The organism is Streptomyces macrosporus (genome assembly GCF_039533145.1).
Taxonomy (GTDB): domain Bacteria; phylum Actinomycetota; class Actinomycetes; order Streptomycetales; family Streptomycetaceae; genus Streptomyces; species Streptomyces macrosporus.
Genome location: NZ_BAAASZ010000017.1, coordinates 343,345 through 400,298 on the forward strand (window position 1 = coordinate 343,345; position 56,954 = coordinate 400,298).

Consider the following 56,954-nt stretch of genomic DNA (forward strand, 5'->3'; position numbering starts at 1 on the left):
ATCCACAGGCCGTAGCCGATGGGGACCAGCACGAACGTCGCGAACAGCGCCAGGTAGGGCGCCGTGAAGAGGTACGGCGTCCACCGCCGGTAGGGGCGGGTGGCGACCCGCGAGGGGCCCCGGGCCGGAGCCCGGCCGGCCTTCTCGGTGGTCTGCCGTGCGGTCAGCCGCGGTGCCACGTCGCATGCCTCACTTCGCGTACTTCCGCTGGTTCTCGGCCAGGACCCTGTCGGCCGTCCGCACGCCCTCGGCCAGCGCCTCGGCGGGCTCGGCCCGGCCCAGGATCGCCTTCTGGACGGCCAGTTCCAGCGCCTTGGACTGGACGTCGCCGACGCCGGGCAGGGCGGGCAGGAAGCGGAAGACCTCCACGTCCTCCGCCAGGGCGATCTGCGGCAGCTTCGCCACCTCGCGCTCGGCGCGGACGGAGTTGCGGGCGGGGATCATCCCGGCCTTGGCCCACTCGGTGGACCGCTTGCTCATGTGGTCGATGAAGAACTTGGCGGCCTGCACCTTGTTCTCGTCCTTGGCGGCCTGCGAGGTGAGCACGAAGTTGTGCGAGGCGCTCCACACGGCGGCCCTCTCGCCGATCACGGGGATCGGCGCCATCCGCCAGCGCAGGTCCTTCGCGTTGGTCCGCAGGTCGTTGATCTGCCAGATGCCGTCCCAGGTGAAGGCGACCTTGCCGTTCTTGAAGGCGTTGTACTGGGCGTCCTGGGCGACCTGGGCGGGTCCGTACCCCTTCTCGACCTGCTTCCGCATCCAGCTCAGCGCCTCGACGCCGGCGTCGGAGCCCCACAGCGCCCTGGTGCCGTCCTCGCTGTACAGTTCGCCGCCGAACTGCCACAGCAGGGACATGAACATCAGGTGCGCGGGCCACTTGTTGGGCATCCAGAACGGGTGCTTCACCCCGGCGTCCCGGAGTTCGGCGAGCGCGTCCTCGTACCCGGAGCGGTCCTGGGGCGGGGCGTCCAGGCCGGCGCGGGCCAGGTGCCGGGCGTTGGCGTAGTCGGCCAGGCAGTGCACGTCGAGCGGGACGCTGTAGCGCTTGTCGCGGTAGACGCCGGCCTGCCAGACGGCGGGGATGAAGTCGCTCTCCTTCATGCCGATCGCGGAGACCACGTCGTCCAGGGGGACGAGGGTGCCGCGGGCGGCGAAGGTGGCGACCCAGTCGTTGTGGACGACGGCGACGTCGGGGCCCTTGCCCGCGGTGATGGCGGTGGGCATCGCCGGGTAGAGGTCCTGCCACTGGCGGGTGGTGTTCCTGACCTCGATGCGGCCGGCGTACTCCTTGTTGAACGCCTCGACCATGGCGCGCATGTGGGGGCCGTCGCCGCCGGTGAAGCCGTTCCAGTACTGGAGGGTCACCTTGGGGCCGTCGTACTCGCCGCCGGAGAAGCTCGGCGCGTCGTCGGGGGTGCCGCCGTCGGCGCCCAGCCTGGTGCCCGAGCCGCAGGCGGTGAGCAGGCCGGTGCCGGCCAGGGCGCCCGCGGCGCCGAGGAAGGAGCGGCGCCGCATGGTCGTGCCGTTCTGGGGTGTGCCTCGCATGTTCTGCTCCTGGTGAGGGCGGTGGGCCGCGCCGGGGCGGCGGAGGGTGGAGGGGAGGGAGCGGGGGCGGGGGGTGTCAGCGGGTGGCGAGCCGGATCATGGTCCAGGAGACCGGCGGCAGTTCCGCGGTGAGGGTGCCGTCGTCGGTCCCGGTGCCGGTCACCGGGCGCGGACGGACGCGGTCGGGGTGGTCGGCGGTGTTGACGGCCGTGGGGTCGTCGTCGGCGAGCACCAGGTGTTCGACCACCCGGGCGCCGGGGAAGGGCCGCAGGTCGGCGGAGAGGGTCAGGGGCGAGGTGCGGTCGCGGTTGACGGCGAACAGGGCGATCTCGCCGCTCTCCTCGTCGTGGGTGGCCGTGGCCCACAGGGCCGGGACCTCGCCGTACTTCTCGGTCTCGATCACCGGCGACTCCGGCTCCACGCGCAGCACCGTGCCGCGGGCGTGGCGGGCGGTCCGCGCGAAGGGGTGGAAGATCGTCTGTCGCCAGGCGGGGCCGCCGGGCTCGGTCATGATCGGGGCGATGACGTTGGCGAGTTGGGCCTGGCAGGCGGCGCCGACCCGGTCGGCGTGGCGCAGCAGGGTGATCAGCAGGCTGCCGACGACGACGGCGTCGGTGACGTCGTAGACGTCCTCGATGAGCCGGGGGGCGGTCCGCCACTCCAGGGAGTCCTCGCCGCCGAAGCGGCTCTGGTACCACACGTTCCACTCGTCGAAGGAGAGCTTGATCTTCTTGCCGCTGCGCAGCTTGGCGCCGACGTGGTCGGCGGTGGCCGTGATCGCGTCGATCATCCGGTCCATCCCGGCGCCGCTGGCCAGGAAGGAGTCGGCGTCGGTGGCCTCGGGGTCGTAGTAGGCGTGCAGGGAGATGTAGTCGGCGAACTCGTAGGTGTGCTCCAGGACGGTCGCCTCCCAGGAGGCGAAGGTGGGGATGTCGGCGTTGGAGCTGCCGCAGGCGACCAGTTCCAGGGAGGGGTCGAAGCGCTTCATGGCGCGGGCGGTCTCGGCGGCCAGCCGGCCGTACTCGTGGGCGGTCTTGTGGCCCATCTGCCAGGGGCCGTCGAGTTCGTTGCCCAGGCACCACAGGCGGATGCCGTGCGGGTCGGGCACGCCGTGGGAGCGGCGCAGTTCGGAGTGGGCGGTGCCGCCGGGGTGGTTGGCGTACTCCAGCAGGGCCAGGGCCTCGGGGGTGCCGCGGGTGCCGAGGTTGAGCGCCATCATCGGCTCGACGCCGGCCTTGGCGGTCCAGGCCATGAACTCGTTGAGGCCGAAGGCGTTGCTCTCCACGCTGCGCCAGGCCAGGTCCAGGCGGGTGGGGCGCTCCTCGCGGGGGCCCACCCCGTCCTCCCAGCGGTGGTTGGAGACGAAGTTGCCGCCGGGGTAGCGCACGAGGGTGACGCCCAGTTCGCGGACGAGGTCGAGCACGTCGGTGCGGAAGCCCTCGGAGTCGGCCGCGGGGTGCCCGGGTTCGAAGATCCCGGTGTAGACCGTCCGGCCCATGTGCTCGACGAAGGAGCCGAACAGGCGTCGGTCCACGGTGCCGACGCGGAAGCCGGGGTCGAGGGTGAGACGGGCCGTGGGCATGGGGGGAACTCCCTGGTGCTGGAAGGGCGGTGTTGGAGGGGCGGTGTCGGAGGGGCGGGCCGCGGGCGGACGCGCGGGGAGGCGGGCCCCGCCCGCGGAGTACGCTCACCGCGTACGAACCGCTGCCACGGACCGTCGCCGCGTTCCCCGCCGCGGTGCTCGCGGGTGCTTCCACGGGCTCCGAGGGAGCGGGCGACTGCCGTGCGCGGATACGATTACATCGTTGAAACAGCGTTGTAAATAGTCTCGACCGCAGTGCTTCCGCAACGGGTGGCGCGCGCCGGAGGTCTCCACCTGTGGCACCGGGTGCCGAGTCGGCCCGCACCGGCCGCCGGGGATGTGCCAGGGTGGACGAGCCGCTTCGCGACGGGGGCACCCGAGGGTGCCGTGGAGGTGATTGACGTGGGCGCCAGCCTCAAGGACGTGGCCGCACGGGCCGGGGTGTCGGTCAAGACCGTCTCCAACGTGGTCAACGGTTACACCTATGTGGCTCCGCACACCCGGGAGAAGGTCGAGAAGGCCCTGGCCGAGCTGGACTACCGCCCCAACCTCTCCGCCCGCAACCTGCGCCGCGGCCGCACGGGCGTGATCGCCCTGGCCCTCCCCGAGCTGGACGCCCCGTACTTCGCCGAGCTGTCCCGGTTCGTCATCGACGCCGCCGCCGAGCGCGGCTGGACGGTGCTGATCGACCAGACCGACGGCCTGGCCGACCGCGAGCGCCAGGTGCTCCAGGGCATCCGCGAACAGCTCATCGACGGGCTCATCTTCAGCCCCCTCACCGTCGGCCGCGAGGAGTTGGCCGCCCGCACCGACAACACCCCGCTGGTCCTGCTCGGCGAGCGCATCCTGGACGGCCCCACCCACCACGTGGCCATCGACAACCAGCGGGCGGCGCGCGAGATGACCGAGCACCTGATCTCCCTCGGCCACACCCGCATCGGCGCCATCGGCGCCCAGGACAACCCCAGCGCCAACACCGCCCACCTGCGGCTGGCCGGATACCGGCAGGCGCTCGAAGCCGCCGGACTCCCCTACGACGATCGGCTGACGCCCTCCACCCGGTCCTACCACCGCGCCGACGGAGCCGAGGTGATGCGCCGTCTGCTGGCCCTGGACGAACCGCCGCAGGCCGTCTTCTGCTTCAACGACCTGCTGGCGCTCGGCGCGCTGCGCACCGCCCTCTCCGCCGGCCTGCGGGTGCCGCAGGACGTGGCGGTGGCGGGCTTCGACGACATCGAGGACGGCCGCTACAGCACCCCCACACTGACCACGATCTCCCCCGACAAGGGCCAGATCGCCCGTACGGCCGTGGAGTTGCTCGACGCGCGCATCGGCGGCACCGGCCGCGCCGCGCGGCGGGCGGAGGGCGACGCGGCCGAGGTGCGGGAGGTCGAGGCGGACTACCGGCTGATCGTCCGGGAGAGCACGGTCGGCACGGCCGGGGCGTGACGCGGCCCCCCTTCCGCGGCACGCCCGGCGCCCTCACCGCCGGTGGACGCGGACGGTGTGCTCGCCCGGGTCGATCGCCGGCTTCGTCTCGACGGTCTCGACGGTGCGGTCCCCGCGCGGCGCGCAGCGGCACCGAGGCGGCGTCGTTCTCCTCGTGCGGGTCGGCGTCCCGGGCGGGCCGCACCGGACGCCCGGCGGGACGGTTCCGCCGGGCGTCCTCCGACTCCCCTCAGTCCTCGGGCAGTTCGACCGGGGCGATCTCGTCGTAGACGTCGCCCGGTCCGGGGTTGGCCGGGTCGGTGGAGCCGCCGAGGTGGTGCATCACGCCCCACACCGCGTTGAGCGCCGTCTGCACCGCGCCCTCGGCCCAGCCGGCCGTCCAGGAGATGTCGTCGCCGGCCAGGAACAGGCCCCGCCGGTCCTCGGGCAGCCGGTCCTGCACGAAGTGGGTGAACAGCCGCCGCTGGTAGCGGTAGTGGCCCGGCAGGTTCGCCTTGAAGGCGCCCATGAAGTAGGGCTCGTTCTCCCAGGAGACGGTGACCGGGTTGCCGATGATGTGCTTGCGGATGTCGACGTTCGGATAGATCTCCCGCAGCGACTTGAGCATGACCTCCATCCGCTCGCGAGGGCTGAGCGGCAGCCACTTCAGGGAGTCGTCGCACCAGGTGTAGGAGAGGCAGATCACGGCCGGCTTGTCCGGGCCGTTGTCCAGCAGGTAGGTGCCGCGGGTCATGCGGTCGGTGAGCGTCATGCTCATCACGTCCCGGCCCGTGCGCTCGTCCTTGTCCAGCCAGAACGGCCGGTCCACCGGCACGAACAGCTTGGAGGACTCCATGTAGTGGGTGCGCTCGATCGCCGTCCAGTGGTCGATGGGGAACAGGTCGTCGTCGCAGTCGATCTTCGACAGCAGCATCCACGACTGGGCGGTGAAGATCGCGGCCCGGTAGGTGCGGACGTCCCCGTTCGCGTCGGTGACGGTGATGCGGTTGCCCGCCGTGCGGTGCAGCCGGGTCACGGCCGGGCGCGGCTCACCGTCGTGGAGGGACTTCAGCGAGGTGCCGACGGGCCAGTGCACCAGCTTGGCGGGCTCGCGCTCCCACAGCCGCAGCGGGAGCTGCTGGCTGCCGCCGACGATGCCGCGGTGGTCGTCGTCGGCGCCGGTGTAGACCACCCGCAGGATCTCCAGGATGGAGTTGGGGAAGTCGGTGTCCCAGCCGCCGGTGCCGAAACCGACCTGGCCGAAGATCTCGCGGTGGCGGAAGGAGGAGAACGCCGGGGAGTCGCACAGGAAGCCGTAGAAGGTCTGGTTGTCCAGCTTCTCCACCAGACGCGACCAGATCTCGCGGATGCGCGGCACGTCGCGGGTGCGGATGGCCTTCTGCATGTCGGAGAAGTCCGCGCCCTCCTCCAGGCAGGCGTTCCACGCCTCCATCACCTGGCGGTAGACGTCCGGCAGGTCCTCCAGGGTGCGGGCGTAGTGGGTCTCGCCCTTGAGGTCGATGACGGTGGAGGGGGTGTCGGGGGCCAGCGGGTTGGGGAACGGCTTCGTCTCCAGCCCCACCAGGTTCGCGTAGTGCCAGAAGGCGGTGGAGGACGGCGGGAAGCGCATCGCGCCCATCTCGGCGGTCAGTTCGGGGTCGCAGCCCTCGAAGCGGGCCGTGCGCAGCCGTCCGCCGATCCGGTCGGCCTCGTAGACCACCGGCCGCAGGCCCATCTTCATCAGCTCGTAGGCGGCGACGATGCCCGACAGGCCGCCGCCGATGACCGCGACCTCGGTGCCGTGCTCGGTCGCCGGCACCTGGCCGAGGCCGGCCGGGTGGGCGAGGTAGTCGTCGTAGGCGAACGGGAAGTCCGGGCCGAACATGGTGACGGGCGGTTCGGTCCGGGCCTCGGTGTGCTGCTCGTCGTGGACGGCGGTGGGCACGGTGGAGGTCATGGGGTGGTTCTCTCCGTAGGTGGTGCGTGGGGGCCCGGGGGTGGTGGCCCGGGCGGTTGCTCGTGCTCGGTCGGAGGGCGGGAGGCTCAGACGAGGGACGCGTAGAGCTCGGGGCGGCGGTCGCGCAGGTAGGGGTTGTCCGCGCGCGACGCCCTCAGCAGCGCCGGGTCCACGTCGGCGACGACCAGGTCCTCCCCCGCGCCCGCGCGGGCGCGGACGGTGCCGTCCGGGGCGGCCAGGCAGCTCAGCCCCGCGAAGGCGATCGCGTCCTCGCCCCCGCCCTCGGTGCCGCACCGGTTGGCGTAGGCGATGTAGAGCTGGCTCTCCAGGGCACGGGCCGGGAGGATCGTTTCGGCGACGACCTCGTAGGGGCGCATCAGCGCGGTCGGCACCAGCAGCAGTTCGGTCCCCGCCAGCGCGTGGGCGCGGACGTTCTCGGGGAACTCCACGTCGTAGCAGATCAGCATCCCGACGCGGACGCCGTCGAGGTCGGCCTGGACGACCGGGGTCTCGCCCGGGGTGAAGTGGGCCTTCTCGTAGGGGCCGTACAGGTGGGTCTTGCGGTAGTTGGCGAGCCGGGTGCCGTCGGGGCCGACGAGCTGGACGGAGTTGTGGACCCGGTCCCCCGCGCGCTCGGGGTAGCCGTAGGCGATGGCGATGCCCCGCTCGGCGGCGATGCGGGCCACCGCCGTCGCGCCGGGCCCGCCGGCGGGTTCGGCCAGCTCCGCCACCCGCTCGCCGAGGGCGTACCCGGTCAGGTACAGCTCGGAGGCGACCAGCAGCCGGGCCCCCGCGGCGGCGGCCCGGGCGGCGGCGCGGTCGAGGGCGGCCAGGGATTCCGCGGTGGAGCCGGGAACACCGCCGGGACCCTGGAGGAGCGCGGTGCGCAGCGGCGTCATGGAACCTCTTCACCTCGTTCGTCCGTGCCGGGGCACGGACGGGTCGACCTGGGACGATTCGACGGTACGAGTCGCCCCCGAGGCACCACAAGGCACACTCGTTGCGCACCATGCGTCGGTTCGTTGCGTCTTTTCGGGCCGGTGCGTCGATTCGTTGCGCCGGCCCGTCCGCTCCGCCGTCCCCGCCCTCAGGCCGGCGAACCGGAGCCGTAACGGCGCACCAGCGGGGAGAGGACCAGCACCGACCTGGTGCGCTCCACGAACGGCTCGCCCGCGATCCGCTCCAGCACCCGCTCGAAGTGGCGCATGTCGGAGGCGAAGACCTGGACGATGGCGTCCGCGTCGCCGGTCACGGTCGACGCCGACGCCACCTCCGGGTAGCGCTCCAGGCCGCGGCGGATGTCCTCGGGCGAGGTGTTGCTGCGGCAGTACATCTCGATGAAGCCCTCGGTCTCCCAGCCGAGCGCCGCCGGGTCCACCCGCACGGTGAAGCCGGTGATGGCCCCCTGTTCCCGCAGCCGGTCCACCCGCCGTTTGACGGCCGGGGCGGACAGTCCCACCTCGGCTCCGATGTCGGCGTAGGAGCGGCGGGCGTCCTCGGCGAGGGCGTGCACGATGCGTTCGTCGAGCTGGTTCAGTCGCACTGCGGGTGGGCCACTTCTCTGCGCGGGTGGTGCCATCGGTGCCGCGTTCCGGGCGGAAGCGGCACATCCGTCGGTCGAAGTACAGCACAGCCCGCCGGCCGGGCCGCGGCTCCCCGCCCCCGCGAGGCGGACGCGAACGCTCCGGAGCGGCGCCCTTCCGAAGTGTGACGGAAGGATGTCCTAGCCTCGCCTCATGCGCGGCGCTCTCACCCGGATCCACCACCGCTTCGTGACCATGCCCGCCCGCGATCCGGACGAGGCGGGCCGCCGTGCCACCCCGCTGGAGTTGTTCTTCGACCTCGTCTTCGTGGTCGCGGTGACGCAGGTGTCGGAGGGGCTCCACCACGCGGTGGTCGACGGGCACGCGGCGGACGGCGTCCTCTGGTACGCCCTGGCGTTCGCCGGCATCTGGTGGGCCTGGGTGAACTGGACCTGGTTCGCCTCCGCCTTCGACTCCGACGACCTGGTCTTCCGCCTCGGCGCCTTCGTCCAGATGTTCGGCGTGCTGGTGCTCGCCGCCGGCATCTCCCGGGCGTTCGAGGGCGACTTCGCGATCTCCGTCGCGGGGTACGTGATCATGCGGCTCGCCCTGGTCGGCCAGTGGCTGCGGGTGGCGGTGGCCCTCCCCCGGATGCGGCCGGCCGCGCTGCGCTTCGCGGTGAGCATCACCCTGGTCCAGCTGGCCTGGATCGCGCGCCTGGCGATCGACGAGCCCATCGGCGTGGCCGCGTTCGTGGTCCTGTTCGCCGTGGAGCTGACGATCCCCTGGTGGGCCGAGCGCAGCCGGAACACCCCCTGGCACGCCCACCACGTCTCGGAGCGCTACGTGCTGTTCAGCCTGATCGTGCTGGGCGAGTCGGTGCTGTCGGCGACGCTGGCGGTGAAGTCGGCGATGGACGACGAGGGACCCGACGACGTCCTGGTCCAGCTGGCGGTCTCCGGATTCGTCGTCGTCTGCGCCATGTGGTGGATCTACACCCTGCGTCCCGCGCACCTCTTCCTGCGGCACCGGAGCCTGGCCTTCAGGTGGAGCTACGGCCACTACGCGATCTTCTCCTCGATCGCCGCCGTGGGGTCGGGGATCGCGGTCGTGGTCGACCAGGCGACCCACCACGCGGAGGAGGTGACGACGGCCGAGGCGGGCGCCTCCGTCGCGGTGCCGACCGCCGTCTTCCTGGTCACGGTCTGGTTCTTCCACCTCAGGCCGCACGGCACGGACCGCCGGACCGAGAGCGCCTGCCTCCTCGGCGCGGTCCTGGTCCTGCTCACCCCCCTCACCCCCGTGCCGCTGGAGTCGACCGCCGCCGTCCTGATCGGCGTGGCGATCGCCGTCGGGCACCGCGGGCACCGGGCCTCGCGAACATCGTGAGCCACCGGCCGGGGCCGGTTCCACACCGAACCTTCACGCAACGGCCACGGTCCCCGGCGTCCGCCCGGCCGGGAGGCGCATGCTTCCCCCTTCCGGACATCTCCGTCGGGGTGCATCGCCGTGAACCGGGCATCCCGCGCTTCGCCGAGTCCGCGGAACGGCCGTATCGGCGCGGTCGTCACACGGCCTTCGGGCTGGCATCCGCAGCCGCCGCCTCTATAGCGTGTGTCCCCCTGCACAGCGCAGATTTCCGGTCATGGGGGAGGACGCGTGTCGTTCGACGACGAGTGGAACCGACTGGTGACGGCCGCCGCGGAGCGGAAGTCCACACAGACGCGGTTGAACCAACTCGACGGTGACGGAGGCGGCAGCGGGGGCGCCTCGACGTCGAGCGGCGAGCTCTCGGTGAAGCAGAAGGACCTCGCGGAGGTCGGCGACGCGGCGTTCGACCTCTACCAGCGGCTCCGCAAGGACGGCGATCACGCCCGGGAGAGCAGCGGCAGCGCGGCCATGGGCCTCAAGGGCGACTTCGAGATCGGCGATGCCCTGGACCACGTCAACATCAGGTGGCAGGAACAGTTGCGCACCCTCACCGACGCCTGCGCCCACATCTCCAACCACCTGGAGTACACCAACAAGGCCCACGCCAACGACGAACAACACATCAGCGGCCTGTTCGACAGCATCTCCACCCTCGACCAGGGCTTCGACGAAAGGACGCAGCGCCCGTGAAGCTCGACGCCCTCCGCTTCGCGGACTTCTCCAAACTGGACAAGGCCGTCACCGACTGGTCGGAGATGGTCACCAAGCTCCAGACCCTGAAGGAAGACGCCGAGTCCAACCTCGACGCGAAGGCCAAGAAGGCCGACTGGACCGGCTGCAACGCGGCCGTCACCCGCGAATTCATCGCCAAGACCGTCCACGAGTTCGCCGACGCCCACACCCAGGCCACCTCCGTCCGCAACATCCTCCAGGACACCCGCGACGAGTTGGTCGAGTACAAGCGCAAGCTCAACGACGCCATCGACCGCGGCCTGAAGAAAAACCTGACCGTGCGGTCCAACCCCGACGGCGGCTTCACCGTCACCATGAACGTCCACCCCGACCGCGCCGCCGCGGGAACCGACGTCCCCGACCACACCCCCCAGGACGTCACCAACCTCCGCGACGAGATCCAGGACATCCTCGTCAAGGCCACCGAGAGCGACTCCACCGCCGCCAGGGCCCTCAAGGCCCTGGCCGACCAGAGCCCCCACGGCTTCTCCGACGCCTCCTACTCCGACCGCGACGCCGCCGCCGACGCGCTGAAGGCCGCCGACCGGGCGGCGGAACTCGCCAAGGCCCCCGACGACATGTCCCCGGAGGAGTTCGACGAGCTCAACGGCCTCCTGAAGAAGCACAACGGGGACGACCTGTTCGCCGAGCAGTTCGCGACGACGCTCGGCCCCAAGGGCGTGTTGAATTTCTGGGCGGGCATCAACGACCCACACCTGAACATGGAGCTGGGCCAGGCCCGTGTGAAGCAGTACGGCGATCTGCAGGAGCACCTCGGTCTGACCCTGGCCACCGCCACCCGGTCCGACAGCTTCGGAATGCAGCAGTGGGAACGGGACATGGTCGGCCTGGGCGGCGAGTTCGTCCCCGACAGGAACAACCCACGGGCCATGGGCGTCCAGGTCATGAGCAACCTCATGCGCTGGGGGGACTTCGACGACAAGTTCCTCAAGGACTACGGCAACGAGCTCATGCGGATCGAGAAGGAACGCAGCGGCAACGGCAGGGACGCGTCCCTGGCCTGGCGTCGGTTCCCCATGGACCCCATGCTCAACCGGACGGGCACCGACGGCGGTTCGGACCCGATGACCGGCTACATGATGGCCCTGAGCAAGAGTCCGGACGCCGCCACCGAGTTCTTCAACGGCACCTTCGTCACCAAGGACGAGGACCACGACTTCGAACGGGACACCGACGGCGACGGCAAGAACGGCAAGATCGGGCTGACCAACTTCCAGTACCTCTTCGAGGAGAGAGACTGGCCCAAGGAGTACGACTCCGAGATGGAGGAGAGCGTCACCGGGCAGAACGCCCTCGGCTGGGCCCTGGAAGCCGCGGCCACCGGCCACCCGGCCGGCCGGCAGCCCACCCCGGACCTCCCCCCACACTCACCGGAGCAGGCCCGATTGGTGGAGCAGATCGTCAACTCCGTCTCCGACGACACCGAACGGCTCACCGAACGCGGCTACCTCTCCGACAGCCTCGGTCAGATCGCGGCGGAGTACCTGCCCGACATCAACCGGGCCATGGCCGACGACAAGCACGGGAACACCAACCTGCTGTTCCCGGTCGCCGGCACCGCCGCCGAACTGGATCACAACGACGTCACACGTTTCCTCGTCAGCGTGGGCCAGAACTCGGAAGGGTACGCAAAGATCGAACTGGGCCAGAAGGCCTACATGACCAACCTGATGGACTACCACCTGAACCCCGACCTCCCGGAGGACCGGCGTTACCCACAGACTCCCGAATACACGATCGAGGAGATCGCGCGGCGGTCCGGCGAGATCAGCGGGAGCCTGGCCATAGGTCGCCAAGAGGCGGTCATGGCGGACAAGAGCCAGGAAGACGAAGACTACAAAACGTCGATGACCCAACTGAAGAACATCATCTCCGGGACCATCGGCACCGGCATCGGTGTAGGGACAAGCTTCATCGCGACGCCCGTCGGCGGAGCCGCCGCCGGCGGAGCCGCCAACACGGTCAGCAGCGTCGTCCTGGAGCAGATCTTCGGTGAACTCGAGCCGAACAACCTCAAAGAGGCCGGAGAGCACGTGGGCGAAAGGTGGGAGCGTGTCAGGGAAAACAATCTGTGGCACGGTCAGACGGCCGCGATCGAAGCGGCCAAGGCACATGACCTGCCGTATGCACATCAGGTGGCGGACTGGGTGAGACGCGGAAACGAAGACGGTTTCAACAGCGCCTCGGTCAACGTCTCCCACATGGCGGACGACCTCGATACAGAGATCCCCGGATAAGCGCCCGACGCGAACCGATCCCTCCAACCCCGCCCGCCGGTGCAGGGATCGGGCCGAGACCTCCAGGAGAGAACATGCCATCAGGGCCCCGGCTTACGGCCTCGGTCGTCGGAGCACTGCTCCTCGGCCTCGGGGCGACCGCCTGCTCCGCTCAGGAGAGGAACTACCAGATCCCCTCCGCCATGTGCGGCACGGCCGTCTCCCCCGACCTCCTGAAGCCCCTCCTCCCACCGGGGGACAAGATCTCCACCACCCTCTCCGACAAGGCGGACGGGATGGAGCGCTGCCTCGTCTACGTCGACGACACGCAGGTCCTCACCTTCAACATCGAGTGGTGGCGGAAAGGGACACCACTGGCCAAGTTCGCCTCTGTGTTCCCCAACGTCGAGCCCGGCGACAAGGAGACGGAGGACGGCCGATACCTCTACTCCGCTACCGGAGCCATCGGGAAGGTCACCTGCCCCGAGCCGCGGAAGCCCGATGACGACCTCTTCGTCGCGGCGAGGGTCGATGAACCGGGCACCCCCGACGAGGCGGCGATGAAGAAGCTCATCGCCGCCTACGCCGAGGCCGTCGGGAAGTCCGACGAGTGCACCTGAGCGGCCGGCCGGACGGGACGCGGGGAAGCGCACGGCCGGGAGTGGCTACCCGCGCCGGGCCGCCGCGATGCGGCGGGCACAGTCGGTGAAGTCGACGGGTTCGCGGCCGAGGACCCGTCGCACTCCGTCGGAGAGCGCCGCGCTGCGGCCGCGGCGGATGTGGGCGAAGAGGGTGGCGGTCAGGTCCGCGTAGTCGTCCGGGTGACCGCGGGCGGTCGGTTCGCGACGGTACCGCTCCTCGTCGACGAGGTAGACGGCGCGGACGCCGGACAGCGCGGGCTCCCAGGTCGACTCGTCCGCCCAGTCGAACCGCACCGGGCCCGACCGTGACGCGACCCGTGCGGCGAGACCGCGCCGCCGGAGCCCGGCGGCCACCCGGCGGCCGGTCTTGCCGGTGCCGCCTGTGATCAGGATCGGTGCGGTGGAGGGGGAAACGGGTGAAGTGGTCACGCCGCCCGGTGAACCGGTCCCTCGCAGGGCGGTCGATGTCCGGCCGTCTCGGTTCGATGTCCGTCCGTCCAGGCTTTCCGGCCGTGGAGGACGTGCTGTCGGACCTGTTGCGCGACGTCCGGTCCCAGGGGGTGGTCTTCGACCGGTCGGTCGTACGCCCGCCGTGGTCGCCGCGTTTCACGGAGGAGGTGCCGCTGACCCTGCCGGCCATGCTCGGGGGTGAGGCGTGGGTGGTGCCCGACGGCGGCGAGGCGGTCCCCCTGCGCACCGGCGATGTGGCGATCGTCGCGGGGCCCGGACCGTACACCGTCGCCGACGCTTCCGACACGGCTCCCCTGGCCGTGGTCCACGGCGCCGGACAGTGCACCACGGCGGACGGGCGGGTCGTCGGGGGCGAGTTGCCGATGTGCCGTTCCGAGGACGACCCGGCCGGCGCGACGGTCCTGCTCAAGGGCACCTACCGGGTGAGGGGCGGCGTCTCGCACCGTGTGTCGGCGGCGCTGCCGCGGGTCGCCCACCTCCCCGCGTCGCCGGGCGGGTGCCCGTTGCCGGACATGGTCTCCGCGGAGATCCGCAGGGACGCGCCGGGGAGGCAGGTGGTCCTGGACCGGCTGCTCGACCTGCTGCTCGTCTGCGGTCTGCGCGAGTGGTTCGACTCCCGGCGGACGGACGCGCCCGCCTGGTACCGGGCGTACGGCGATCCCGTGGTCGGTCCGGCCCTGCGACTGATCCACGACGACCCGGCGCACCCGTGGACGGTGGCCGACCTGGCCGGCAGGGTGGGCGCCTCGCGGGCCGGGTTCGCCCGGCGGTTCGGCGAGTTGGTCGGGCGGCCCCCATGGCGTACCTCACCGAGTACCGCATCCGCCGGGCCGCCGATCTGCTCGCCCGGACCGGCGCCACGGTCGGGGCCGACTCCCGCCGGGTGGGCTACTCCGACGCCTACGCGCTCAGCGCCGCCTTCAAGCGGACGCTGGGGGTCCGGCCGAGCGAGCACCGCGCCATGGCCCGCTACCGGGCCTCCCCGTCGAGCGCGTCGAGACGGGAGTGGCGGATGCCGTAGGCGAAGTAGATCGCCAGGCCCACGACCAGCCAGAGCCCGAAGACGGTCCAGGTGATCAGATCGAGGCCGACCATCGTCCACACGCAGAAGCCGAAGCCCACCAGGGGCAGCAGGGGCGAGAGCGGGACGCGGAACCCGCGGGGCATCTCCGGGTGGGTGCGGCGCAGCACGATGACGGAGAGGTTGACCAGCGCGAAGGCGAAGAGCGTGCCGATGCTGGTGGCGTCGGCGAGCCGGCCGAGCGGAATCGCGGCGGCCAGCAGGCCGCAGAAGGCGGAGACGATGAGGGTGTTGGCGCGCGGGGTTCCGGTGCGCGGGTGCACCCGGGAGAACACCGAGGGGATCAGCCCGTCGCGGGCCATGGTGAACAGGATGCGGGTCTGACCGTAGAGGACGGCCAGGACGACGCTGGCGATGGCGATGACGGCGCCGAGCGCCAGCAGGACGGACCAGAAGGCGTGGCCGGTGACGTCCTCCAGGACGCGGGCGAGGGCGGCCTCGGAGCCGGTGAAGTCCCGCCAGGGCATGGCGCCGACCGCGACGGCGGCGACCAGGCAGTACAGCACGGTGACGACGACCAGCGAGAGGATGATGGCGCGCGGCAGGTCGCGCCGGGGGTTCTTCGCCTCCTCGCCCGCCGTGGAGGCGGCGTCGAAGCCGATGTAGGAGAAGAACAGCGTCGCGGCCGCGACGTTGACGCCGGCCAGGCCCAGCGGCGCGAACGGCGTGTAGTTCCCGGCGCGTACGCCGGTGACGGCGACGGCGCAGAACATCAGCAGCGCGACGACCTTGATCACCACCATGACGGCGTTGGCGGTGGCGCTCTCGCGGGCCCCGCCGAGCAGGAAGACCATGGCCAGCAGGACGACCAACAGGGCGGGGAGGTTGACGATCCCGCCGTGGCCGGGCGGCGCGGAGACGACGGCCGGGAGGGTGACGCCGATGGTGCCGTCGAGGAGTTCGTTGAGGTACTCGCCCCAGCCGACGGCCACGGCGGCCACCGAGACGCCGTACTCCAGGATCAGGCACCAGCCGATCACCCAGCCGATCAGTTCCCCCATGGTGGCGTAGGTGTAGCTGTAGGCGGAGCCGGAGACCGGGATGGTGCCGGCCAGCTCCGCGTAGGACAGGGCGGAGAACAGGGCGGTGATCCCGGCCAGGACGAAGGAGAGGACGACGGCCGGGCCCGCCTCTGGCACGGCCTCTCCCAGCACGACGAAGATGCCGGTGCCCAGGGTCGCCCCGATGCTGATCATGGTGAGCTGCCACACCCCGAGCGAGCGCCGCAGCGTGCCCCCCTCTCCTTGGCCGCTCTCGGCGACGAGCCGCCGGACGGGTTTGCGGCGCGTCAGCCGCGTCGCGAGCCCGGTGTGCGGAGGAGGTGCGGGGGACGCCGTGCCCTGGTCCATCGCGGGTGGCTCCTTGTGGATCGGTCACATACGAGGCTTTTACCCATGAGCTTCGCATGTCACCTCGGAACGGGCACCGTCCGGCCGCGCGTCGGTCCCGTTTCGCGTCCGGCGCTCCCGTGGAACCCCGGACGTCACCCCGTGGGCAGCGCCCGCACCCAGGTCCGGTCGTCGGTGAGGTAGGCGTCGACGACGAGGCCCGCGTCGGCCAGCGCCCGCTCGAAGCGCTCCCTGCTCAGCCGGCGCGAGAGGAAGGTCTGGGTCCACGTCCCGTCCGGGAAGACGTACTCGGCGCGGACGGAGGACACCTCGGGGTCCTCCTCGGTCGGCTCGGCGGAGGCGATCCGGATCAGGGCGTCCCCGACCCTGCGCTCCCGCGGCACCCGGTCGTGCCAGTCCTCCCCCTCGCGCTGGATCAGCACGCAGCCGTCGTCCGCGACGTGCCGCCGGCAGGTGCGCAGCAGCGCGTCGCGCACCCGGACGTCGCCCGCGTGGACCAGGAAGGAGGAGAGGAAGACGACGTCGAAGCGCTCGTCCAACTCCAGCGTCTCGATGGGCGAGCACACGGTGCGGGCGCCGCGCACCCGCTCCAACATCTCCGGCGACTCGTCGACGGCCGTCACCGTGAAGCCGCGCTCCAGCAGCGGGTGGGTCACCCGGCCGGTGCCGCAGCCCAGTTCGAGCAGGCTCGCTCCGGCGGGGACGGCCGAGGCGACGACGTCCGGCTCGTCTCCGACGGGCAGTCGCGCGTACACCTCCACCGCGCAGCCGTCGGGGGTGATCGCCCCGGCTCCGGTGCCGCCGTATCCCTCACGCGTCCATCCGCTCACGCGCCCATCGAAGCAACCGCGGCCCGCCCCGACAAGGGGGCGGGCCGCGGCGGGCGCGTGTGCCGGGTCTCGCCGTCTCACGCCCAACTGGCGTGCAGGGGCTTGCCCTCGGCGTAACCCGCGGCGCTCTGGACGCCGACGACGGCCTTCTCGGCGAACTCCTCCAGGGTGGCCGCGCCGGCGTAGGTGCAGGCGGAGCGGACGCCGGCGACGATGGAGTCGATCAGGTCCTCCACGCCCGGCCGGTCCGGGTCCAGGAACATCCGGGAGGTGGAGATGCCCTCCTCGAACAGCGCCTTGCGGGCCTGTTCGTAGGGGGAGTCGTCGGCGGTGCGATTGAGCACGGCGCGGGCGGAGGCCATGCCGTAGCTCTCCTTGTACAGACGCCCGTCGGGGCTCTGCTGGAGGTCGCCCGGGGACTCGTACGTCCCGGCGAACCACGAGCCGATCATGACGTTGGAGGCTCCGGCGGCCAGCGCCATGGCCACGTCGCGCGGGTGCCGCACGCCGCCGTCGGCCCAGACGTGCCGGCCGAGTCTGCGCGCCTCGGCGGCGCACTCCAGGACGGCGGAGAACTGCGGACGGCCCACCCCGGTCATCATGCGGGTGGTGCACATGGCGCCCGGTCCGACGCCGACCTTGACGATGTCGGCGCCGGCCTCGACCAGGTCGCGCACGCCCTCGGCGGAGACGACGTTGCCCGCGACGACGGGAACCTGCGGGTCCAGGCCGCGGATCGTCCTCAGGGCGGAGAGCATCGACTCCTGGTGTCCGTGCGCGGTGTCCACGACCAGGGTGTCCACACCGGCGTCGAACAGGCCCTTGGCGCGCCCGGCGACGTCGCCGTTGATGCCGACGGCGGCGGCGACGCGCAGCCGGCCCGAGGCGTCGGTCGCGGGGGTGTAGAGGGTGGCGCGCAGGGCGCCCTTGCGGGTGAGGATGCCGGCCAGCCTCCCGTCGGCGTCGACGGCGGGGGCGAGCTTGCGGTGCGCGGCGTCCAGGCGGGTGAACGCGTCGCGCGGGTCGATGTCGGCGGGGAGCAGCAGCAGGTCGCGGGACATGACCCGGTTGAGCTGGGTGAAGCGGTCCACGCCGGTCAGGTCGGACTCGGTGACGACGCCGACCGGCCGGCCGTTCTCGACGACGACGCCCGCGCCGTGCGCCCGCTTGTGCAGCAGGGCCAGCGCGTCGGCGACGGTCGCGGTGGGCTCCAGGACGATGGGGGTGTCCAGCACCAGGTGGCGCTGCTTGACCCAGGAGACGACCTCGGCGACGACGTCGAGGGGGATGTCCTGGGGGATGACGACGAGCCCGCCGCGGCGGGCGACCGTCTCGGCCATCCGACGTCCCGCGATCGCGGTCATGTTGGCGACCACGATCGGGATGGTGGTGCCGGTCCCGTCGGGCGTCGACAGGTCCACGCCGTGCCGGGAGCCGACCGCGGAGCGGTTGGGCACCATGAAGACGTCGTCGTACGTCAGGTCGTACGGGGGCCGCTGGTCGTTGAGAAATCGCACGTACTTCATTGTTGCACGACCGCACATACGTCCGACCTCGGAGAAAGCTCCGGGTGAAGGCCCGATCGACGGGGCCGTCGTCGTGCTTTCCCACAGGACCCCACGAGGCCCGGGGGCCGGCCGGTCCGGTGGACCGGCCGGCCTCGAAGGGTTCCTCAGCCGGCGAGGCCCACGTCCGGGTCCACCCGCTCCAGCGCGGGCCAGGGGCCCGGGCCGGTCTCGTGCAGCAGGTAGTCCGCGGCGGCCGTGTCGGTGACCAGGCTGGTCACCAGGCCGGAGCGGAGCACCGCGCCGATCGCCGCGGCCTTGCGGCGACCGCCCGCGATGGCGATGACCTCGGGGACGCGGCGCAGCCGGTCGGCCTCGACGGTGATGCAGCGCTCCCCCAGGTCGCGGCCGATGCGCCGGCCCTGGGCGTCGAAGAGGTGGGCGGACATCTCGGCGGCGACGCCGAGGGACGCGTAGTGGGCGCGCTCCTCCTCGCCGAGCATGTCGTGGACGGTGGAGACGCCCGGCTCCCAGGAGCCGATGGACACCGCGGCCACGGTCACCTTGTCGAAGTACTCGAACGCCGCGGCGATGCTCGTCTGGCCGCGCAGCGCCGCGGCGGTGGCCGCGTCCGGCAGCAGCATCGGCGCGTAGATGGGGTGGGCCTCGCCGCCGGAGACGGCCGCGGCGCGGCGGACGGCCTCCACCGAGCCGCGTTCGGCGGTGCCCGCGTCGTAGACGCCGGTGAGCTGCACGACGGTGCACGGCGGCAGGCGGTGCAGCGCCGTGGCCATGTGGATGGTCGAACGCCCCCAGGCCAGGCCCAGGACGTCCCCCTCGGTGACCAGCTCGCCCAGCAGGTCGGCGGCGACCTCGCCGAGGTTCTCCGGATCGGCGGCGTCCTCGGCGGCGTCCGAGGGCGACTCGACGACGACGGCGTGCCGCAGCCCGTAGCGGGCGCGCAGCGCGTCGGACCGTTCGGCGTCCAGTTCGGCCGGGACGCGGATCTCGATGCGCACGAGATCGCGTTCCAGGGCGGTCTCCAGCACCCGGGCCACCTTGAAGCGGCTCACGCCGAACTCGTCGGCGATCTGGATCTTGGACTTGCCCTCCAGGTAGAAGCGGCGCGCCATGGCCGCCGCCTGCATCAGCTCGGCGGGACCCATTCTCGTGGCTGACCGCCCGGTCGACACCGCACTCACCTCGCTACCGTTCCGCCGTACTGCTGTACGTGCCGTACGCACCCTGCGTGTTCATCCTCGCAGATCCGTGGTGACCTTGATTCACTCCGTGCACGGTGCACCCATGCGGGGTGCCGGGTGGCCCGTCTCAGTGGGAGCACCCTCCCCCGGCCGCGCCCCGGACCTTCTCGGCCCGCTCGCGCAGCGCCCGCACCGCCGCGGCCGGGTCGTCCGCGCCGTAGACCGCCGAGCCCGCCACGAAGACGTCCGCGCCCGCCTCGGCGCACCGTTCGATGGTGGAGGCCGACACACCGCCGTCCACCTGGAGCCACAGCTGGAGACCGTGCTTGTCGATGAGCTGCCGGGTGCGGCGGATCTTGGGCAGCATGACGTCGAGGAACGCCTGGCCGCCGAAGCCCGGTTCGACGGTCATCACCAGGAGCATGTCCAGCTCGGGCAGCAGGTCCTCGTACGGCTCGATGGGCGTGGCGGGCCTGAGCGCCATGGAGGCGCGGGCGCCCTTGGCGCGGATCTCGCGGGCCAGCCGCACGGGCGCGGTGGCGGCCTCGACGTGGAAGGTGACCGACCCGGCCCCGGCCTCCACGTACTGCGGCGCCCAGCGGTCGGGGTCCTCGATCATCAGATGACAGTCCAGCGGGGTGTCGGTCGCCTTGCGCAGCGACTCGACGACCGGGACGCCGAGCGTGAGGTTGGGGACGAAGTGGTTGTCCATCACGTCCACGTGGAGCCAGTCGGCGCCCTCGGGTCCTCCGACGCGCTGCGCCTCGTCGGCCAGGCGCGCGAAGTCGGCGGACAGGATGCTGGGGTTGATCTGAACCATGGCCCCAGTATGTCGTCCTCCCGCCGTCTCCGACCCCCCGCCCCCGGGCCGCCCTCCGGCGTTCGTCCGGCGTTCGCGGGCCGTTCCCGCGCCCGCCCGCCGACGGGTTCGCCGACGGTCCCGCCGACGGGCTTCCGACGGGCTTTCCGACGGCGCGTCAGGTGCGGCGCAGCAGGGCGAGGTACATCGCGTCGGTGCCGTGGAGGTGCGGCCACAGCTGGACGTCGGGCCCGTCGCCCAGGGAGGGCACGCCGGGCATCAGGGGGCGGACGTCGATCGGCTCGGCGCTCTCGTGTTTCAGCACGTCCTCGACGACCGCTCGGGTCTCGGCCGGGTGCGGCGAGCAGGTGGCGTAGCCGACGACGCCGCCGGGGCGGGCGGCCCGCAGCGCCTCGGTGAGCAGGCCGCGCTGGAGCGGGGCGAAGCCGGCCAGGTCCTCGGGGCGGCGGCGCCAGCGGGCCTCGGGGCGGCGGCGCAGCGCGCCGAGCCCGGTGCAGGGCACGTCGACCAGGACCCGGTCGAAGGAGCCGGGGCGCCAGGCGGGACGGGTGCCGTCGGCGGTGATCACCTGGTACGGGCCGGGGTTGCCGCGCAGGGCGCGGGCGACCAGGCGGGCGCGGTGCGGCTGCTTCTCGGACGCGACCAGGGCGGCGCCCCGCTCGGCGGCCAGCGCGCCCAGGAGGGCGGCCTTCCCGCCCGGTCCGGCGCAGCCGTCGAGCCAGCGGCGGTCGTCGCCCTCCAGGGGGGCGTTCGCCAGCGCGAGCGCGACGAGCTGGCTGCCCTCGTCCTGCACCCCGGCGCGTCCCTCCCGCACGGCGTCGATCGCGCCCGGGTCGCCGCCCTCGGCGAGCCGGACCGCGTACGGGGACCAGCGGCCGGGCACGGCGTCCCCGGTCAGCAGCTCCTCGGCGCGGGAGCGGCCGGGACGGGCCACCAGGGTCACCTCGGGGCGGGCGTTGTCGGCCTCCAGCAGCGCCTCGACGTCCTTGCGGCCGCCGCCGAGCGCGTCCCACAGGGCGGAGACGATCCAGCGGGGGTGGGCGTGGACGATGCCCAGGTGCTCCTCGGGGTCCTCGTCGTAGGGCGGGGCCACCCTGCGCAGCCAGCCGTCGAGGTCGTCGCCGGCGATCCTCCGCAGCACGGCGTTGACGAACTTCGCCCGCCCCTCGCCGAGGACGAACCGGGCCAGCTCCACGGTGGCGCCGACCGCGGCATGGGCGGGGATGCGGGTGTTCAGCAGCTGGTGGGCGCCGAGCGAGAGGACGTCCAGCACGGGCGGGTCCACCTCGCGCAGCGGCCGGTCGACGCAGGCGGCGACGACGGCGTCGTAGGTGCCCTGCCACCGCAGGGTGCCGTAGACCAGTTCGGTGGCCAGCGCCGCGTCCCGCCCGTCGAGGTCCCCGCGCTCGCGGGCCTCGCGCAGCAGCGGGGGCAGGACGAGGTTGGCGTACGCGTCGCGCTCGTCGACGGCCCGCAGCGCCTCGAAGGCGATCAGGCGTACGGGGTCCTTCTTCGGGCGACGGTGGGGCCTGGCGGGGCGGCGTGGCCGACTGCTCACGGGACGGTTGCTCCGGCTGGGTTGGGGGACGGGGCGCGGTGGGGGGCGCCCGACGGACGCGTTCCCCCAGCCTACGTCGCCGGTCGGCCGCCCCGTCCGGTCACTCCCCCAGCCGCTCCCCGGCCGCGATGCGCACCCCGCGCGCCCAGTCGGCGGCGGCCATCGGCTTCTTGCCCTGCGGCTGGACCCACAGCAGTTCGACGGCGTGCGAGCCGGTCCCCGCGTGCACGGTGTTCTTGCCGACGGCCAACTCGCCGGGGGCCAGGTCGGTGCGGTCGGGGGCGAGGGCGACCTGCCGCAGCTTCAGCCGCTCGCCGCGGAAGACGGTCCAGGCGCCGGGCGCGGGCGAGCAGCCGCGCACCACCCGGTCCACGCGCAGGGCGGGGGCGGACCAGTCGACGCGGGCGTCCTCGACCGTGATCTTGGGGGCGAGGCTGACGCCCTCCTCGGACTGGGGGACGGCCCGCAGCGTGCCGTCCTCGATCCCGTCCATGGTGGCGACCAGCAGCCCGGCGCCCGCGAAGGCGAGCCGGGTCAGCAGGTCCCCGCTGGTGTCGGTGGGCCGGATCTCCTCGGTGACCACCCCGTAGACCGGTCCGGAGTCGAGCCCCTCCTCGATCAGGAAGGTGGCGGCGCCGGTGACCTCGTCCCCGGCCATGATCGCGTGCTGGACGGGGGCCGCGCCGCGCCAGGCGGGCAGCAGCGAGAAGTGCAGGTTGACCCAGCCCCGGGGCGGGATGTCGAGGGCGGCCTTGGGCAGCAGCGCGCCGTAGGCGACGACCGGACAGCAGTCGGGGGCGATCTCGCGCAGCCGGGCCAGGAAGTCCTCGTCGCGGGGGCGGGCCGGCTTGAGGACCTCGATCCCGGCCTCCTCGGCCCGCTGCGCGACCGGGCTCGCCACCAGGCGGCGTCCGCGGCCGGCCGGCGCGTCGGGCCGGGTGACGACGGCCGCGACCTCGTGCCTCTCCGATGCGATCAGGGCGTCGAGGGCGGGTACGGCCACCTCGGGGGTGCCGGCGAAGACGAGCCTCATCGGTGTGGAACTACCTCTCGCGAACGGCGGAACCGCGTCGATGCGCGGGGGACGCACGGCAGCGCGCACGGGGTGCGCGGAACGGCCCACCAGTCTACGGCGCGTCACGGCCCCGCACCGTGGGGGCGTACGGCACCCGGCGTGCCGCTCCCACGGCCGTGCGCACGCCCCCGCAGCGTGACCCCGGTGGCCGATGCGGCGTTGGTCAATGCAGCTTGACCGAAACGGGCCGCGGCAGCGGCCATCCTTCCCACGCCGGTTTCGAGAGGCTTGCCCATGGCCGACCACGCCACCCCCGACGCCCGGACACGGGCCAGTCTGCACCTGCTGGTGCGGGACATCGAGCGGGTCCGCCGGCAGGTGGACGCGCTGCGCACGCTCACCGCGCAGCTCGGCAACGTCTACCGGCCGCGCCGCACGGGCCCCGCCACGGGCTTCGTCGTCTACGGCAGGGCTCCGGCGCCCACCGTACGGCTCGCCCAGGAGCTGCGCGACAGCGTGGAGGCGCTGGTGACGGCGGCGGTGGAGTTCGACCGCTCGCTGGGGTTCTCCTGGGACGCGGTGGGTTCGGCGCTCGGCGTGACCAAGCAGGCCGTCCACCGCCGCTACGGCGCGCGGCGCGGCGCCGCGCCGGCCGCCCCGGAGGGAGCGGAGGCGCCGCGGCGGGTTCCGCCCGGCGAGGAGCCCCCCGCGGGGCCCACCCGCACCGTGGCCGTGGGACAGGGCGCGGCACCGGCACCCGCCGCCTCCTCCCTGCCCGGCAGGCCGGCGCAGCCGCCGTCGGACTCCCGGTCGGGCGCGTTCCCCGGCCCTCGCAACGGCTGATCCCCTCTCAGCCGTATCCCGCCGCCCGGCGTCCGTGCCGACCGCACCCTCGGCCGGACGCCGGGCGGCCTCGTGTCCGTACCCGGCACGTCCGTCCGTACCCGGCGTGCGCGCGTCCGGACGCGCGGACGGGGGCGGCGGGCCCCGGTGCCGTCACCCGATGTCGTCCGGATCGACACGGACCCGGACGGGCGCGCTCGCGCGGCGGGCGAGCCGGGCCGCCTGCGCCGTCCTGAGGGCGGCGGCGAGCGCGGCGCCGCTGCCCGGCGGCACCCGCACCAGGGCCCGCTCCCACCGCTCGTCTGCGGGCGGGGCGCCGGGGCGCCGGGGCCGTCCCGGCGGGGGCGCCGGAAGCGGCACCGGCCCCAGGATCTCGGCGTCGGCGGGCAGGTCGGCCGAGGCCAGCAGTTCGGCGACGGCCTCGGGCGGCCCGGTCACCGCGGCCATCCGGGACACCGGCGGGAAGCCCAGTTCGGCGCGCTCGGCCAGTTCGCGCCGGGCGTGCCCGGCCGGGTCCCAGCGCACCAACGCCTGGACGGGGCGCAGCGTCGGCTCGGCCATCACGACCACCGTGCCGCCCTCGGCGCGGGAACGGACCAGCGCCGCGGCGTCCAGCCAGCGGCGCAGCGCCTCCTCCGCCGCCCGCAGGTCGGGACGGGAGAGCAGCGCCCAGCCGTCCAGCAGCAGCGCCGCCGCGTAGCCCGGTCCCTCCGCGACCGGTTCCGCGCCGGGGGTGCTGACCACCAGCGCGGGCCGGTCGGGCACCGTCTCCAGGACGTGGTCGCGGCCGGAGGTGCGGACGGGGACGGCCGGGAAGGCGCGGCCCAGCTCCTCGGCGGTGCGGCGGGCCCCGAAGACCCGGCCCCGCAGCCTCCTTCCGCCGCACTCCGCGCAGGCCCACTCCGGTGCGGCCGTGCCGCACCAGCCGCAGGTGGGCGGGGCGTCGCCGCCGGTGGCCTCCAGGGGGCCCGCGCAGCGGGCGCACCGCGCGGGTTCGCGGCAGCGCGCGCAGGCCAGCCGGGGCACATAGCCGCGGCGCGGCACCTGCACCAGCACCGGGCCCCGTCGGAGGGCCTCGCGCACGGTGTCCCAGGCGAGGGTGGGCAGCCGGGCGGCGCGCGCGGCGGGGTCGCGCGCCTCGTCGCCGTCGCCGACGGTGCGGACCAGGGGCGCGGTGGCGCGCACCGCGTCCCGGTCGGCGGCCAGCGGGCGGGCCCAGCCGGTCTCGACGAGCTGGGCGGCCTCCACGGTGCAGCCGTGCGCGCCCAGCAGGAAGCCGCACTTCTCCCGGGCCGCGCGCAGCAGCAGCACCTCGCGGGCGTGCGGCGTCGGCTCGTGGGGGTCGCGGTGGCTGGAGTCCCCGTCGTCCCAGATCGCGACCAGCCCCAGGTCGCGCACGGGCGCGAACATCGCGGCCCGGGTGCCGACGACGCAGCGCACCACCCCGCGGTTGACGGCGAGCCAGCGGCGGTAACGGGTCTCGGCTCCGGCGTCGGCGGTGAGCACCACGTGCCGGCCGTCCCCGATCAGGGCGGTGAGGGCGGCGTCCACCCGGGCGACGGCCCGTCCGTCGGGCAGGACGGCGAGCGCACCGCGGCCGGAGGCCAGGGTCGCGGCCAGCGCGCGGGCCAGCTCCTCGGGCCAGCGCGGCCCGGGCAGCGCCGTCCACACCGCGCGGGGGGCCTCCCCGGCGGTGAGCGCCCGCAGGTAGCCGGGGCCCGCGGGGTAGCGCGTCCAGGGCCCCGGTCCGGGCGGCGCCGGCGGGGGCGCCGTCCGCCCGGCGTCCGCCCCGGCCTTCTCGGCACGGGCCATGCGCGGGGGCACGGCGAGCTGGACGACGTCGGCGAGCGCCCCGGCGTAGCGGTCGGCGACGGCCCGGCACAGCGTCAGCAGCTCCGGCCCGAGGACGGGCTCCGGGGAGAGGACCTGGGCGATGGGGGCGAGGACACCGGGGAAGTCCGACTCCGCGCGGCGCTCGACGATGAAGCCGTTGACCAGCCCGCCGCCCTCGCGCCGCCCGCCCCGCTCGCCGGCGCCGAAGCGCACCCGCACCCGTACGCCGGGCCGGGCCTCGGCGTCCATGGCGGCGGGGACGGAGTAGTCGAAGAGGCGGTCGAGGTGGAGCAGCCCCTTGTCGACCAGGACGCGGGCGACGGGATCGCGCGGGGCGAGTTCGGCGCCGCGCCAGGTGCGCGGACGGGCCCGGGGGGGCTTGGCCCGGCGGACGGTCTCCCGGATCAGCGCGAGCTGTTCTCCCCCCGGCGGCTCCTCCGCCGGAGACTTTCGGGGCCGTCCGTTCTCGCTGCTCACAGCCTTCAGTCCTACCAGAGACCACCGACACGGCCCGGCCCACGACGGGGGAACCGCCGTGGGCCGGGCCGTGTCGGTGGTGCGGTCGCCCCGCGCGCCCTTACAGGCCGGCGGCCTTGCGGAGGGCGTCGGTGCGGTCGGTGCGCTCCCAGGTGAAGTCCGGCAGCTCGCGGCCGAAGTGGCCGTAGGCGGCGGTCTGGGCGTAGATCGGGCGCAGCAGGTCCAGGTCGCGGATGATCGCGGCCGGGCGCAGGTCGAAGACCTCGGAGATGGCCTGCTGGATCTTCTCCACGTCCACGGTGTGGGTGTCGAAGGTCTCCACGAACAGGCCCACCGGCTCGGCCTTGCCGATGGCGTACGCCACCTGGACCTCGCAGCGGGAGGCCAGCCCGGCGGCCACCACGTTCTTGGCCACCCAGCGCATCGCGTACGCCGCCGACCGGTCCACCTTGGAGGGGTCCTTGCCGGAGAACGCGCCGCCGCCGTGGCGGGCCATGCCGCCGTAGGTGTCGATGATGATCTTGCGGCCGGTCAGGCCGGCGTCGCCCATCGGGCCGCCGATCTCGAACCGCCCGGTGGGGTTGACCAGCAGCCGGTAGTCGTCGGTGTCCAGCTTGATGCCGTCCGCCACCAGCTCGCCCAGCACGTGCTCCACGACGAACTCGCGGATGTCGGGGGCCAGCAGCGAGTCCAGGTCGATGTCGGAGGCGTGCTGGGAGGAGACCACCACGGTGTCCAGCCGCACGGCCTTGTCGCCGGCGTACTCGATGGTGACCTGCGTCTTGCCGTCCGGGCGCAGGTAGGGGACGGTGCCGTTCTTGCGCACCTCGCTCAGGCGGCGCGAGAGCCGGTGGGCCAGGTGTATCGGCAGCGGCATCAGCTCGGGCGTCTCGTCGCAGGCGTAGCCGAACATCAGCCCCTGGTCGCCGGCGCCCTGCCGGTCCAGCTCGTCCTCGTCCCCCTCCACCCGGGTCTCGTACGCCTCGTCCACGCCCTGGGCGATGTCCGGGGACTGCGCCCCGATGGACACCGACACCCCGCACGAGGCGCCGTCGAAGCCCTTCTTGGAGGAGTCGTAGCCGATGGCGAGGATCTTCTCGCGCACCAGGGTGGGGATGTCCGCGTACGCCTGCGTCGTCACCTCGCCGGCCACGTGGACCAGACCCGTGGTGATCATCGTCTCCACGGCGACCCGGGAGGTCGGGTCCTGGGCGAGCAGAGCGTCGAGAATGGTGTCGCTGATCTGGTCGGCGATCTTATCCGGGTGGCCCTCGGTCACGGACTCCGAGGTGAACAGGCGGCGGGACACATCGCTCCCTGGGGTTGCAGCGGCTGCTGGCTGATGTCGTCTGTGGGCCGGTACCGGGCTGCTCCCGGGCACGGTCCGTCGTCAGTTTATCCGTAGCTTTCCGCGAAGCGACCACGGCGTCTCGCACACCGACACATTCACGGCGTGTCACGGGGGGCGCGCGGAGCGCAGGGGCGTCCTCGCGGGGCGCGGTTCACCTGGCACGACGCGACGGCGCGGCCCGTCGGTCGCTCACTCCCTGTCCAACAGGTGGACGACCCTGTCCCACACGGTGTCGGCGAGGGCCTCCTTGGGGCCGCGCGGCACGGGCGTCTCGCTGCCGTCCGCGCCCAGGACGACGGCCTCGTTCTCCTCCGAGCCGAACGTCTTGTCCTCCCCCACCTCGTTGACGACCAGCAGGTCGCACCCCTTGCGGGCGAGCTTGGCGCGACCGTTGGCCAGGACGTCGTCGGTCTCGGCGGCGAAGCCGACGACCACCTGCCCGGGGCGGGCCCGCGCCGAGGAGAGTTCGGCCAGGACGTCGGGGTTGCGGACCAGGGCGACCGGCTCCGGGTCCCGGCCCTCCTGCTTCTTGATCTTCCCCTGGGCGTAGTGGGCGGGGCGGAAGTCGGCCACGGCCGCGGCCATGACGACCGCGTCCGCGTCCGCCGCGGCCTTCAGCACGGCCTCCCGCAGCTGGAGGGCCGTCCCCACCCGCACGACGTCCGCGCCGGCGGGGTCGGGCAGGGCGGTGTTGGCGGCCACCAGGGTCACCCGCGCGCCGCGCGCCACGGCGGTGCGGGCCAGGGCGTACCCCTGCCGGCCCGAGGAGCGGTTGCCCAGGAAGCGCACCGGGTCCAGCGGCTCCCGGGTGCCGCCCGCGCTGATCACGACGTGGCGTCCGGCCAGGTCCGGCTCGGTGCCCGCGGCGCCGCGGGCGAGGACCCGGCGGCAGACCTCGAAGATCTCGACCGGGTCCGGCAGCCGCCCCTTGCCGGTGTCCTTGCCCGTCAGCCGGCCGACCGCGGGCTCGACGACCACCGCGCCGCGGCGGCGGAGCGTGGCCACGTTCTCCCGGGTGGCGGGGTGCTCCCACATCTCGGTGTGCATGGCGGGCGCGAAGACCACCGGGCAGCGGGCGGTGAGCAGCGTGTTGGTCAGCAGGTCGTCGGCGAGGCCGTGGGCGGCCCGGGCGAGGGTGTCGGCGGTGGCCGGCGCGACGACGACCAGATCGGCCTCCTGGCCGATGCGGACGTGCGGGACCTCGTGGACGCTCTCCCAGACCCCGGTCGCCACGGGGTGACCCGACAGCGCCGACCAGGTGGCCTCGCCGACGAAGTTCAGCGCCGACGCGGTCGGCACCACCCGTACGTCGTGGCCGGACTCGGTCAGCCTCCGCAGCAGCTCGCACGCCTTGTAGGCGGCGATGCCGCCGCTGACCCCCAGGACCACCCTGGGCTTGCCGGTGATGTCCATCCCTCGCCTCTCCCCGCTTCCGTGGCCTCGGCCGTCGCGCGTCCGCGCGTCCCGCGGGACGCGTGGACGCGCCGTCGGCCTCCCATGACACACCACGGGCCCGGCAGTGCGACTGCCGGGCCCGTGGTCGTGGTGTGTGCCGATGCGGCCGCCGCTCGGCGGCCCGACGACCGCCGCGCCGACTACTGCGCCGGAGCGTCGGTGGACTCGGCGGTCAGCAGGCCCGCGTTGATCTCGCGGAGCGCGATCGACAGCGGCTTCTCGTGGACGTGGGTGTCCACCAGCGGGCCGACGTACTCCAGCAGGCCCTCGCCGAGCTGCGAGTAGTAGGCGTTGATCTGGCGCGCGCGCTTGGCGGCGTAGATCACCAGGCTGTACTTCGAGTCGGTGGCCTCAAGCAGCTCATCGATCGGCGGGTTGATGATGCCCTCGGGCGTGGTCATGGAAGAGGACACGCTCTACCTTCCGCTGCGGTGGATAAGACGGTCAGTGATCGAGACGGCCGGGCCCGGTGGTGTCCGAACCGACTCCGACGAGACCCTGTGCCGGGTGTCCCGGGGCCGGGAGCCCACCGCCGGCGCTCCGGGGCCCGGGGCGGTCCGGCGACGATCACGAATCCTTCATCAAGGCTAGCAGCTCGCGGCCGACGTCCTCGACGGAGGTGTTGACCAGGGTCACGTCGAACTCGGACTCGGCCGCCAGCTCCGTCCTGGCCGCCTCCAGCCGCCGCTCGATGACCTCCGGGGACTCGGTGCCCCGTCCGGTGAGCCGCCGGACCAGCTCGTCCCAGCTCGGTGGGGCGAGGAAGACGAGCCGGGCCTCGGGCATCGACGCGCGCACCTGGCGCGCGCCCTGGAGGTCGATCTCCAGGAGCACCGGATCGCCCGCCTCCAGCCGCTCCAGCACGGCCTTCCGGGGGGTCCCGTACCGGTTGCCCGCGAACTCGGCCCACTCCAGCAACTCGCCGTTGGCGACCAGCTTGTCGAACTCCCCGTCGTCGACGAAGAAGTACTGGACGCCGTGCCGCTCCCCGGGACGGGGCTTGCGGGTGGTGACGGACACCGAGAGCCAGACCTCGGGGTGGACCTTGCGCAGATGAGCGACGACCGTGCTCTTGCCGACCCCGGAGGGGCCGGAGAGCACGGTCAGCCGCGGACGTTCACTCATACGGCGATTATCCCGGTTCCCGGGGAAGCCCGGAAACGTCAGGAGGCGGAGCCGCCGCCGAACTCGCGCTCGAGGGAGGCGATCTGGTTGGAGCCCAGGCCACGCACCCGGCGGCTCTCGGAGATGCCGAGCCGCTCCATGATCTGGCGGGCCCGGACCTTGCCGACGCCGGGCAGGGACTCCAGGAGAGCGGAGACCTTCATCTTGCCGATGACGTCGTTCTCCTGGCCCTGCTTGATGACCTCGTGGAGCGAGGCGCCGGAGTGCTTCAGTCGGTTCTTGACCTCGGCGCGCTCCCGGCGAGCCGCGGCGGCCTTCTCGAGCGCGGCTGCGCGCTGTTCAGGGGTAAGGGGCGGAAGAGCCACGCCTACGTCACCTCGGAAGTAGAACTGGTCGGATATGGATCGGTGAGGAACCTAGTAGCCCCGCACCTGCGGAGCAAAGAGCAACACGTTCCCCGGGTTCTCCGGACCTGGGAAGACCCCGGATCCGGCCCGTTGGACCCGAGGAGGCCCCGGGGTCCGCGGTGCTCTTCGTCGGAGACTAGCGGCACTGAGCGCCAGAGTCAGCGAGAACAGACGAAAAGTCCAGGTCAGACTGAAGTCGAGAGGGACATTTACGGACAAAAAACCGATCGGGAGGGTCGATGACGCGGTTTCCCGGCCGTCCCGGGCCTCCCGCGGGGCCCGGAGAGTCACCCCGGAACTCCGGAGAATCACCCCAGGACCTTCACGAGACGTTCCGTCTCCCGCGCCGCGGACTCCCGCAGGGCCTCGGGCGAGGGCCCCCGCCCGAGGATCCCCCTGCTGATGCTCGGCACGACGTTGCGCACGGCGTCGCCGAAGACCACGGGCAGGTCCTCCGCGCCGGCCCCCTGGGCCCCCAGCCCCGGAGCGAGCAGGGGACCGTTCACCGCCAGGTCGACGTCCAGCCGGCCCAGGGTGGCGCCCACCACCGCGCCCACCGAGCCCAGCGGCTCCGCGCCGGCGTTCTCCCGGGCGATGTGGTCCAGCACCGTCCGCGCGACCGACGCCCCGCCCGCGGTCCGGGCGCGCTGTACCTCGGCGCCCTCCGGGTTGGAGGTGAGCGCCAGCACGAAGACGCCCGAACCGGCCGCCCGCGCGGCGTCCAGGGCCGGCCGCAGCGAGCCGAACCCCAGGTAGGGGCTGACGGTCACCGCGTCGGAGAACAGCGGGCTTCCCGGGTCGAGGTAGGCGGCGGCGTAGGCGGCCATGGTGGAGCCGATGTCGCCGCGCTTGACGTCGGCGAGCACCAGGGCCCCGGCCGAGCGGGCGTCGGCGATCGCCCGTTCCAGCACGGCGACGCCGCGCGAGCCGAAGCGCTCGAAGAAGGCGGACTGCGGCTTGAGAACGGCCACCCGGTCGGCGAGGGCGTCCACGACCGTGCGCGTGAACCGCTCCAGGCCCGCCACGTCGTCGTCGAGCCCCCAGGCGGCGAGCAGCGCGGCGTGCGGGTCGATGCCCACGCACAGCGGGCCCCGGATGTCCATGGCGCGGCGCAGGCGGGCGCCGAAGGGCTCGGGGGACGGCTGCGGGGAGGCGGGGGTGCTCATCGGGAGGTCACCTTCCGGGTGTCGGCGCCGACGGCCTCGGCGAGGGTGGCGTACGGGCTCGCGGCCAGCTTCGCGGCCAGGCCCCGGTGGATGCGGCGGCACCAGGTCGGGCCCTCGTAGACGAAGGCGCTGTAGCCCTGGACGAGGGTGGCGCCGGCCAGGATGCGCTCCCAGACGTCGTCGGCGGTGCGCACCCCGCCGACCCCGACCAGGGTGATGCGGTCGCCGACGCGCGCGTACAGCCGGCGCAGCACCTCCAGGGAGCGGTCCTTCAGCGGCGCGCCGGACAGGCCGCCGGCGCCGATGGCCTCGATCTCCGCGCGGTCGGTGGTCAGGCCCAGACCGTCGCGGGCGATGGTGGTGTTGGTGGCGATGATGCCGTCCAGGCCCAGCTCGACGGCGAGGTCGGCGACCGCGTCGACGTCCTCGTCGGCCAGGTCCGGGGCGATCTTGACCAGCAGCGGCACGCGGCGGGTGGGCTCCGCGGCGTCGGCGGCGGCGCGCACGGCCGTCAGCAGGGGCCGCAGGTGCTCGGTGGCCTGGAGGTTCCGCAGGCCGGGGGTGTTGGGCGAGGAGACGTTGACGACGAGGTAGTCCGCGTACGGCGCCAGTCGCCCGGCGGAGGTCGTGTAGTCGCCGACGGCCTCGCTCTCCGGGACGACCTTGGTCTTGCCGATGTTGACGCCGACGGTGGTCGGGAAGACGGCCCGGCGTCCGGCGAGGCGGGCCGCCACCGCGGCGGAGCCGTCGTTGTTGAAGCCCATGCGGTTGATCAGGGCGCGGTCGGCGACCAGGCGGAACAGCCGCTTCTTCGGGTTGCCGGGCTGGGCCTGCGCGGTGACGGTGCCGATCTCGACGTGGTCGAAGCCGAGCATGGCGAGCCCGTCGACGCCGACCGCGTTCTTGTCGAAGCCGGCGGCGAGTCCGAAGGGGCCGCGCATGGTCAGCCCGAACGCCTCGGTGCGCAGGGCGCGCGCCTGGCGCCGGGAGGGGGCGAGGACGGCCGCGACCAGGGCGCGCAGGCCGGGGACGCGGGCGACGGAGCGGATCAGGGCGAACGCCAGGTGGTGCGCCCGCTCGGGGTCGAGGCGCGCGAGGACCAGGCGGAACAGCAGGGAGTACATGGGGAGGTCTTCCGGTGGCGGGACGTGGGGCCGTCCCCGACGGTCGGGGATCTCGCGGCGGAGGGGGGACACCGGCCGGTGTCCCCCCTCCCCGTCTCACCTCTCGCGGGCGGCGATCAGGTGTTCCGCGTGTTCCTGGAGGGAACGGACGCTCACGTCCCCGCGCGTGAGGGCCTCGATGCCCTGGACGGCGGCCGCCAGGGCCTGGACGGTGGTCAGGCAGGGCACGCCGCGGGCGACCGCGGCGGTGCGGATGTCGTAGCCGTCCAGCCGGCTTCCGGTGCCGTAGGGGGTGTTGACGATGAGGTCGACCTCGCCGTCGTGGATGAGCTGGACGATGGTCTTCTCGCCGTTCGGACCGGGACCCTCGTTGTGCTTGCGCACCACGGTGGCGTTGATGCCGTTGCGCCGGAGGATCTCGGCGGTGCCGGAGGTGGCCAGCAGTTCGAAGCCCATGGCGACCAGTTCGCGGGCCGGGAAGATCATCGAGCGCTTGTCGCGGTTGGCGACCGAGACGAAGGCCCGGCCCTTGGTGGGCAGCGCGCCGTACGCCCCGGCCTGCGACTTGGCGTAGGCCGTGCCGAAGACCGAGTCGATGCCCATGACCTCGCCGGTCGAGCGCATCTCCGGGCCGAGCACGGTGTCCACGCCGCGGCCGTGGACGTCGCGGAAGCGGGTCCAGGGCAGCACGGCCTCCTTCACGGAGATCGGCGCGTCCAGCGGCAGGGTGCCGCCGTCCCCGTCCGCCGGCAGCAGGCCCTCGGCGCGCAGCTCGGCGATGGTCGCGCCCAGCGAGATCCGGGCGGCGGCCTTGGCCAGGGGGACGGCCGTGGCCTTGGAGGTGAAGGGGACGGTGCGGGAGGCGCGCGGGTTGGCCTCCAGGACGTAGAGGATGTCCCCGGCGAGCGCGAACTGGATGTTGATCAGTCCGCGCACCCCCACGCCGCGCGCGATGGCCTCGGTGGAGGCCCGCAGCCGCTTGATGTCGTGGGCGCCCAGGGTGATCGGCGGCAGCGCGCAGGCGGAGTCGCCGGAGTGGATGCCCGCCTCCTCGATGTGCTCCATCACGCCGCCGAGGTACAGCTCGGTGCCGTCGTAGAGGGCGTCGACGTCGATCTCGATGGCGTCGTCGAGGAACCGGTCGATCAGCACCGGGTGCTCGGAGATCAGGCCGGCGTGGCGGGTGAGGTACTCCGCCAGCGAGGACTCGTCGTAGACGATCTCCATGCCGCGCCCGCCGAGCACGTAGGAGGGGCGGACCATGACCGGGTAGCCGATGCCGGCGGCGATCTCCTTGGCCTCCTCGAAGGAGAAGGCGGTGCCGTACTTGGGCGCCGGCAGCCCGGCCTCGGCCAGGACGCGGCCGAAGGCGCCGCGGTCCTCGGCGAGGTGGATGGCCTCCGGGGAGGTGCCCACGATGGGCACCCCGTTGTCCTTGAGCGCCTGGGCCAGGCCGAGCGGGGTCTGGCCGCCGAGCTGGACGATCACGCCCACGACGGGGCCGGCCTGCTGCTCGGCGTGGACGACCTCCAGGACGTCCTCCAGGGTGAGCGGCTCGAAGTACAGCCGGTCGGAGGTGTCGTAGTCGGTGGAGACCGTCTCGGGGTTGCAGTTGACCATCACGGTCTCGTAGCCGGCGTCGCGCAGGGCGAAGGAGGCGTGGACGCAGGAGTAGTCGAACTCGATGCCCTGGCCGATGCGGTTGGGGCCCGAGCCGAGGATGATCACGGCGGGCCTCTCGCGCGGGGCGACCTCGCTCTCCTCGTCGTAGGAGGAGTAGAAGTACGGGGTCTTCGCCGCGAACTCCGCCGCGCAGGTGTCGACGGTCTTGTAGACGGGGCGCACGCCGAGGGTGTGGCGGACCTCGCGGACGACGTCCTCGCGCAGCCCCCGGATCTCGGCGATCTGGGCGTCGGAGAAGCCGTACCGCTTGGCCTCGGCCAGCAGCTCGGGGTCGAGCCGCTCGGCGGCGGCCAGCTCGTCGGCGATCTCCTTGATCAGGAAGAGCTGGTCGACGAACCAGGGGTCGATCCGGGTGGCCTCGAAGACCTCCTCGGGGCTCGCCCCGGCCCGGATGGCGGCCATGACGGTGGCCAGGCGTCCGTCGGTGGGGCGCCGGGCCGCCTCCAGCAGCTCGGCCTTGTCGCCGACCTCGCCGGTGAAGTCGAACCGGCTGCCCTTCTTCTCCAGCGAGCGCAGCGCCTTGTTCAGCGCCTCGGGGAAGTTGCGGCCGATCGCCATGGCCTCGCCCACCGACTTCATGGTGGTGGTGAGGGTGGAGTCGGCGGCCGGGAACTTCTCGAACGCGAAGCGCGGGACCTTGACCACCACGTAGTCGAGGGTGGGCTCGAAGGAGGCCGGGGTCTGCTCGGTGATGTCGTTGGGGATCTCGTCGAGGGTGTAGCCCACGGCCAGCTTGGCGGCGATCTTGGCGATCGGGAAGCCGGTGGCCTTCGACGCCAGGGCCGAGGAGCGCGAGACGCGCGGGTTCATCTCGATGACGATGACCCGGCCGTTGGCGGGGTTGACGGCGAACTGGATGTTGCAGCCGCCGGTGTCCACGCCGACCTCGCGGATGACGGCGATGCCGATGTCGCGCAGCACCTGGTACTCGCGGTCGGTCAGCGTCATCGCCGGGGCGACGGTGATGGAGTCGCCGGTGTGGACGCCCATCGGGTCGAGGTTCTCGATGGAGCAGACGACCACCACGTTGTCGTTGCGGTCGCGCATCAGCTCCAGCTCGTACTCCTTCCAGCCGAGGATGGACTCCTCCAGGAGCACCTCGGTGGTCGGGGAGAGCGCCAGCCCCTGGCCGGCGATGCGGCGCAGCTCGTCCTCGTCGTGCGCGAAGCCGGAGCCCGCGCCGCCCATGGTGAAGGAGGGGCGGACGACCACGGGGTAGCCGCCGAGCTCCTCGACCCCGGCCAGGACCTCCTCCATGGAGTGGCAGATCACCGAGCGGGCGGACTCGCCGTGCCCGATCCTGGCGCGGACCGCCTCCACGACCTCCTTGAACTGGTCGCGGTCCTCGCCCTTGCGGATCGCCTCGACGTTGGCGCCGATCAGCTCCACCCCGTAGCGCTCCAGGACGCCGGACTCGTGGAGGGCGATCGCGGTGTTCAGGGCGGTCTGACCGCCGAGGGTGGGCAGCAGCGCGTCGGGGCGCTCCTTGGCGATGATCTTCTCGACGAACTCCGGGGTGATCGGCTCGACGTACGTGGCGTCGGCGATCTCCGGGTCGGTCATGATCGTGGCGGGGTTGGAGTTGACCAGGATCACCCGCATGCCCTCGGCCTTGAGGACGCGGCACGCCTGGGTGCCGGAGTAGTCGAACTCGGCGGCCTGCCCGATGACGATCGGACCGGAGCCGATGACCAGGACGGACTGGATATCGGTGCGCTTAGGCACGCTGGCCCTCCATCAGGGAGACGAACCGGTCGAAGAGGTAGGAGGCGTCGTGCGGGCCGGCCGCGGCCTCGGGGTGGTACTGGACGCTGAACGCGGGGCGGTCGAGCAGGCGCAGGCCCTCGACCACGCCGTCGTTGAGGCAGACGTGGGAGACCTCGGCGCGGCCGTAGGGGGTGTCGCTGGGCGCGTCGACGGGGGCGTCCACGGCGAAGCCGTGGTTGTGCGCGGTGACCTCGACCTTGCCCGTGAGGCGGTCCTGCACGGGCTGGTTGATGCCGCGGTGGCCGTACTTGAGCTTGTAGGTGCCGAAGCCGAGCGCGCGGCCGAGGACCTGGTTGCCGAAGCAGATGCCGAACAGCGGCGTGGAGCGCTCCAGCACGCCGCGCATGAGCGAGACGGGGTGGTCCGCGGTGGCGGGGTCGCCGGGGCCGTTGGAGAAGAACACGCCGTCCGGGTCGACCGCGTAGACGTCCTCCAGCGTGGCCGTGGCGGGGAGGACGTGGACCTCGATGCCGCGCTCGGCCATCCGCCGCGGGGTCATGCCCTTGATGCCCAGGTCCACGGCGGCGACGGTGAGCCGCTTGGCGCCGACCGCGGGGACGACGTAGGGCTCGGTGGTGGCGACCTCGGCGGCGAGGTCGGCGCCGGCCATCTCGGGGGCGCTGCGCACCTTGGCCAGCATGTCGGCCTCGTCGGTGATGGCGTCGCCGGAGAAGATGCCCACCCGCATCGCGCCGCGCTCGCGCAGGTGGCGGGTGAGGGCGCGGGTGTCGACGCCGCTGATGCCGACGACGCCCTGGGCGGTCAGCTCCTCGTCCAGGGTGCGCACCGAGCGCCAGTTGGAGGGCACGCGGGCGGGGTCGCGCACCACGTAGCCGGCCACCCAGATCCGCCGGGACTCCGGGTCCTCGTCGTTGACGCCGGTGTTGCCGATGTGCGGGGCCGTCATGACGACCACCTGGCGGTGGTAGGACGGGTCGGTCAGGGTCTCCTGGTAGCCGGTCATGCCGGTGGAGAACACGGCCTCGCCGAGGGTCTCGCCCACGGCCCCGTAGGCCTTGCCGCGGAAGGTGCGGCCGTCCTCCAGGACGAGTACGGCGGGCACCCTGGCGGCTTTACGGGTGGAGGTCGTCATCGTGCGCCTTCCTCATGGTGCGTGGTGGCGGCAGCGTCGCTGGTGCCGTGAGGGTCGTCGTCGGTGGTGTCGGCGGCCTGCCCGGCGGGCTCCCCGGTGGACATCGCCCGGAGCGCGTCCCGCCAGGCGGCGTGCTCGGCGGCCCGGTCGGAGCGGAACCCGGAGTCCAGCAGCCTGCCGCCGTGCTCCCAGGTGATCACCAGCAGGCCGTCCTCGGTGAGGACCTTGCCCGCGATGCCCTTGTCGAGCCGGGCGCCGCGCAGCCGGTCGGCCGGGATGAAGAAGTCGTTCGCCCCGGGGCGCACCACGTCCACGCCGCGCTCGGTGAGGGTGAGCTCGACGCGGCTGCGGGCGCCCAGCCCGTGGGCCACGATCCGGTCGAGCCACTGCCCGGCCGTGGTGGAGCCGTGGTAGCGGCCGGTCATGGTGAGCTTCGGCTCGCCCGGGTCGGCGGGCGTCCGGGGCAGGTCGGGCAGGTCGGACTGGAGGACCGCCCGCCACTTCCAGCCCTCCCGCATCAGCCAGTACAGCAGGGCGACGATCAGGGCGAGCCCGATCACCCAGGCGATCCTGGAGCCCCAGTCCGTCACCTGCTGTGACTCGGGAGCGGCGGTGTACCGGGCGGCGAGTGACGCCGGTGAGAGGTTCATACGAGCTTTCCGTCCATGACTGTCGCCCTGCCCCGCAGGAAGGTGTGCGTGACGCGGCCCGGCAGTTCGCGGCCCTGGTAGGGGGTGTTGCGGCTGCGGGACGCGAAGCGCGCGGAATCCACCGCTCCACGGTAGGACGGATCGACCAGGGTGAGGTTGGCGGGCTCACCCACCGAGATGGGCCGTCCATGGCCGGCGAGGCGGCCGATGGCCGCGGGGCGGAAGGACATCCGGTCGGCGACGCCCGCCCAGTCCAGCAGGCCGGTGTCGACCATGGTGTGCTGGACGACGGACAGGGCGGTCTCCAGACCGATCATGCCCATCGCGGCGGCGCCCCATTCGCAGTCCTTGTCCTCGTGCGGGTGGGGGGCGTGGTCGGTGGCGACGCAGTCGATGGTGCCGTCGGCCAGCGCCTCGCGCAGCGCCCTGACGTCGGCCTCGGTGCGCAGCGGGGGGTTCACCTTGTAGACGGGGTCGTAGGAGCGCACCAGCTCGTCGGTGAGCAGCAGGTGGTGCGGGGTGACCTCGGCGGTGACGTTCCAGCCCTTGGACTTGGCCCAGCGCACGATCTCCACCGATCCGGCGGTGGACAGGTGGCAGACGTGCAGCCGGGAGCCGACGTGCGCGGCCAGCAGCACGTCGCGGGCGATGATCGCCTCCTCGGCGACGGCGGGCCAGCCGCCCAGCCCCAGCTCGGCGGAGACCACGCCCTCGTTCATCTGGGCGCCCTCGGTGAGCCGGGGCTCCTGGGCGTGCTGGGCGATGACGCCGTCGAAGGCTTTGACGTACTCCAGCGCGCGGCGCATGATCACCGCGTCGTCCACGCACTTGCCGTCGTCGGAGAAGACCCGTACGGAGGCGGCCGAGTCGTGCATCGCGCCCAGTTCGGCGAGCTGCTTGCCCTCCAGGCCGATGGTGACGGCGCCGACGGGCTGCACGTCGCAGTATCCGGACTCCTTCCCCAGCCGCCAGACCTGCTCGACCACGCCGGCGGTGTCGGCCACGGGGAAGGTGTTGGCCATGGCGTGGACGGCGGTGTAGCCGCCGGCCGCGGCGGCGCGGGTGCCGGTCAGGACGGTCTCGGAGTCCTCTCGGCCGGGCTCGCGCAGGTGGGTGTGGAGGTCCACCAGGCCCGGCAGCAGGACCTGTCCGTCGGCTTCGATCACGTGGGCCCCGTCGGCCGCCAGGCCGGTGCCGATCTCGGCGACGGTCCCGTCGGCGATCCGTACGTCGGCGGGCTCGCCGCCGAGGATCCTCGCGCCGCGGATCAGGTGGGTGTTCATGGTCACTCGGTCTCCTCGGGGCGGGTGGTGGCGGGGGCGGGGGCGCCGACGGCGGGTTCGGCGCCGCCCAGCAGCAGGTAGAGGACGGCCATCCGGATGCTGACGCCGTTGCCCACCTGCTCCACCGCCGTGCAGCGGTCGGAGTCGGCGACCTCGGCGGTGATCTCCATGCCGCGGTTCATCGGGCCGGGGTGCATCACGACGGCGTGCTCGGGCATCCGCGCCATGCGGTCGCCGTCCAGGCCGTAGCGGCGGGCGTACTCGCGCTCGGTGGGGAAGAAGGCGGCGTTCATCCGCTCGCGCTGGACGCGCAGCATCATCACGGCGTCGGACTTGGGCAGCACGGCGTCCAGGTCGTAGGAGACCTCGCACGGCCACCGCTCCACGCCGATGGGCACCAGGGTGGGCGGGGCGACCAGGGTGACCTCGGCGCCGAGCGTGGTGAGCAGGTGCACGTTCGAGCGGGCGACGCGGCTGTGGAGGATGTCGCCGACGATGGTGACCCGGCGGCCCGACAGGTCCCGGCCCGCTCCCCCGTCGGGCCCGCCGACCAGGCGGCGGCGCAGGGTGAAGGAGTCCAGCAGCGCCTGGGTGGGGTGCTCGTGGGTGCCGTCGCCGGCGTTGACGACCGAGCCGCCGATCCAGCCGGAGGTGGCCAGGCGGTGCGGTGCGCCGGAGTCGTGGTGGCGGATGACGACGGCGTCGGCGCCCATCGCCTCCAGGGTCAGCGCGGTGTCCTTGAGGGACTCGCCCTTGGAGACCGACGAGCCCTTGGCGGAGAAGTTGATGACGTCGGCGGAGAGGCGCTTGGCGGCGGCCTCGAACGAGATCCGGGTGCGGGTGGAGTCCTCGAAGAAGAGGTTGACGACGGTGCGGCCGCGCAGGGTCGGGAGTTTCCTGATCGTCCGGTCGGCGACCCGGGCCAGCTCCTCGGCGGTGTCCAGGATGAGGACGGCGTCGTCGCGGGTGAGGTCGGCGGCCGAGATGAGGTGGCGCTTCATCTGTTGCCTTCCGTGGAGGATGGGGCGGGCGGGCGGCGCCCGCACACGGGGGTGCGCCGGATCCCGTGCGACGGGGTCCGGGGCGCCGGGCGCGGGCCCGGCGGGGTGTGTGAGGGGGCGCTACCGTTCGCCGGCCGGGGTGGTCCCGCGGACGCCCAGGAGCACGCCGTCGCGGCCGTCCTCCTCGGTGAGCTGGACCTTGACCGTCTCCCGCAGCGAGGTGGGGAGGTTCTTGCCGACGTAGTCGGCGCGGATCGGCAGTTCGCGGTGGCCGCGGTCGACGAGGACCGCGAGCTGTACGGCGCGGGGACGGCCGATGTCGTTCAGCGCGTCGAGCGCGGCCCGGATGGTGCGGCCCGAGAAGAGCACGTCGTCGACCAGGACGACCAGCCGCCCGTCGATGCCCTCGCCGGGGATCTCGGTGCGCGCCAGGGCGCGGGCCGGGCGCATCCGCAGGTCGTCGCGGTACATGGTGATGTCGAGCGAGCCGACCGGCAGGGGCCGTCCGGTGATCTCTTGGAGCTTGGCGCCCAGCCGCCGGGCCAGGTGCGTGCCGCGGGTGGGGATGCCGAGGAGCACCACGTCGTCGGCGCCCTTGGCGCGCTCGACGATCTCGTGGGCGATGCGGGTCAGGACCCGCGCGATGTCCGGCGCCTCCAGGACGGGGCGGGCCGGAGCGGGAGCGTCGACGGTGTCGACGGGGTTGACGGTGTTGTCGCCGTCCATGCGGAACGGACCTCCTTCCCCGCCTCACGGGACGGGCCTTAAAGGAGTCGGATGGTGCGCCGTCAACGGTAGCAGGCCCGCTCCGGAGCGCTCGCCGGGGGACTCGGCGCGGGCCCGGGCGCGGGTTCGCGCACGTCCCGCGCCCCCGGTATGGATCCGTTCGGCTTGACGCCCGACATTACGCTGCGTAACATCACAGTGAGTTACGAAGACGTCCCCCGGGGAGCCATATGTCCAGCGAATACGCCAAACAGCTCGGAGCCAAGCTCCGGGCCATCCGCACCCAGCAGGGCCTCTCCCTCCACGGCGTGGAGGAGAAGTCCCAGGGCCGTTGGAAGGCGGTCGTGGTCGGCTCGTACGAGCGCGGTGACCGTGCCGTGACCGTGCAGCGCCTGGCCGAGCTGGCGGACTTCTACGGCGTCCCGGTGCAGGAGCTTTTGCCGGGCAGCACGCCGGGCGGGGCGGCCGAGCCGCCGCCGAAGCTCGTCCTGGACCTGGAGCGCCTGGCCCACGTCCCCTCCGAGAAGGCGGGCCCGCTGCAGCGGTACGCCGCGACCATCCAGAGTCAGCGCGGCGACTACAACGGCAAGGTGCTGTCGATCCGCCAGGACGACCTGCGCACCCTCGCCGTCATCTACGACCAGTCGCCGTCGGTGCTCACCGAGCAGCTCATCAGCTGGGGCGTGCTCGGTGCCGACGCGCGCCGAGCGGTCCAACACGAGGAGGCCTGAGGGCTCTCGGCCGAGCGTCCGCGGAGCCCGTCGCACACACCACCAAGATCGCAGAAACGTACCGCCACCGTGCGGGTCTCTCCTTCCGGAGCCCGCCCGGTGGCGGTCGCGTTCTCCTCGCTCCCACGGCGCGCCCGGGCGTCCGGCCCCGGCGGGCACGCGGGAACGCCGCGGGGCCCGAGACGTCTCCGTGTCCCGGGCCCCGCGGCGTTCGTCGTCTCCGTGTGCGCCGGACGCTCAGGCGCGCTTCAGCGTCGGCTTGAGCTCCTTCAGGCGTCCCAGCAGGCCGTTGACGAAGGACGGGGACTCGTCCGTGGAGAACTCCTTGGCGAGCTGCACCGCCTCGTCGATCACCACCGCGTCGGGCACCTCGTCCTCCCAGATCAGCTCGTACGCGGCGAGGCGCAGGAGGTTGCGGTCCACGGCCGGCATCCGGTCCAGGGTCCAGCCGACGGAGTAGGTCGAGATCAGCTCGTCGATGCGGTCCGCGTGCTCCGCGTACCCCTCGACCAGCTGCATCGTGTACTCGCCGACCGGCGGCTGCCGGTTGTCGGTTCGAGCGTGCCGGATCCAGTCCGCCAGCACGGCCGTCACGGCGCTGTCGCGCTGGTCGGCCTCGAACAGGATCTGGAAGGCCCGTTTGCGGGCCTTGGTGCGGGCTGCCACGGTCAGTTGTTCACCCGGCCGAGGTACTCACCGGTGCGGGTGTCGACCTTGATCTTCTCGCCGGTGGTGATGAAGAGCGGAACGCCGATCTCGTAGCCCGTCTCCAGCCGGGCGGGCTTGGTGCCGCCGGTGGAGCGGTCGCCCTGGACGCCCGGCTCGGTGTACTCGATGGTCAGCTCGACGGCGGCCGGGAGCTCGATGTACAGCGGGTTGCCCTCGTGGATGGCGACCGTGCAGTCCTGGCCCTCCAGCAGGTAGTTCGCGGCGTCGCCGACGACCTCCGGGGAGATGGTCAGCTGGTCGAACGTCTGGGTGTCCATGAAGACGAAGTCGGCGCCGTCCTTGTACGAGAACTGCATGCCGCGCCGGTCCACCGTGGCCGTCTCGACCTTGGTACCGGCGTTGAAGGTCTTGTCGACCACCTTGCCCGAGAGCACGTTCTTGAGCTTGGTGCGCACGAAGGCGCCACCCTTGCCGGGCTTGACGTGCTGGAACTCGACAACGGACCAGAGCTGGCCCCCGTCGAGCTTGAGCACCATGCCGTTCTTGAGGTCGTTCGTGGTGGCCACGGTCGCGGAATCTCCTGAGACTGCTGCTGCGGAGACCAGGAACCGCGGCCTTCCGATCGGGACCCGGTCAGTGGGCGACGATCAGAGGGCGAGCAGCTCCTTGGTCGTGATGGTGAGTAGCTCGGGTCCGCCATCCGCCTGCGGGCGGACGACGAGCGTGTCGTCGATCCGGACGCCGCCCCGCCCCGGGAGGTGAACCCCCGGTTCGACGGTGACCGGCACGCAAGCGTCCAGTTTACCCATGGCCGCAGGTGACAACCGAGGGTCCTCGCCGATTTCCAGCCCCACACCGTGTCCGGTGTACGGCTCCAGGGCCTCCCCGTATCCGGCCGCCTCCAGCGGCTGCCGGGCCGCCCGGTCGACTTCACGGTACTCCGCGCCGGGCGCCAGTGCCTCCCGCCCGGCGCGCTGTGCGGCGAAGACCAGTTCGTACAACTCGACCTGCCAGTCCGCCGGGGCGGGGCCGATCACGAAGGTCCGGCCGATCTGGCAGCGGTAGCCGCGGTAGCGGGCGCCCAGGCGCACGCTGAGGAAGTCGCCCTCCTCCACCCGCCGGTCGGTGGGCCGGTGGCCCGCCAGTCCGGAGTTGCGGCCCGTGGCGACGGAGGTGGGGAAGGCGGGACCGTCGGCGCCGTGGTCCATCAGGCGGCGTTCCAGCTCCAGCGCCAGATGGCGTTCGGTGCGGCCGACCAGGATGGACTCCAGCAGTTCGCCGAGGGCGTGGTCGGTGATCTCGGCGGCGATCCGCAGGGCCGCCAGCTCCTCCTCGTCCTTGACCAGGCGCTGCTGCTCCACCGCGCAGCCCAGGTCGGTCAGGCGCACCCCCGGGACGGCCGCGGCCAGGGCCCGGTGCCGGGCCACGGTCAGGTCGTGCTCCTCCACCGCCAGCGCCACCGTGCCGAACGAGGCGGCCAGCTCGGCGGCGGCGACGGCCGCGTCGGAGGTGGCGCCGGGCAGGGTGAGGCAGCGCAGGTCGTCGGTGTCCCTCGGCGGCTCCGCGCGCCCGTCGGCGACCGGTCCCCGCGGGGTGAGCAGGGTGTCCCGGCCGTCGGGCCCGAGCAGCAGGGCGGCGCCGGGGACGGCGGAGCCGGTCAGGTAGCGGATGTTGGCGGACCGCGAGATCAGGGCGGCCTCGTTGCCGGCCGCCACCCACCGGTCGCGCAGCCGTGAGCGGCGGGCCACGTGCACCTCGGACATGCTTCCGAGCCTACGCAGGGCGGCGGGCGGGGGCCGTTCCGACACGTCCGGACGGGCGGTGCGCGCCCGTGCCCGGTCTCCGCCGTACGGTCCGCGGGGCCGGGGACGGCGGCTACCAGTTCGGCGGGCTGGCGAGGCTGCGGGCGACGGCCTCGTCCAGCAGCCGGGCGGTGGTCGCCACGTCCTGCCGCGAGTTGTCGATGATCGGCAGGCCGGAGCCGTACCAGCCGGCCATCCGCCCGTGGATGCGGGCGACCTCCTCGTCGGACAGCCGGCGGTTGCCGGTGCGCTCGGCGTTCCGCTCCAGGACGACCTCCAGGCCGGGCAGCAGCACGACGGGGATCAGGCCGGGGCCGACGTGGCGCTTCCAGCCGCCGAGCCCGATGGCGGGCCGGTCGGGGAAGACGGCGTCGTCCAGGATGCAGGAGATGCCGTTGGCCAGGAAGTTCCGGGCGGCGAAGCCGCAGGTGCGGCGGGCGAGACGGTACTGCGCCTCGGAGTGCTCGTTCCAGCCGGACTGGGGGTCGGCGAAGCCGGAGCGCACCCATTCGCGCACGTCGTCCAGGCTGATGTGCGCGGTGGGCACCCGACGGTGGTCGGCCCAGTACCGGGCGACGGTGGTCTTGCCGGCGCCGGCCGGGCCGATGAGCAGGACGGCGACGGCGGCGGTGTGCGCGACCTCCACCGTGACGGGGCCCGCGGCCTGCTCGGTGCCGACCGGGGTCTGCACCGGGGCGCCGGACGGCAGGCGGATGTGCCCGGTGGCCTCGGGGGCCGGTCGGGGGGGCACGGACGCGGGCGGGTGCGGAGGGGGCGGGACGGGGGCCTGCGGAGGTGCCGGCGGAGGTGCCTGGTGCGGGGCCTGCGGAGGGGGAGGTGCCTGGGGCGGGGTCCAGCCGGGGTGGACGGCGGGCTGCGGGTGCGCGGGGGGATGAGGGTGCGGTGGGTGTCCCTGGGGGTGCCCCTGGGTGGAGCCCGAGGGCGGGACGGGCCGCTGCGTCCCGTACTGCTGCATCCGGTCCCAACTCCGTTTCCGTACAGGTGTCCCGCGCGGGCCCGGTCGGGCCTGGCCGGGTGTCACCGTCTGTCCGGTACCGAACGGTACCTTCCCCGGCCGACTCTGTGTGAACGGCCGGGGAAGCGGAGGAGTGCCCGTGTGTTCGAAGGTGGTGATCGGTCGGTGGCCGACCGACGGTCAGTCCGCGATCTCCGCGTGCGCGGCGAGCAGCATCGCCGGGTCCGGCCCCTCCAGGACGGTGGGCTTGGCCAGTCCGTCCAGGACGATGAAGCGCAGCCGGTCGCCGCGGGTCTTCTTGTCCACCTTCATCGTCTCCAGCAGCTTGGGCCACTGGTCGCCGCGGTAGGTGACGGGCAGTCCGACGGACGTCAGGATCGTGCGGTGACGGTCGGCGGTGGCGTCGTCCAACCGGCCCGCGATCCGGCCGAGTTCGGCGGCGAAGACCATGCCGACGGCGACCGCGGCGCCGTGCCGCCAGTTGTAGCGCTCGTTCTTCTCGATGGCGTGGGCGAGGGTGTGGCCGTAGTTGAGGATCTCCCGCGGACCCGACTCCTTCAGGTCCGAGGAGACCACCTTGGCCTTGACCCTGATGGACCGTTCGATCAGCTCGGCGGTGTGCGGGCCGGCGGGGCCGCGCGCGGCCTCAGGGTCGGCCTCGATCAGGTCGAGGATCACCGGGTCGGCGATGAAGCCCGCCTTGATGACCTCGGCGAGGCCGCTGACGTAGTCGTGGACCGACAGGGACTCCAGCGCGGCCAGGTCGCACAGCACGCCCGCCGGCGGGTGGAAGGCGCCCACGAGGTTCTTGCCCTCGGCGGTGTTGATGCCGGTCTTGCCGCCGACCGCCGCGTCCACCATGCCCAGCACGGTGGTGGGCACCGCGATCCAGCGCACCCCGCGCAGCCAGGTCGCGGCGACGAAGCCCGCCAGGTCGGTGGTGGCTCCCCCGCCGACGCCGACGACGACGTCGGTGCGGGTGAAGCCGGAGGTGCCCAGCGCCTTCCAGCAGTACGCGGCGACCTCGGCGGTCTTGGCCTCCTCGGCGTTGGGCACCTGGATGGCGATGGCCTCGTAGCCCTGCTCGGCCAGGTCCTCGCGGAGGACCTCGCCGGTCTCGGCCAGCGCCTCGGGGTGGATCACGGCGACGCGGCGGGCGTCGGTGCCGATCAGGCCCGGCAGTTCGCCCAGGAGTTGCCGGCCGACGAGGACGTCGTAGGGGGCGGTGCCCGGGCTGCCGCCGACGGTGATGCGGGTGGGAGGTGTGGTGGTCATGCGTCCTTCAACTCGAGTGCGTCCAGGACCGCTTGGGCGACCTCTTCCGGGTCGCGGCCCTCCGTGCCGACGACCGCGCGGGCCACCTCGGTGTACAGGGGCCTGCGCTGTTCCATCAGGGTGCGCCACTGCTTGCGGGGGTTGACGGCCAGCAACGGTCGGGGGGTGTCCAGACCGACGCGCCTGATCGCGTCGGCGAGCGCCACGTCCAGGAAGACGACGGGCAGTCCGGTGAGCAGGGCGCGGGTGCCGGGGTCCAGCACGGCGCCGCCGCCGAGCGAGACCACCCCGTCGTGCTCGGTGAGGGCCGCGCGCACGGCCCGTCGCTCCAGCTCGCGGAAGCGGGGCTCGCCGTCCTCGACGAAGATCTCCGGGATCGGCCTGCCCTCGGCGGCCTCGATGTCCGCGTCGGTGTCGCGCAGGGCGACGCCGAGCCGCCGGGCGATCACGGTGCCCACGGTCGTCTTGCCCGCGCCGGGCGGGCCCACCAGGACCACGACCGGGCCCGAGGCGGCGCTCACCGGATCTCCAGGTTCTCGAGGTAGCCGGTGACGTTGCGGCGGGTCTCGGTGACGCTGTCGCCGCCGAACTTCTCGGCGACCGCGTCGGCGAGGACGAGGGCGACCATCGCCTCGGCGACGATCCCCGCCGCCGGGACCGCGCACACGTCCGAGCGCTGGTGGTGGGCGCGGGCGGCCTCGCCGGTGGCGACGTCCACGGTGGCCAGGGCGCGCGGCACGGTGGCGATGGGCTTCATCGCCGCCCGGACCCGCAGCAGCTCCCCGGTGGACAGCCCGCCCTCGGTGCCGCCGGAGCGTCCCGAGGCGCGGCGGATGCCCACCCGTGGCCCGCCGCCGTCCCGAGTGGAGGCGCTTCGCGCCGCCGTGTCCGGTTCACCGGGCACGATCTCGTCGTGGGCCTTCGATCCGGGCACCCGCGCCAGCTCGAAGCCGTCGCCGACCTCCACGCCCTTGATGGCCTGGATGCCCATCAGCGCCGCGGCCAGCCGGGCGTCCAGCCGGCGGTCCCAGTGCACGTGGCTGCCGAGTCCGACCGGCACGCCGTGGGCGACGACCTCGACGACGCCGCCGAGGGTGTCGCCGTCCTTGTGGGCCTGGTCGATCACCTCGACCATCGCCTTGCTCGCGTCCGCGTCCAGGCAGCGCACCGGGTCGGCGTCCAGCCGCTCCACGTCCTCGGGCTTCGGCACCAGGCCGGCAGGGGCCCCCACGCCGCCCAGTTCCACGACGTGGCTGACGATCTCGATGCCGGCCGTCTCCCTCAGGTAGGAGCGCGCCACCGTGCCCAGCGCCACGCGGGCCGCGGTCTCCCGGGCGGAGGCCCGCTCCAGGATCGGGCGGGCGTCGTGGACGCCGTACTTCTGCATCCCGGCCAGGTCGGCGTGGCCGGGTCGGGGCCGGGTCAGGGGCGCGTTGCGGGCCAGGTCTGCGAGTTCGGCCGGGTCCACCGGGTCGGCCGCCATGACCTTCTCCCACTTGGGCCACTCGGTGTTCCCGATCATGATCGCGACCGGGGAGCCGAGGGTCAGCCCGTGCCGGACGCCGCCGATGAAGGTGACCTCGTCGCGCTCGAACTTCATCCGGGCACCGCGCCCGTAGCCCAGCCGCCGCCGCGCCAGTGCGTCCGCCACCATGTCGGTGGTGATCGGCACGCCGTAGGGCAGCCCCTCCAGCGTCGCCACCAGTGCGGGGCCGTGCGACTCCCCCGCGGTCAGCCAGCGCAACCTGCTCAACGGTGCTCCTCAGTCCAGGCCCGTACGTGCTCGCTCCCGATCCTTTCACGATCGCGGCGCCGGACCGGCCGCCCGTCCAGCAGGCGGGACGCCCGTCTCACATTCTCGGCGTGTCCCCGGTGGCGCGGGCGGCCAGCGCCGCCTCGCCCGCCGCGCGCATGGCGGCGAGCGGGGCCGGGGCGCGGCCGGTCATCGTCTCGACCTGGAGGACGGCCTGGTGCACCAGGAGGTCCAGGCCGCCGAGGACCCGCCCGCCGCGGGCGGCCCAGGCGGCGGCCAGCGGGGTCGGCCAGGGTTCGTAGAGGACGTCGAAGAGGGTGCCGGGCCGCTCGGGCACGGCCGCCGCCAGGCCGTCGGTGGCGCCCGCCGGGGTGGTGGCGATCACCAGGGGCGCGGTCAGCGCCCGGGGCGCGTCCGCCCAGTCGGCGACCGTCACCTCCACGCCCAGCCGCGCGCCCCAGCCGCGCATCTCCTCGGCCCTCGCCCGGCTGCGGACGTACGCGGTGACCTCGCCGGCGCAGATCCGGGCGAGGGCGGCCAGCGCCGAGGAGGCGGTGGCCCCGGCGCCGAGCACCGCGGCCCGCGGGACGCTCTCGACGCCGCGTTCGCGCAGGGCGGCGATCATGCCGGGGATGTCGGTGTTCTCGCCCAGCCGGCGGCCGTCCTCGCCGAAGACCACGGTGTTGACGGCCTCGACCGACGCCGCGGTGTCGCCGATCTCGTCCAGCAGCGGGATGACGGCCCGCTTGAGCGGCATGGTCAGCGACAGCCCGGCCCAGTTCGCACCGCTCCCCGTCAGCTTCTCCAGGAAGGGTGCGAGGCCGTTCTCGTCCACCTCGAAGCGGTCGTAGGTCCAGCCGGTCAGGCCCAGCGCCTCGTAGGCCGCCCGGTGGAGCACCGGGGAGAGCGAGTGGGCGATGGGGGATCCGAGGACCGCCGCCCGCTTCCCGGTCCCAGCGATGCCGTTGCCCACCGATGCGCTCCCTCTCGTCCGTGCCCGGCCGCGTCCTTCGGCCCTCCACGGGAAGGGACAGTACCCGCAACCGCGCCCCCGCCGTGGCGGAGGGCCGTCCGGCCGGCCGCCCGGTCGCCTCGCGTCCGGGCGCCGCGCCGCCGCTCATCCGCTCACTGCTGGGCCTTCTCGTACTCCGCCACGTTCTTCTGGTGTTCCTCGTAGGTCCGGGAGAACACCGTGTTGTCCTCCGTGATGGACACGAAGTAGTACCAGTCGCCCCGGGCCGGTTCGACCGCGGCGTGGAGCGCCTCCGCGCCCGGGCTGTTGATCGGCCCCGGCGGCAGGCCCTTCTTGGCGTAGGTGTTGTACGGGTGGTCGAACTTCGCCATGGTGCTGGGAGAGGGCACGTCCAGCGTGTACTGGTTCTTCGCGTAGTTGTACGTGGAGTCGAACTGCAGGTAGCCGTTGGTCTCGGTGTTGTCGAGCTTGAGCCGGTTGTAGACGACGCGGGAGACCTTCACGAAGTCGTGTTTGTACTTGCCCTCCGCCTGCACCAGGCTGGCGACGGTGAGCACGTCCAGCGGGGACTCCAGGCCGAGCCGCTCCACATGGCCCTCCAGGTCGACCTTCGCGAACTCCCGGTCGGCCCGCTTGACCATCTCCCTGAGCAGGTCCTCGGGCTTGGTCTCCTTCCCCACCGTGTACTTGGCCGGGAAGAGGAAGCCCTCGGGGTTGCCCCCGGCCCACTCGGGCAGGCCGATGTCGGTCTTCTCGGCGGTCCGGGCGGTGGTGCCCTCCTCCAGGCCGAGCTTCTCGTCGATCAGCGCGTAGATCTCCGAGGCCCGCTTCCCCTCGGCGATGATGAGGGCGTTCTGGCTGGACGGGTCGAGCATCATCTCGATGGCCGACTCCGCGGACATCTCCTTGCGGAGCATGTAGACGCCGGCCTGGATGGTCTGCGCCTTGGTGTTGGCGGTGGACGCCTCGATGAACGCGCCCTGGCTCTTGACCACGCCCGCCTTCTCCAGGATGGCTCCCATCTCCGCCAGGCTGCTGCCATCGGGGATCTCCACCTGGACCTCGCCGCTGCCCTCTCCGGAGAAATCGGGCGCGGCGGCGAAGTGGCTCTGGTAGAAGTCGTAGGCGAAGTAGCCCACGCCGCCGACGCCGCCCACCAGGACGCCGGCGACGACGAGGCAGGCGAGGCCGTTCCTGCGCCGGTCCCGGCCCCGACGGTCGCGTCCGCCGCGGCCGGACCGGTCGTCGTCCCCGTCGCGGCCGTCGTCGCCGTCCCCGTCGTCCGCGAAGAAGGCGTGCTCGCCCTGGTCCGGGCCGGGGTCCCAGCCGGTCTCCTCGTCGGGGCCGGGTCCCGGGTCCGGCTCGTCGCGGCGCCGGCCCTGCGGCGGGTGCTGCCGCTGGTCGTGCGGGGGCTGCTGTTCGTACGAGGGCTGCTGGTCGTACGAGGGCTGTTGCTCGTACGGAGGCTGCTGTTCGTACGGAGGCTGCTGTTCGTACGAGGGCTGCTGGTCGTACGAGGGCTGTTGCTCGTACGGAGACTGCTGGTCGTACGAGGGCTGCTGGTCGTACGAGGGCTGCGGCTGCGGGGGGCCGTGCTGCTGCCCGTAGGGGTCCTGGGCGCCGTGGTGGTCCTGGTACCGCCCGCCGCCCTGGGTGTCCCAGCCCTGCCCGCCGTAGGGGTCGCCGTGCTGCTGCTGGTAGTGGTGGTGACCGCCGTACGGATCACCCTGCTGCCCGCCGTAGGGGTCGGGCTGCCGGCCGTACGGCTGTCCACCGCCCTGGGTGTCGCCCTGGGTGTCCCAGCCCTGCTCCCCGTAGGGGGCCGTCAGGGGGTCGTGGGAGTGCCGAGCCTGCTGGGGCTGGTACTGCTGCTGTCCGGCGTACGGGTCCCAGCCTCCGTGCTGGGCACCGTTCCATCCCCGATCCCCGTAGAGAGGGTCGTCGGGGTGCCACGGTTCGGAGCCGGGGCCCCGGCCATACTCAGTCATCGATCCCCTAGAGCCGCGAGGCGGCAGCCGGTGGTCCTACACACGGACACTGGTGTCCGAAACACCGTCTGCCGTACGGCTGGTATTCGAACAGCGCCGTCCGGGCGGAACGTTACCGTACCGCGATCAGGACGCCGCCTCGACGCACTCACCCGGGGCCTCACCCGACACCCGCTCGGTCTCCAGGGCGCTCTGGAGGATGACCACGGCCGCCGCCTGGTCGATGCGGCTCCGGCCCTTCTTCGACGACACGCCCGAGTCCCGCATCGACCGGGCCGCGGTGACGGTGCTCATCCGCTCGTCCACCAGACGCACGGTCACGGGGGCGATGTCCCCGGCCAGCGCCCGCGCGAAGGCCCTCGCCCGGGCCGCGGCCGGGCCCTCGCGTCCGTTGAGGGAGCGCGGGAGCCCGACCACGACCTCCAGGGGCTCGTACTCGGCGACGAGTTCGGCCAGCCGCCGGCGGGCGGCCGGGACGTCGCGTCCCGGCACGGTCTCCACGGGGGTGGCCAGGAGCCCGTCGGGGTCGCAGCTCGCGACCCCGATCCGGGCGTCCCCGACGTCGACGGCGAGCCGCCTGCCGCGTCGCATCAGGCGGCCGCCGAGGAGTCGGCCACCAGGCGCTCGACGGCGGCGACGGCCTCCTCGATCGCCTCCGGGTTCTGACCGCCGCCCTGGGCGACGTCCGGCTTGCCGCCGCCTCCGCCGCCGAGGGTCTTGGCGGCGACGCGGACCAGGTCGCCGGCCCTCAGCCCGCGGTCGCGGGCGGCGTCGTTGGTGGCGATGACGGTCAGCGGGCGGCCGTTCGCCACCGTGAACAGGGCCACCACGGCCGGGCGTCCGCCCTGGATGCGGCCGCGCACGTCGAGGACGAGCTTGCGCAGGTCGTCGGCGGTGGTGCCGTCGGGCACCCGGCCTCCGACGAAGGCCACGCCCTCCACGTCCCGGGCGGAGGAGGCCAGTCCCGCGGCGGCGGCGAGGACCTTCTCGGCGCGGAAGCGCTCGATCTCCTTCTCGGCGTCCTTGAGCTTGGCGAGCATCCCGGAGATCTTCTCCGGCAGCTCCTCCGGACGGCCCTTGAGCAGGTCGGTGAGCTGGGAGACCACCGTGTGCTCGCGGGCGAGGAAGTTGTAGGCGTCCACGCCCACCAGGGCCTCCACGCGGCGCACGCCGGAGCCGATGGAGGACTCGCCCAGCAGCTTCACCAGACCGAGCTGGGCGGTGTTGTGCACGTGGGTGCCGCCGCACAGCTCCTTGGAGAAGTCGCCGATGGTCACCACGCGCACCCGGTCGCCGTACTTCTCGCCGAACTCGGCGATGGCGCCCTGCTTCTTGGCCTCCTCCATGCTCATCACCTCGGCGGTGACGTCGAGTTCGCGGGCGAGAACCTCGTTGATCTTCTGCTCGACGTCGTTCAGGACCGTGCCGGGCACGGCGGTCGGCGAGCCGAAGTCGAAGCGGAAGCGGCCGGGGGCGTTCTCGGAGCCGGCCTGGGCGGCCGTCGGGCCCAGCGCGTCGCGCAGCGCCTGGTGGGTGAGGTGGGTGGCGCTGTGGGCGCGGGCGATGGCCCGGCGGCGCCCCACGTCGATGGCGGCGTAGGCCGAGGCGCCGACGGTGACCTCGCCGACCTGGACGGTCCCCTTGTGGACGGTGACGCCGGGCACCGGCTGCTGGACGTCGCGGACCTCGACGACGGCGCCGTTGTCCAGACGGATGCGGCCGGTGTCGGGCTGCTGGCCGCCGCCCTCGGCGTAGAACGGGGTGCGGTCGAGCACGACCTCGACGTCGTCGCCCTCGGAGGCGGCCGGCGAGGGCAGGCCGTTGACGAGCAGGCCGACGACGCTGGCCTCGCCCTCGGTGTCGGTGTAGCCGGTGAAGACGGTGGACCCGGCGGTGTCGGCGACCTCGCGGTAGGCGGTCAGGTCGGCGTGGCCGGTCTTCTTGGCCCGGGCGTCGGCCTTGGCGCGCTCCCGCTGCTCCCGCATCAGGCGGCGGAAGCCCTCCTCGTCCACGGACAGGCCCTGCTCGGCGGCCATCTCCAGGGTGAGGTCGATGGGGAAGCCCCAGGTGTCGTGGAGCAGGAACGCCTTGTCGCCGGGCAGGACGCTGCCGCCGGCGGCCTTGGTCTCGGTGACGGCGGCGTCGAGGATGTTGGTGCCGGCCTTGAGGGTCTTGAGGAAGGCGGCCTCCTCGGCGAGCGCGACGGTCTCGATGCGCTGCCGGTCGGTGATCAGCTCGGGGTACTGCTGTCCCATCATGGAGATCACGACGTCGACCAGCTCGCCGACGACCGGCTTGTCGGCGCCCAGGATGCGCATGTTGCGGATGGCGCGGCGCATGATGCGGCGCAGCACGTAGCCGCGGCCCTCGTTGCCGGGGGTGACGCCGTCGCCGATGAGCATCACGGAGGTGCGCAGGTGGTCGGCGACCACGCGCAGCGAGACGTCGCTGTCCTCGGCGTCGCCGTAGCGCACGCCGGTCAGCGCGCCGGCCTTGTCGATGACGGCGCGCAGGGTGTCGGTCTCGTACATGTTGTGCACGCCCTGCAGGATCATCGCCAGGCGCTCCAGTCCGAGGCCGGTGTCGATGTTCTTGCTGGGCAGCTCGCCGAGGATCGGGTAGTCCTTGCCCTCGCCCGGCCCGCGCTCGTACTGCATGAAGACCAGGTTCCAGATCTCCACGTAGCGCTCGTCGTTGACGGCCGGGCCGCCCTCGACACCGAACTCGGGGCCGCGGTCGTAGTTGATCTCGGAGCAGGGACCGCAGGGACCGGGCACGCCCATGTCCCAGTAGTTCTCCTTCTTGCCCAGGCGCTGGATCCGCTCCGCGGGGACGCCGACGACCTCGCGCCAGATGCGCTCGGCCTCGTCGTCCTCCTCGTAGACGGTGATCCACAGCCTCTCCGGGTCCAGGCCGTAGCCGCCCTTGTCCTGCGGCGTGGTGAGCAGCTCCCAGGCGAGCTCGGCGGCGCCCTCCTTGAAGTAGTCGCCGAAGGAGAAGTTGCCGCACATCTGGAAGAAGGTGCCGTGCCGGGTGGTCTTGCCGACCTCCTCGATGTCCGGGGTGCGCACGCACTTCTGCACGCTGGTGGCGCGCTTGTACGGCGGGGTGGCCTCCCCCAGGAAGTACGGCTTGAAGGGCACCATGCCCGCGTTGACCAGCAGCAGCGTCGGGTCGTCCGCGATCAGCGACGCCGACGGCACGACGGTGTGCCCCCGCTCCTCGAAGAAGCGCAGCCAGCGGCGGCGGATTTCAGCCGACTCCATCAGTGGTCCTCATTCCGGTCGTACGGGTGGGTGGTGCCGAGTCCGCGGCGGGGGCCGCCGGGCAGAGGCCGGGGCGTTCCCCGCGTGGGGAGCTCGGGGTGGTCGGGGGCGGGGTCGACGGGTGTCGTCAGCCCCAGTGCCTCGTTCAACTCGGTCTCCCGCTGCGCCATTCCGGCGCGGACGTCGAGCGCGAAGTCCCTCAGCCGGTACCCGGCCGCCACGGCCTGGTCGGCCGCCCTGGCGGCGAGGCTTTCGGGCGTGAGGCTGCGCAGCTTGCGGTTGACCTTGGTGGTGGCCCAGACGCCGGCGGCGGCGCCGGCTCCGAACCAGAAGGCGCGGCGGAACACGGTGGGCTCAGTCCTCTCCGTCGCGTCCGTCGCGGCGCGTGCGGCCCGCCCGGCGCGCCGCCGGGACGGACCGACCCACGACGACGGTGCGCCGGGGCCGCGGCGGGCTGTTCCTGCGACCGAGGGCGCGGCGTACGCCGTAGCCGAACGCGGCGACCTTCACCAGCGGGCCGCCGAAGGCGGTGGAGACGGTGGAGGAGAGCGCCGAGGCGTTGGCGGTCACCTCCTGGACGTCGGCCGCGATGGCGTCCACCCGGCTGAGCTGGCTCTGTGCCGAGCGGACGGTCTCGGACGCCTCGGTGAGAAGGGGGACCGCCTGCTCCGTCACGCCCGTCACCAGTTTGGTCGCCGCCTTGAGCGTCTGCGCGAGCCTCACCAGCACCACGGCGAGGAACGACACCAGGATCGCCCAGAAGACGGCCACCAGGAGGCCGGCCACCTCTCCACCGGACACGCTGCACCGCTTCCCTCGGATGTATGGGGGTCGGCCGCCGCGCCGTGGCTCGTGAAGGGACCTGCGCCCACCGATCCCACGGGTGCGACGGCGGATACCGACCTTATCGCGCCGGAACACCTCGCCTGTACCGCATTCTCCCCGGCAATTCTCCCCGGCACGGCGGTGCGCACACGCGGCGGCCCTCCCTCCGCGGAAGGGCGGAGGGAGGGCCGGAAACCGGGAGGCCCGGGCGCGCGGGCGACGCTCGGTGGGCGTCAGCGGGCGTAGTACTCGACGACGAGCTGCTCGTCGCAGAGGACCGGGATCTCCTTGCGGTTGGGGTCGCGGTCCAGGCGGAACGCCAGCGCCTGGAGGTTGACCTCCAGGTAGCGCGGGGTCTCGCCGTCGGTCGCGTAACCGCCCTCGCGGGCCACCTGGAAGGGGTGCTTGTCGCGGCTGCGCTCGCGGACCATGACCACGTCGCCCGGGCGGACCCGGAAGGAGGGCTTGTCGACCTTGCGGCCGTTGACCTCGATGTGGCCGTGCACGACCATCTGCCGGGCCTGGTAGATGGTGCGGGCGAGCCCGGAGCGGAGCACGAGCGCGTCGAGCCGGCGCTCCAGCTCGACGATGAGCGCCTCGCCGGTCTTGCCCTCGACCTTCCGGGCGCGCTCGTAGGCGCGCGCCATCTGGCGCTCGCTGATGTCGTACTGGGCGCGCAGCCGCTGCTTCTCCAGCAGCCGAACCTTGTAGTCGCTGTTCTGCTTGCGGCCCCGGCCGTGCTGACCCGGCGGGTAGGGGCGCTGCTCGAAGTACTTGACCGCCTTCGGGGTCAGCGCGATGCCGAGCGCGCGCGACTTCTTGACCTTGGGACGCGACTGGTTCACGTTGAACGGACCTCCGTGTAACTTAGGTGAGCCTTACCTTAGCGGAGGAGAACGCATGTTTCGACCTGGGAGTCCCCTGTCCGGCGCCGGTTCCGCGCACGGCACCGACCGCACGGACGGCACCGAAGGCGCGAGGAGCGTGGAAAGGGGTCAGCCGCGTCCCGAGGAGGAATCGGACGTCCGGCGACCGAGCGCCGCCGAGCGGTTGCGTACCCTCGTCGAGGCGAACGCCTCGGCCGCCCTGGTCATTCCGGGAATCGAACTCCGCGATCCCGGGCAGGGAGCCGCCGAAGCCCGCGTCGTCACCCCTCGGGGGGACGTGATTGTCCTGGTCGCGGCCGGTTCGCCGGCCGCCCGGGCCACCGCGCACGCCCGGGACGACGACCTCGCCGCTGTGGTGGAGATCACCGACGTGGCCCCCGTCGCCGTCCCCCACCGCATCCGCGGCCGGGCTCGGCTGGCGGGCTGGCTCGCCCCCGTGCCGGACGCCGAGCGGGCCGCCTGCGCCGCGCTGCTCGCCGAGCGGCACCCGAGCGGCCCGTTCCCGGGCGACGCGTGGACGCCGCTGCGGCTGGAGGTCGGCGAGGGCCGGATCGAGGACCTGTGGGGCACGGACCGCGTCGAGCCCGAGGAGTTCGCGGCCGCCGCCCCCGACCCGCTGGCCCACCACGAGACCGAGGTCCTCCAGCACCTCGCCGCCGCCCACGACGACCTGCTGCGCGGGCTGTGCGCCCTGCTGGAAGGGCACGAGCGGGCCTGCGCCGCCGGCGACCGGGAGAGCGGCCGGGAGAGGGTGGTGCCGCTGGCGCTGGACCGGTTCGGGATGCGGGTGCGGTTCTGGGCGGACGGCCACGGCTTCGACGCCCGCTTCGACTTCCCCCACCCGGTGCGGAACCTCCGGGAGGCACAACGGGCCGTGCGCGCCCTGTTCGAAGCGGCGTCCGAGGCGGCGTTCGACAC

General features: G+C 73.0%; 50 protein-coding genes and 1 pseudogene (2 of these 51 only partly in view). 9 read left to right on the plus strand and 42 right to left on the minus strand.

Going from position 1 to position 56,954, the window contains the following annotated elements:
• The 3 genes from ABD335_RS09950 to arfA form a co-directional block, all read right to left on the minus strand.
• A protein-coding gene (locus tag ABD335_RS09950) for a carbohydrate ABC transporter permease (RefSeq protein ID WP_344321797.1) crosses the window boundary here: on the minus strand, positions 1 to 179 show its start. Its footprint begins 790 nt before the window's first position; only the first 179 of its 969 coding nucleotides appear in the window; its start codon is at positions 177 to 179; the stop codon falls past the left edge of the window.
• A 10-nt stretch (positions 180 to 189) separates the two neighbouring features.
• On the minus strand, positions 190 to 1,545 hold the full coding sequence (locus ABD335_RS09955) for an ABC transporter substrate-binding protein (protein WP_344321799.1): 1,356 nt from the start codon (positions 1,543 to 1,545) through the stop codon (positions 190 to 192).
• A 76-nt stretch (positions 1,546 to 1,621) separates the two neighbouring features.
• Entirely contained in the window at positions 1,622 to 3,127 is a 1,506-nt protein-coding gene (arfA, locus tag ABD335_RS09960) for an arabinosylfuranosidase ArfA (protein WP_344321800.1), read from the minus strand.
• 402 nt (positions 3,128 to 3,529) lie between these two features.
• On the opposite strand from arfA, the gene ABD335_RS09965 reads away from it, so the two are divergent.
• Complete coding sequence (locus ABD335_RS09965; protein ID WP_344321801.1) at positions 3,530 to 4,576, plus strand: LacI family DNA-binding transcriptional regulator; 1,047 nt, start codon at positions 3,530 to 3,532, stop codon at positions 4,574 to 4,576.
• A gap of 229 nt (positions 4,577 to 4,805) precedes the next feature.
• On the opposite strand, the gene ABD335_RS09970 is transcribed toward ABD335_RS09965, so the two are convergent.
• The 3 genes from ABD335_RS09970 to ABD335_RS09980 form a co-directional block, all read right to left on the minus strand.
• Positions 4,806 to 6,512 (minus strand): flavin monoamine oxidase family protein, encoded by a 1,707-nt coding sequence (locus ABD335_RS09970; RefSeq protein WP_344321802.1) that lies wholly within the window; start codon positions 6,510 to 6,512, stop codon positions 4,806 to 4,808.
• Positions 6,513 to 6,598: 86 nt separating this feature from the next.
• Entirely contained in the window at positions 6,599 to 7,411 is an 813-nt protein-coding gene (locus tag ABD335_RS09975; RefSeq protein WP_344321803.1) for a carbon-nitrogen hydrolase family protein, read from the minus strand.
• Between the two features lie 188 nt (positions 7,412 to 7,599).
• The gene (locus tag ABD335_RS09980; RefSeq protein WP_344321804.1) at positions 7,600 to 8,055 is read right to left on the minus strand and encodes an Lrp/AsnC family transcriptional regulator; all 456 of its coding nucleotides are present in this window, start codon (positions 8,053 to 8,055) and stop codon (positions 7,600 to 7,602) included.
• A 193-nt stretch (positions 8,056 to 8,248) separates the two neighbouring features.
• On the opposite strand from ABD335_RS09980, the gene ABD335_RS09985 reads away from it, so the two are divergent.
• From ABD335_RS09985 to ABD335_RS10000, 4 genes are all read left to right on the plus strand, one after another.
• On the plus strand, positions 8,249 to 9,424 hold the full coding sequence (locus tag ABD335_RS09985; protein ID WP_344321805.1) for a low temperature requirement protein A: 1,176 nt from the start codon (positions 8,249 to 8,251) through the stop codon (positions 9,422 to 9,424).
• Positions 9,425 to 9,694: 270 nt separating this feature from the next.
• Positions 9,695 to 10,156: a hypothetical protein gene (locus ABD335_RS09990; protein ID WP_344321807.1), complete on the plus strand. Its 462-nt coding sequence runs from the start codon at positions 9,695 to 9,697 to the stop codon at positions 10,154 to 10,156.
• Entirely contained in the window at positions 10,153 to 12,456 is a 2,304-nt protein-coding gene (locus ABD335_RS09995) for a DUF6571 family protein (protein WP_344321808.1), read from the plus strand. The genes ABD335_RS09990 and ABD335_RS09995 overlap by 4 nt, the downstream gene beginning before the upstream one ends.
• A 74-nt stretch (positions 12,457 to 12,530) precedes the next feature.
• Positions 12,531 to 13,055 (plus strand): hypothetical protein, encoded by a 525-nt coding sequence (locus tag ABD335_RS10000; RefSeq protein ID WP_344321809.1) that lies wholly within the window; start codon positions 12,531 to 12,533, stop codon positions 13,053 to 13,055.
• 45 nt (positions 13,056 to 13,100) lie between these two features.
• On the opposite strand, the gene ABD335_RS10005 is transcribed toward ABD335_RS10000, so the two are convergent.
• The gene (locus ABD335_RS10005; protein ID WP_344321810.1) at positions 13,101 to 13,505 is read right to left on the minus strand and encodes an SDR family oxidoreductase; all 405 of its coding nucleotides are present in this window, start codon (positions 13,503 to 13,505) and stop codon (positions 13,101 to 13,103) included.
• A gap of 56 nt (positions 13,506 to 13,561) precedes the next feature.
• On the opposite strand from ABD335_RS10005, the pseudogene ABD335_RS10010 reads away from it, so the two are divergent.
• A pseudogene (locus tag ABD335_RS10010) lies at positions 13,562 to 14,568 on the plus strand (AraC family transcriptional regulator).
• Here ABD335_RS10010 and ABD335_RS10015 read toward each other — a convergent pair.
• The 7 genes from ABD335_RS10015 to fmt all read right to left on the minus strand — a co-directional run bounded on the left by ABD335_RS10015 (position 14,517) and on the right by fmt (position 22,925).
• The gene (locus tag ABD335_RS10015; RefSeq protein ID WP_344321811.1) at positions 14,517 to 15,977 is read right to left on the minus strand and encodes an amino acid permease; all 1,461 of its coding nucleotides are present in this window, start codon (positions 15,975 to 15,977) and stop codon (positions 14,517 to 14,519) included. The pseudogene ABD335_RS10010 and the gene ABD335_RS10015 overlap by 52 nt on opposite strands.
• Before the next feature lie 134 nt (positions 15,978 to 16,111).
• Positions 16,112 to 16,807 carry a class I SAM-dependent methyltransferase gene (locus ABD335_RS10020; RefSeq protein ID WP_344321812.1) on the minus strand — a complete coding sequence of 232 codons (696 nt, stop codon included), beginning with the start codon at positions 16,805 to 16,807 and terminating at the stop codon, positions 16,112 to 16,114.
• A gap of 77 nt (positions 16,808 to 16,884) precedes the next feature.
• A complete protein-coding gene (locus ABD335_RS10025; RefSeq protein ID WP_344321813.1) occupies positions 16,885 to 18,333 on the minus strand; it encodes a GuaB1 family IMP dehydrogenase-related protein in 1,449 nt (482 codons plus the stop codon).
• A 146-nt stretch (positions 18,334 to 18,479) separates the two neighbouring features.
• Positions 18,480 to 19,478, minus strand: a complete 999-nt coding sequence (locus tag ABD335_RS10030) for a sugar-binding transcriptional regulator (protein ID WP_344321815.1) — start codon at positions 19,476 to 19,478, stop codon at positions 18,480 to 18,482.
• A gap of 163 nt (positions 19,479 to 19,641) precedes the next feature.
• Positions 19,642 to 20,334 (minus strand): ribulose-phosphate 3-epimerase, encoded by a 693-nt coding sequence (rpe, locus tag ABD335_RS10035; RefSeq protein WP_344321816.1) that lies wholly within the window; start codon positions 20,332 to 20,334, stop codon positions 19,642 to 19,644.
• A 157-nt stretch (positions 20,335 to 20,491) separates the two neighbouring features.
• On the minus strand, positions 20,492 to 21,892 hold the full coding sequence (locus ABD335_RS10040; protein ID WP_344321817.1) for an RsmB/NOP family class I SAM-dependent RNA methyltransferase: 1,401 nt from the start codon (positions 21,890 to 21,892) through the stop codon (positions 20,492 to 20,494).
• A 100-nt stretch (positions 21,893 to 21,992) separates the two neighbouring features.
• Positions 21,993 to 22,925 (minus strand): methionyl-tRNA formyltransferase, encoded by a 933-nt coding sequence (gene fmt / locus ABD335_RS10045; RefSeq protein WP_344321818.1) that lies wholly within the window; start codon positions 22,923 to 22,925, stop codon positions 21,993 to 21,995.
• Between the two features lie 276 nt (positions 22,926 to 23,201).
• Here fmt and ABD335_RS10050 point away from each other — a divergent pair, with 276 nt between their 5' ends.
• Complete coding sequence (locus ABD335_RS10050; protein WP_344321820.1) at positions 23,202 to 23,750, plus strand: hypothetical protein; 549 nt, start codon at positions 23,202 to 23,204, stop codon at positions 23,748 to 23,750.
• Between the two features lie 153 nt (positions 23,751 to 23,903).
• On the opposite strand, the gene ABD335_RS10055 is transcribed toward ABD335_RS10050, so the two are convergent.
• From ABD335_RS10055 to pyrR, 14 genes are all read right to left on the minus strand, one after another.
• Positions 23,904 to 26,060 carry a primosomal protein N' gene (locus ABD335_RS10055; protein WP_344321821.1) on the minus strand — a complete coding sequence of 719 codons (2,157 nt, stop codon included), beginning with the start codon at positions 26,058 to 26,060 and terminating at the stop codon, positions 23,904 to 23,906.
• Positions 26,061 to 26,160: 100 nt separating this feature from the next.
• A complete protein-coding gene (metK, locus tag ABD335_RS10060) occupies positions 26,161 to 27,369 on the minus strand; it encodes a methionine adenosyltransferase (protein WP_344321822.1) in 1,209 nt (402 codons plus the stop codon).
• A 231-nt stretch (positions 27,370 to 27,600) separates the two neighbouring features.
• On the minus strand, positions 27,601 to 28,824 hold the full coding sequence (gene coaBC / locus ABD335_RS10065; RefSeq protein ID WP_344321823.1) for a bifunctional phosphopantothenoylcysteine decarboxylase/phosphopantothenate--cysteine ligase CoaBC: 1,224 nt from the start codon (positions 28,822 to 28,824) through the stop codon (positions 27,601 to 27,603).
• A 182-nt stretch (positions 28,825 to 29,006) separates the two neighbouring features.
• The gene (rpoZ, locus tag ABD335_RS10070; RefSeq protein WP_344321824.1) at positions 29,007 to 29,279 is read right to left on the minus strand and encodes a DNA-directed RNA polymerase subunit omega; all 273 of its coding nucleotides are present in this window, start codon (positions 29,277 to 29,279) and stop codon (positions 29,007 to 29,009) included.
• A 154-nt stretch (positions 29,280 to 29,433) separates the two neighbouring features.
• Positions 29,434 to 29,991 (minus strand): guanylate kinase, encoded by a 558-nt coding sequence (gene gmk / locus ABD335_RS10075; protein ID WP_344321825.1) that lies wholly within the window; start codon positions 29,989 to 29,991, stop codon positions 29,434 to 29,436.
• A 38-nt stretch (positions 29,992 to 30,029) separates the two neighbouring features.
• Positions 30,030 to 30,356: an integration host factor gene (locus ABD335_RS10080; RefSeq protein WP_031507762.1), complete on the minus strand. Its 327-nt coding sequence runs from the start codon at positions 30,354 to 30,356 to the stop codon at positions 30,030 to 30,032.
• A 350-nt stretch (positions 30,357 to 30,706) separates the two neighbouring features.
• On the minus strand, positions 30,707 to 31,564 hold the full coding sequence (pyrF, locus tag ABD335_RS10085; protein WP_344321826.1) for an orotidine-5'-phosphate decarboxylase: 858 nt from the start codon (positions 31,562 to 31,564) through the stop codon (positions 30,707 to 30,709).
• On the minus strand, positions 31,561 to 32,688 hold the full coding sequence (locus ABD335_RS10090) for a quinone-dependent dihydroorotate dehydrogenase (RefSeq protein WP_344321827.1): 1,128 nt from the start codon (positions 32,686 to 32,688) through the stop codon (positions 31,561 to 31,563). Before ABD335_RS10090 ends, pyrF begins: the two co-directional genes overlap by 4 nt.
• Positions 32,689 to 32,784: 96 nt before the next feature.
• Positions 32,785 to 36,096 carry a carbamoyl-phosphate synthase large subunit gene (gene carB, locus ABD335_RS10095; RefSeq protein ID WP_344321828.1) on the minus strand — a complete coding sequence of 1,104 codons (3,312 nt, stop codon included), beginning with the start codon at positions 36,094 to 36,096 and terminating at the stop codon, positions 32,785 to 32,787.
• Positions 36,089 to 37,231 carry a glutamine-hydrolyzing carbamoyl-phosphate synthase small subunit gene (gene carA, locus ABD335_RS10100; protein ID WP_344321829.1) on the minus strand — a complete coding sequence of 381 codons (1,143 nt, stop codon included), beginning with the start codon at positions 37,229 to 37,231 and terminating at the stop codon, positions 36,089 to 36,091. The genes carB and carA overlap by 8 nt, the downstream gene beginning before the upstream one ends.
• Positions 37,228 to 37,881, minus strand: a complete 654-nt coding sequence (locus ABD335_RS10105) for a PH-like domain-containing protein (RefSeq protein ID WP_344321830.1) — start codon at positions 37,879 to 37,881, stop codon at positions 37,228 to 37,230. Before ABD335_RS10105 ends, carA begins: the two co-directional genes overlap by 4 nt.
• The gene (locus tag ABD335_RS10110) at positions 37,878 to 39,164 is read right to left on the minus strand and encodes a dihydroorotase (protein ID WP_344321831.1); all 1,287 of its coding nucleotides are present in this window, start codon (positions 39,162 to 39,164) and stop codon (positions 37,878 to 37,880) included. Before ABD335_RS10110 ends, ABD335_RS10105 begins: the two co-directional genes overlap by 4 nt.
• A 2-nt stretch (positions 39,165 to 39,166) precedes the next feature.
• Entirely contained in the window at positions 39,167 to 40,165 is a 999-nt protein-coding gene (locus ABD335_RS10115; protein ID WP_344321832.1) for an aspartate carbamoyltransferase catalytic subunit, read from the minus strand.
• A gap of 120 nt (positions 40,166 to 40,285) precedes the next feature.
• Positions 40,286 to 40,891 (minus strand): bifunctional pyr operon transcriptional regulator/uracil phosphoribosyltransferase PyrR, encoded by a 606-nt coding sequence (pyrR, locus tag ABD335_RS10120; protein WP_344321833.1) that lies wholly within the window; start codon positions 40,889 to 40,891, stop codon positions 40,286 to 40,288.
• Between the two features lie 230 nt (positions 40,892 to 41,121).
• Between pyrR and bldD the strand changes: the two genes are divergently transcribed.
• Positions 41,122 to 41,622: a transcriptional regulator BldD gene (gene bldD, locus ABD335_RS10125; RefSeq protein WP_031507748.1), complete on the plus strand. Its 501-nt coding sequence runs from the start codon at positions 41,122 to 41,124 to the stop codon at positions 41,620 to 41,622.
• A 237-nt stretch (positions 41,623 to 41,859) separates the two neighbouring features.
• Here bldD and nusB read toward each other — a convergent pair whose 3' ends face one another.
• From nusB to rpsD, 14 genes are all read right to left on the minus strand, one after another.
• Positions 41,860 to 42,288 (minus strand): transcription antitermination factor NusB, encoded by a 429-nt coding sequence (nusB, locus tag ABD335_RS10130; RefSeq protein ID WP_344321834.1) that lies wholly within the window; start codon positions 42,286 to 42,288, stop codon positions 41,860 to 41,862.
• Between the two features lie 2 nt (positions 42,289 to 42,290).
• Positions 42,291 to 42,857 carry an elongation factor P gene (efp, locus tag ABD335_RS10135; protein ID WP_344321836.1) on the minus strand — a complete coding sequence of 189 codons (567 nt, stop codon included), beginning with the start codon at positions 42,855 to 42,857 and terminating at the stop codon, positions 42,291 to 42,293.
• A gap of 81 nt (positions 42,858 to 42,938) precedes the next feature.
• On the minus strand, positions 42,939 to 44,054 hold the full coding sequence (locus tag ABD335_RS10140; RefSeq protein ID WP_344321837.1) for an aminopeptidase P family protein: 1,116 nt from the start codon (positions 44,052 to 44,054) through the stop codon (positions 42,939 to 42,941).
• Positions 44,055 to 44,166: 112 nt separating this feature from the next.
• Positions 44,167 to 45,069: an AAA family ATPase gene (locus ABD335_RS10145; protein WP_344321838.1), complete on the minus strand. Its 903-nt coding sequence runs from the start codon at positions 45,067 to 45,069 to the stop codon at positions 44,167 to 44,169.
• A gap of 180 nt (positions 45,070 to 45,249) precedes the next feature.
• Complete coding sequence (gene aroB / locus ABD335_RS10150) at positions 45,250 to 46,344, minus strand: 3-dehydroquinate synthase (protein WP_344321839.1); 1,095 nt, start codon at positions 46,342 to 46,344, stop codon at positions 45,250 to 45,252.
• A complete protein-coding gene (locus ABD335_RS10155; RefSeq protein WP_344321840.1) occupies positions 46,341 to 46,865 on the minus strand; it encodes a shikimate kinase in 525 nt (174 codons plus the stop codon). Before ABD335_RS10155 ends, aroB begins: the two co-directional genes overlap by 4 nt.
• Positions 46,862 to 48,097 carry a chorismate synthase gene (aroC, locus tag ABD335_RS10160; RefSeq protein WP_344321841.1) on the minus strand — a complete coding sequence of 412 codons (1,236 nt, stop codon included), beginning with the start codon at positions 48,095 to 48,097 and terminating at the stop codon, positions 46,862 to 46,864. The genes ABD335_RS10155 and aroC overlap by 4 nt, the downstream gene beginning before the upstream one ends.
• 97 nt (positions 48,098 to 48,194) lie before the next feature.
• A complete protein-coding gene (locus ABD335_RS10165) occupies positions 48,195 to 49,070 on the minus strand; it encodes a shikimate dehydrogenase (protein ID WP_425583589.1) in 876 nt (291 codons plus the stop codon).
• Positions 49,071 to 49,222: 152 nt separating this feature from the next.
• On the minus strand, positions 49,223 to 51,058 hold the full coding sequence (gene mltG / locus ABD335_RS10170) for an endolytic transglycosylase MltG (RefSeq protein ID WP_344321843.1): 1,836 nt from the start codon (positions 51,056 to 51,058) through the stop codon (positions 49,223 to 49,225).
• A gap of 126 nt (positions 51,059 to 51,184) precedes the next feature.
• Positions 51,185 to 51,649, minus strand: coding sequence for a Holliday junction resolvase RuvX (ruvX, locus tag ABD335_RS10175; protein WP_344321844.1), 465 nt, complete (start codon positions 51,647 to 51,649; stop codon positions 51,185 to 51,187).
• Complete coding sequence (alaS, locus tag ABD335_RS10180; protein WP_344321845.1) at positions 51,649 to 54,324, minus strand: alanine--tRNA ligase; 2,676 nt, start codon at positions 54,322 to 54,324, stop codon at positions 51,649 to 51,651. Before alaS ends, ruvX begins: the two co-directional genes overlap by 1 nt.
• Positions 54,324 to 54,671, minus strand: a complete 348-nt coding sequence (locus ABD335_RS10185) for a DUF6167 family protein (RefSeq protein ID WP_344321846.1) — start codon at positions 54,669 to 54,671, stop codon at positions 54,324 to 54,326. The genes alaS and ABD335_RS10185 overlap by 1 nt, the downstream gene beginning before the upstream one ends.
• Positions 54,672 to 54,678: 7 nt before the next feature.
• Positions 54,679 to 55,125 (minus strand): DUF948 domain-containing protein, encoded by a 447-nt coding sequence (locus ABD335_RS10190; protein ID WP_344321847.1) that lies wholly within the window; start codon positions 55,123 to 55,125, stop codon positions 54,679 to 54,681.
• A gap of 257 nt (positions 55,126 to 55,382) precedes the next feature.
• A complete protein-coding gene (gene rpsD / locus ABD335_RS10195) occupies positions 55,383 to 55,994 on the minus strand; it encodes a 30S ribosomal protein S4 (RefSeq protein WP_344321849.1) in 612 nt (203 codons plus the stop codon).
• Positions 55,995 to 56,049: 55 nt separating this feature from the next.
• Here rpsD and ABD335_RS10200 point away from each other — a divergent pair, with 55 nt between their 5' ends.
• Positions 56,050 to 56,954, plus strand: partial view of a DUF2470 domain-containing protein gene (locus ABD335_RS10200; RefSeq protein ID WP_425583590.1) — the 5' portion only. The gene runs 37 nt beyond the window's last position; 905 of the gene's 942 nt are visible here — the first part of the coding sequence; it begins with the start codon at positions 56,050 to 56,052; its stop codon lies beyond the right edge, outside the window.

Excerpts from the sequence above, each read along its gene's own strand:
- ABD335_RS09955 (WP_344321799.1), bottom strand. The coding sequence starts at position 1,545 with ATGCGAGGCACACCCCAGAACGGCACGACCATGCGGCGCCGCTCCTTC.
- arfA (WP_344321800.1), bottom strand. The coding sequence starts at position 3,127 with ATGCCCACGGCCCGTCTCACCCTCGACCCCGGCTTCCGCGTCGGCACC.
- ABD335_RS09970 (WP_344321802.1), bottom strand. The coding sequence starts at position 6,512 with ATGACCTCCACCGTGCCCACCGCCGTCCACGACGAGCAGCACACCGAG.
- ABD335_RS09975 (WP_344321803.1), bottom strand. The coding sequence starts at position 7,411 with ATGACGCCGCTGCGCACCGCGCTCCTCCAGGGTCCCGGCGGTGTTCCC.
- ABD335_RS09985 (WP_344321805.1), top strand. The coding sequence starts at position 8,249 with ATGCGCGGCGCTCTCACCCGGATCCACCACCGCTTCGTGACCATGCCC.
- ABD335_RS10000 (WP_344321809.1), top strand. The coding sequence starts at position 12,531 with ATGCCATCAGGGCCCCGGCTTACGGCCTCGGTCGTCGGAGCACTGCTC.
- ABD335_RS10015 (WP_344321811.1), bottom strand. The coding sequence starts at position 15,977 with ATGGACCAGGGCACGGCGTCCCCCGCACCTCCTCCGCACACCGGGCTC.
- ABD335_RS10025 (WP_344321813.1), bottom strand. The coding sequence starts at position 18,333 with ATGAAGTACGTGCGATTTCTCAACGACCAGCGGCCCCCGTACGACCTG.
- ABD335_RS10030 (WP_344321815.1), bottom strand. The coding sequence starts at position 19,478 with ATGGGTCCCGCCGAGCTGATGCAGGCGGCGGCCATGGCGCGCCGCTTC.
- rpe (WP_344321816.1), bottom strand. The coding sequence starts at position 20,334 with ATGGTTCAGATCAACCCCAGCATCCTGTCCGCCGACTTCGCGCGCCTG.
- fmt (WP_344321818.1), bottom strand. The coding sequence starts at position 22,925 with ATGAGGCTCGTCTTCGCCGGCACCCCCGAGGTGGCCGTACCCGCCCTC.
- ABD335_RS10050 (WP_344321820.1), top strand. The coding sequence starts at position 23,202 with ATGGCCGACCACGCCACCCCCGACGCCCGGACACGGGCCAGTCTGCAC.
- coaBC (WP_344321823.1), bottom strand. The coding sequence starts at position 28,824 with ATGGACATCACCGGCAAGCCCAGGGTGGTCCTGGGGGTCAGCGGCGGC.
- gmk (WP_344321825.1), bottom strand. The coding sequence starts at position 29,991 with ATGAGTGAACGTCCGCGGCTGACCGTGCTCTCCGGCCCCTCCGGGGTC.
- pyrF (WP_344321826.1), bottom strand. The coding sequence starts at position 31,564 with ATGAGCACCCCCGCCTCCCCGCAGCCGTCCCCCGAGCCCTTCGGCGCC.
- ABD335_RS10090 (WP_344321827.1), bottom strand. The coding sequence starts at position 32,688 with ATGTACTCCCTGCTGTTCCGCCTGGTCCTCGCGCGCCTCGACCCCGAG.
- carA (WP_344321829.1), bottom strand. The coding sequence starts at position 37,231 with ATGACGACCTCCACCCGTAAAGCCGCCAGGGTGCCCGCCGTACTCGTC.
- ABD335_RS10105 (WP_344321830.1), bottom strand. The coding sequence starts at position 37,881 with ATGAACCTCTCACCGGCGTCACTCGCCGCCCGGTACACCGCCGCTCCC.
- ABD335_RS10110 (WP_344321831.1), bottom strand. The coding sequence starts at position 39,164 with ATGAACACCCACCTGATCCGCGGCGCGAGGATCCTCGGCGGCGAGCCC.
- ABD335_RS10115 (WP_344321832.1), bottom strand. The coding sequence starts at position 40,165 with ATGAAGCGCCACCTCATCTCGGCCGCCGACCTCACCCGCGACGACGCC.
- pyrR (WP_344321833.1), bottom strand. The coding sequence starts at position 40,891 with ATGGACGGCGACAACACCGTCAACCCCGTCGACACCGTCGACGCTCCC.
- bldD (WP_031507748.1), top strand. The coding sequence starts at position 41,122 with ATGTCCAGCGAATACGCCAAACAGCTCGGAGCCAAGCTCCGGGCCATC.
- ABD335_RS10140 (WP_344321837.1), bottom strand. The coding sequence starts at position 44,054 with ATGTCCGAGGTGCACGTGGCCCGCCGCTCACGGCTGCGCGACCGGTGG.
- ABD335_RS10145 (WP_344321838.1), bottom strand. The coding sequence starts at position 45,069 with ATGCAGCAGTACGGGACGCAGCGGCCCGTCCCGCCCTCGGGCTCCACC.
- aroB (WP_344321839.1), bottom strand. The coding sequence starts at position 46,344 with ATGACCACCACACCTCCCACCCGCATCACCGTCGGCGGCAGCCCGGGC.
- mltG (WP_344321843.1), bottom strand. The coding sequence starts at position 51,058 with ATGACTGAGTATGGCCGGGGCCCCGGCTCCGAACCGTGGCACCCCGAC.
- ruvX (WP_344321844.1), bottom strand. The coding sequence starts at position 51,649 with ATGCGACGCGGCAGGCGGCTCGCCGTCGACGTCGGGGACGCCCGGATC.
- alaS (WP_344321845.1), bottom strand. The coding sequence starts at position 54,324 with ATGGAGTCGGCTGAAATCCGCCGCCGCTGGCTGCGCTTCTTCGAGGAG.